The 57267-nt window shown below is 63.0% G+C and carries 53 protein-coding genes (2 of these 53 only partly in view); 25 read left to right on the top strand and 28 right to left on the bottom strand.

Annotation, left to right across the window (positions count from 1 at the left end):
- The 4 genes from cysN to U9R80_RS22880 form a co-directional block, all read right to left on the bottom strand.
- A protein-coding gene (gene cysN / locus U9R80_RS22865; RefSeq protein WP_301840227.1) for a sulfate adenylyltransferase subunit CysN crosses the window boundary here: on the bottom strand, positions 1 to 234 show its 5' portion. 1668 nt of this gene lie to the left of the window's left edge; 234 of the gene's 1902 nt are visible here — the first part of the coding sequence; its start codon is at positions 232 to 234; its stop codon lies beyond the left edge, outside the window.
- A gap of 53 nt (positions 235 to 287) precedes the next feature.
- Positions 288 to 629 (bottom strand): four helix bundle protein, encoded by a 342-nt coding sequence (locus U9R80_RS22870; RefSeq protein ID WP_301840226.1) that lies wholly within the window; start codon positions 627 to 629, stop codon positions 288 to 290.
- A 100-nt stretch (positions 630 to 729) separates the two neighbouring features.
- On the bottom strand, positions 730 to 1647 hold the full coding sequence (gene cysD / locus U9R80_RS22875; protein WP_028943259.1) for a sulfate adenylyltransferase subunit CysD: 918 nt from the start codon (positions 1645 to 1647) through the stop codon (positions 730 to 732).
- Between the two features lie 136 nt (positions 1648 to 1783).
- Positions 1784 to 2542 carry a Nif3-like dinuclear metal center hexameric protein gene (locus U9R80_RS22880; RefSeq protein WP_301840225.1) on the bottom strand — a complete coding sequence of 253 codons (759 nt, stop codon included), beginning with the start codon at positions 2540 to 2542 and terminating at the stop codon, positions 1784 to 1786.
- A 237-nt stretch (positions 2543 to 2779) separates the two neighbouring features.
- Here U9R80_RS22880 and algW point away from each other — a divergent pair, with 237 nt between their 5' ends.
- Positions 2780 to 3937 (top strand): Do family serine endopeptidase AlgW, encoded by a 1158-nt coding sequence (gene algW / locus U9R80_RS22885; RefSeq protein WP_301840224.1) that lies wholly within the window; start codon positions 2780 to 2782, stop codon positions 3935 to 3937.
- A 105-nt stretch (positions 3938 to 4042) separates the two neighbouring features.
- On the opposite strand, the gene U9R80_RS22890 is transcribed toward algW, so the two are convergent.
- The 4 genes from U9R80_RS22890 to U9R80_RS22905 form a co-directional block, all read right to left on the bottom strand.
- Positions 4043 to 4807, bottom strand: a complete 765-nt coding sequence (locus U9R80_RS22890; RefSeq protein ID WP_038607148.1) for an amino acid ABC transporter ATP-binding protein — start codon at positions 4805 to 4807, stop codon at positions 4043 to 4045.
- A 10-nt stretch (positions 4808 to 4817) separates the two neighbouring features.
- Positions 4818 to 5915, bottom strand: coding sequence for an amino acid ABC transporter permease (locus U9R80_RS22895; protein ID WP_301840219.1), 1098 nt, complete (start codon positions 5913 to 5915; stop codon positions 4818 to 4820).
- A 10-nt stretch (positions 5916 to 5925) separates the two neighbouring features.
- Positions 5926 to 7104, bottom strand: coding sequence for an amino acid ABC transporter permease (locus tag U9R80_RS22900; protein ID WP_301840217.1), 1179 nt, complete (start codon positions 7102 to 7104; stop codon positions 5926 to 5928).
- 66 nt (positions 7105 to 7170) lie between these two features.
- Entirely contained in the window at positions 7171 to 8199 is a 1029-nt protein-coding gene (locus tag U9R80_RS22905; RefSeq protein WP_301840216.1) for an amino acid ABC transporter substrate-binding protein, read from the bottom strand.
- 335 nt (positions 8200 to 8534) lie between these two features.
- On the opposite strand from U9R80_RS22905, the gene U9R80_RS22910 reads away from it, so the two are divergent.
- From U9R80_RS22910 to U9R80_RS22930, 5 genes are all read left to right on the top strand, one after another.
- Positions 8535 to 9191, top strand: coding sequence for an alpha/beta hydrolase (locus U9R80_RS22910; RefSeq protein WP_301840215.1), 657 nt, complete (start codon positions 8535 to 8537; stop codon positions 9189 to 9191).
- A 101-nt stretch (positions 9192 to 9292) separates the two neighbouring features.
- Positions 9293 to 10735 carry an ATP-dependent RNA helicase RhlB gene (rhlB, locus tag U9R80_RS22915; RefSeq protein WP_442964990.1) on the top strand — a complete coding sequence of 481 codons (1443 nt, stop codon included), beginning with the start codon at positions 9293 to 9295 and terminating at the stop codon, positions 10733 to 10735.
- A gap of 144 nt (positions 10736 to 10879) precedes the next feature.
- Positions 10880 to 11830: an ornithine cyclodeaminase family protein gene (locus U9R80_RS22920; protein WP_301840214.1), complete on the top strand. Its 951-nt coding sequence runs from the start codon at positions 10880 to 10882 to the stop codon at positions 11828 to 11830.
- 10 nt (positions 11831 to 11840) lie between these two features.
- Complete coding sequence (locus U9R80_RS22925) at positions 11841 to 12971, top strand: NAD(P)/FAD-dependent oxidoreductase (RefSeq protein WP_301840213.1); 1131 nt, start codon at positions 11841 to 11843, stop codon at positions 12969 to 12971.
- 74 nt (positions 12972 to 13045) lie between these two features.
- Positions 13046 to 13672 carry a helix-turn-helix transcriptional regulator gene (locus U9R80_RS22930; protein ID WP_301840211.1) on the top strand — a complete coding sequence of 209 codons (627 nt, stop codon included), beginning with the start codon at positions 13046 to 13048 and terminating at the stop codon, positions 13670 to 13672.
- A 26-nt stretch (positions 13673 to 13698) separates the two neighbouring features.
- Here U9R80_RS22930 and U9R80_RS22935 read toward each other — a convergent pair whose 3' ends face one another.
- From U9R80_RS22935 to U9R80_RS22960, 6 genes are all read right to left on the bottom strand, one after another.
- Entirely contained in the window at positions 13699 to 14475 is a 777-nt protein-coding gene (locus tag U9R80_RS22935) for an ABC transporter substrate-binding protein (protein WP_301840209.1), read from the bottom strand.
- Positions 14476 to 14657: 182 nt separating this feature from the next.
- The gene (gene moaE, locus U9R80_RS22940) at positions 14658 to 15104 is read right to left on the bottom strand and encodes a molybdopterin synthase catalytic subunit MoaE (protein ID WP_301840207.1); all 447 of its coding nucleotides are present in this window, start codon (positions 15102 to 15104) and stop codon (positions 14658 to 14660) included.
- A 1-nt stretch (position 15105) separates the two neighbouring features.
- On the bottom strand, positions 15106 to 15351 hold the full coding sequence (gene moaD / locus U9R80_RS22945) for a molybdopterin converting factor subunit 1 (RefSeq protein WP_301840205.1): 246 nt from the start codon (positions 15349 to 15351) through the stop codon (positions 15106 to 15108).
- The gene (gene moaC / locus U9R80_RS22950; protein ID WP_301840204.1) at positions 15348 to 15824 is read right to left on the bottom strand and encodes a cyclic pyranopterin monophosphate synthase MoaC; all 477 of its coding nucleotides are present in this window, start codon (positions 15822 to 15824) and stop codon (positions 15348 to 15350) included. The genes moaD and moaC overlap by 4 nt, the downstream gene beginning before the upstream one ends.
- Before the next feature lie 97 nt (positions 15825 to 15921).
- Positions 15922 to 17316 carry a PhoH family protein gene (locus U9R80_RS22955; protein WP_301840202.1) on the bottom strand — a complete coding sequence of 465 codons (1395 nt, stop codon included), beginning with the start codon at positions 17314 to 17316 and terminating at the stop codon, positions 15922 to 15924.
- Between the two features lie 342 nt (positions 17317 to 17658).
- Positions 17659 to 18777 carry a polysaccharide deacetylase family protein gene (locus tag U9R80_RS22960; RefSeq protein WP_301840200.1) on the bottom strand — a complete coding sequence of 373 codons (1119 nt, stop codon included), beginning with the start codon at positions 18775 to 18777 and terminating at the stop codon, positions 17659 to 17661.
- A 134-nt stretch (positions 18778 to 18911) separates the two neighbouring features.
- On the opposite strand from U9R80_RS22960, the gene yaaA reads away from it, so the two are divergent.
- The 15 genes from yaaA (at position 18912) to U9R80_RS23035 (ending at position 38921) form a co-directional block, all read left to right on the top strand.
- Positions 18912 to 19691 carry a peroxide stress protein YaaA gene (yaaA, locus tag U9R80_RS22965; protein WP_301840199.1) on the top strand — a complete coding sequence of 260 codons (780 nt, stop codon included), beginning with the start codon at positions 18912 to 18914 and terminating at the stop codon, positions 19689 to 19691.
- 761 nt (positions 19692 to 20452) lie between these two features.
- A complete protein-coding gene (locus tag U9R80_RS22970) occupies positions 20453 to 21769 on the top strand; it encodes a nucleotide sugar dehydrogenase (protein WP_301840198.1) in 1317 nt (438 codons plus the stop codon).
- A gap of 67 nt (positions 21770 to 21836) precedes the next feature.
- On the top strand, positions 21837 to 23318 hold the full coding sequence (alg8, locus tag U9R80_RS22975) for a mannuronan synthase (protein WP_442964923.1): 1482 nt from the start codon (positions 21837 to 21839) through the stop codon (positions 23316 to 23318).
- 37 nt (positions 23319 to 23355) lie between these two features.
- Positions 23356 to 24522, top strand: coding sequence for an alginate biosynthesis protein Alg44 (locus tag U9R80_RS22980; protein ID WP_301840196.1), 1167 nt, complete (start codon positions 23356 to 23358; stop codon positions 24520 to 24522).
- A gap of 139 nt (positions 24523 to 24661) precedes the next feature.
- Complete coding sequence (gene algK / locus U9R80_RS22985; RefSeq protein WP_301840194.1) at positions 24662 to 26044, top strand: alginate biosynthesis TPR repeat lipoprotein AlgK; 1383 nt, start codon at positions 24662 to 24664, stop codon at positions 26042 to 26044.
- Complete coding sequence (locus U9R80_RS22990) at positions 26041 to 27522, top strand: alginate export family protein (RefSeq protein ID WP_301840193.1); 1482 nt, start codon at positions 26041 to 26043, stop codon at positions 27520 to 27522. The genes algK and U9R80_RS22990 overlap by 4 nt, the downstream gene beginning before the upstream one ends.
- Positions 27523 to 27540: 18 nt before the next feature.
- Positions 27541 to 29106: a mannuronan 5-epimerase AlgG gene (gene algG, locus U9R80_RS22995; RefSeq protein ID WP_301840191.1), complete on the top strand. Its 1566-nt coding sequence runs from the start codon at positions 27541 to 27543 to the stop codon at positions 29104 to 29106.
- Positions 29107 to 29117: 11 nt separating this feature from the next.
- Positions 29118 to 30536: an alginate O-acetyltransferase gene (locus tag U9R80_RS23000; protein ID WP_301840190.1), complete on the top strand. Its 1419-nt coding sequence runs from the start codon at positions 29118 to 29120 to the stop codon at positions 30534 to 30536.
- A 100-nt stretch (positions 30537 to 30636) separates the two neighbouring features.
- Entirely contained in the window at positions 30637 to 31725 is a 1089-nt protein-coding gene (locus U9R80_RS23005) for a mannuronate-specific alginate lyase (RefSeq protein WP_301840421.1), read from the top strand.
- Between the two features lie 108 nt (positions 31726 to 31833).
- On the top strand, positions 31834 to 33291 hold the full coding sequence (locus tag U9R80_RS23010; protein ID WP_301840189.1) for an MBOAT family O-acyltransferase: 1458 nt from the start codon (positions 31834 to 31836) through the stop codon (positions 33289 to 33291).
- Between the two features lie 10 nt (positions 33292 to 33301).
- Positions 33302 to 34459, top strand: a complete 1158-nt coding sequence (locus U9R80_RS23015; protein WP_301840188.1) for an alginate O-acetyltransferase — start codon at positions 33302 to 33304, stop codon at positions 34457 to 34459.
- Positions 34460 to 34472: 13 nt separating this feature from the next.
- Positions 34473 to 35129: an alginate O-acetyltransferase AlgF gene (locus U9R80_RS23020; RefSeq protein WP_301840187.1), complete on the top strand. Its 657-nt coding sequence runs from the start codon at positions 34473 to 34475 to the stop codon at positions 35127 to 35129.
- A gap of 33 nt (positions 35130 to 35162) precedes the next feature.
- A complete protein-coding gene (locus tag U9R80_RS23025) occupies positions 35163 to 36614 on the top strand; it encodes a mannose-1-phosphate guanylyltransferase/mannose-6-phosphate isomerase (protein WP_301840186.1) in 1452 nt (483 codons plus the stop codon).
- A gap of 108 nt (positions 36615 to 36722) precedes the next feature.
- Entirely contained in the window at positions 36723 to 37187 is a 465-nt protein-coding gene (locus tag U9R80_RS23030; RefSeq protein ID WP_301840185.1) for a multidrug transporter, read from the top strand.
- 909 nt (positions 37188 to 38096) lie between these two features.
- Positions 38097 to 38921, top strand: coding sequence for an SDR family oxidoreductase (locus U9R80_RS23035; protein WP_301840184.1), 825 nt, complete (start codon positions 38097 to 38099; stop codon positions 38919 to 38921).
- Here the strand turns inward: U9R80_RS23035 and U9R80_RS23040 are convergent.
- The 4 genes from U9R80_RS23040 to U9R80_RS23055 form a co-directional block, all read right to left on the bottom strand.
- A complete protein-coding gene (locus U9R80_RS23040) occupies positions 38905 to 40368 on the bottom strand; it encodes an efflux transporter outer membrane subunit (RefSeq protein WP_301840182.1) in 1464 nt (487 codons plus the stop codon). The genes U9R80_RS23035 and U9R80_RS23040 overlap by 17 nt on opposite strands.
- A complete protein-coding gene (locus U9R80_RS23045; protein ID WP_301840420.1) occupies positions 40365 to 41420 on the bottom strand; it encodes an HlyD family secretion protein in 1056 nt (351 codons plus the stop codon). Before U9R80_RS23045 ends, U9R80_RS23040 begins: the two co-directional genes overlap by 4 nt.
- 32 nt (positions 41421 to 41452) lie before the next feature.
- Complete coding sequence (locus tag U9R80_RS23050; RefSeq protein ID WP_301840181.1) at positions 41453 to 42994, bottom strand: MFS transporter; 1542 nt, start codon at positions 42992 to 42994, stop codon at positions 41453 to 41455.
- 110 nt (positions 42995 to 43104) lie between these two features.
- On the bottom strand, positions 43105 to 44010 hold the full coding sequence (locus U9R80_RS23055; protein ID WP_301840180.1) for a LysR family transcriptional regulator: 906 nt from the start codon (positions 44008 to 44010) through the stop codon (positions 43105 to 43107).
- A 165-nt stretch (positions 44011 to 44175) separates the two neighbouring features.
- On the opposite strand from U9R80_RS23055, the gene U9R80_RS23060 reads away from it, so the two are divergent.
- Entirely contained in the window at positions 44176 to 44616 is a 441-nt protein-coding gene (locus U9R80_RS23060) for a universal stress protein (RefSeq protein WP_301840179.1), read from the top strand.
- Positions 44617 to 44694: 78 nt separating this feature from the next.
- Here U9R80_RS23060 and U9R80_RS23065 read toward each other — a convergent pair whose 3' ends face one another.
- Genes U9R80_RS23065 through U9R80_RS23080 form a run of 4 tightly spaced genes read right to left on the bottom strand, consistent with a single transcriptional unit; the run spans position 44695 to position 49459 of the window.
- The gene (locus U9R80_RS23065; RefSeq protein WP_301840178.1) at positions 44695 to 45549 is read right to left on the bottom strand and encodes an efflux RND transporter periplasmic adaptor subunit; all 855 of its coding nucleotides are present in this window, start codon (positions 45547 to 45549) and stop codon (positions 44695 to 44697) included.
- Positions 45550 to 45559: 10 nt separating this feature from the next.
- Positions 45560 to 45760, bottom strand: a complete 201-nt coding sequence (locus tag U9R80_RS23070; protein WP_028943216.1) for a DUF1656 domain-containing protein — start codon at positions 45758 to 45760, stop codon at positions 45560 to 45562.
- Positions 45750 to 47936 carry an FUSC family protein gene (locus tag U9R80_RS23075; RefSeq protein WP_301840177.1) on the bottom strand — a complete coding sequence of 729 codons (2187 nt, stop codon included), beginning with the start codon at positions 47934 to 47936 and terminating at the stop codon, positions 45750 to 45752. Before U9R80_RS23075 ends, U9R80_RS23070 begins: the two co-directional genes overlap by 11 nt.
- Positions 47933 to 49459 (bottom strand): efflux transporter outer membrane subunit, encoded by a 1527-nt coding sequence (locus tag U9R80_RS23080; RefSeq protein ID WP_301840176.1) that lies wholly within the window; start codon positions 49457 to 49459, stop codon positions 47933 to 47935. Before U9R80_RS23080 ends, U9R80_RS23075 begins: the two co-directional genes overlap by 4 nt.
- A 186-nt stretch (positions 49460 to 49645) precedes the next feature.
- Between U9R80_RS23080 and U9R80_RS23085 the strand changes: the two genes are divergently transcribed.
- Both U9R80_RS23085 and U9R80_RS23090 read left to right on the top strand, forming a co-directional pair.
- Positions 49646 to 50593, top strand: a complete 948-nt coding sequence (locus tag U9R80_RS23085) for a LysR family transcriptional regulator (RefSeq protein WP_301840175.1) — start codon at positions 49646 to 49648, stop codon at positions 50591 to 50593.
- Positions 50594 to 50666: 73 nt separating this feature from the next.
- Complete coding sequence (locus U9R80_RS23090) at positions 50667 to 51638, top strand: 2-hydroxyacid dehydrogenase (protein ID WP_301840174.1); 972 nt, start codon at positions 50667 to 50669, stop codon at positions 51636 to 51638.
- Between the two features lie 67 nt (positions 51639 to 51705).
- Here U9R80_RS23090 and U9R80_RS23095 read toward each other — a convergent pair whose 3' ends face one another.
- Both U9R80_RS23095 and U9R80_RS23100 read right to left on the bottom strand, forming a co-directional pair.
- Positions 51706 to 52617, bottom strand: a complete 912-nt coding sequence (locus U9R80_RS23095; RefSeq protein WP_301840173.1) for a hypothetical protein — start codon at positions 52615 to 52617, stop codon at positions 51706 to 51708.
- Positions 52618 to 52711: 94 nt separating this feature from the next.
- Positions 52712 to 53632 carry a DMT family transporter gene (locus tag U9R80_RS23100; protein ID WP_301840172.1) on the bottom strand — a complete coding sequence of 307 codons (921 nt, stop codon included), beginning with the start codon at positions 53630 to 53632 and terminating at the stop codon, positions 52712 to 52714.
- 137 nt (positions 53633 to 53769) lie between these two features.
- On the opposite strand from U9R80_RS23100, the gene U9R80_RS23105 reads away from it, so the two are divergent.
- Positions 53770 to 54645 carry a helix-turn-helix domain-containing protein gene (locus tag U9R80_RS23105; RefSeq protein ID WP_301840171.1) on the top strand — a complete coding sequence of 292 codons (876 nt, stop codon included), beginning with the start codon at positions 53770 to 53772 and terminating at the stop codon, positions 54643 to 54645.
- Here U9R80_RS23105 and U9R80_RS23110 read toward each other — a convergent pair.
- The 4 genes from U9R80_RS23110 to U9R80_RS23125 form a co-directional block, all read right to left on the bottom strand.
- Entirely contained in the window at positions 54635 to 54964 is a 330-nt protein-coding gene (locus tag U9R80_RS23110; RefSeq protein ID WP_301840170.1) for a DUF3325 domain-containing protein, read from the bottom strand. The genes U9R80_RS23105 and U9R80_RS23110 overlap by 11 nt on opposite strands.
- A complete protein-coding gene (locus U9R80_RS23115; protein WP_301840169.1) occupies positions 54964 to 56547 on the bottom strand; it encodes a PepSY-associated TM helix domain-containing protein in 1584 nt (527 codons plus the stop codon). The genes U9R80_RS23110 and U9R80_RS23115 overlap by 1 nt, the downstream gene beginning before the upstream one ends.
- Positions 56547 to 56849 (bottom strand): DUF3649 domain-containing protein, encoded by a 303-nt coding sequence (locus U9R80_RS23120; protein WP_301840168.1) that lies wholly within the window; start codon positions 56847 to 56849, stop codon positions 56547 to 56549. Before U9R80_RS23120 ends, U9R80_RS23115 begins: the two co-directional genes overlap by 1 nt.
- Positions 56850 to 56924: 75 nt before the next feature.
- Positions 56925 to 57267: the 3' portion of a ligand-gated channel protein gene (locus U9R80_RS23125; protein ID WP_301840167.1), read on the bottom strand. It continues 1625 nt past the right edge of the window; the window shows 343 of its 1968 coding nt (coding positions 1626-1968); its start codon lies off the right edge, out of view — the gene reads right to left on this strand; it ends in the stop codon at positions 56925 to 56927.

Raw genomic sequence — 57267 nt, forward strand, 5'->3', positions numbered from 1 at the left:
CAGCAACGCCAGGTCGATATCGTCACCGGTGGTGCCGACTTTCTTCGAGTCACGGGTGATGGCTTCGAGATGGTCTTCGTAGATCATCTTCGAGTCGTGCAGCAAGCGCCCGATCAGGGTGCTCTTGCCGTCATCGACGTTACCGCAGGTCAAAAAGCGCAGCAGTTCTTTACGCTCGTGCTGGGCCAGGTAGGCGAGGATGTCCTCGCTGATCAATTCAGATTGGTGGCTCATTACATTCAAGCTCCAAGCTGTAAGCTTCAAGCGGCAAGCTTGTCGGCGTACAACTAGTCAGAAATTTTGTTGATCAACCCGCTCAGCATTCTGGAAAGCTCACGAGTCTCTGTAATCCACTCATTCGATAACGGCTGTGGCAGATAACCTATTTCTCCTCCGATGATGATCTGCGTACGCAATTCACCGCAGGAGGCCTTGGCAATGCACAGGTAGCGCACCTTTTCTCGGGGTGTGCTGCGTTCCATGCCTTCAGCGATATTCGAGGGAACCGAGAGCGCCGCTCGCGTGATCTGGTCTTTGAATCCGGGATCCCGCCCCTTTTCTAGACATCGATAAATCGCTACTGCCAGGTTTTTGCTTCTCTGCCAAACAACCAGCTTCTCAAAGTCCATGATGGGCACTCCTTCGCGCCCATCATGGGCGGCAGCCACCAAGCTCTAGAAGCTACGCATCATGCTTCTAACTTGCAGCTTGCCGCTTGTAACTTGAAGCTTAAAAGTACCCTTGGCGCTTTTTGTCTTCCATCGAGCCTGCGCCATCGTGGTCGATGACACGGCCCTGACGCTCGGACGTACGGGTCAGGAGCATTTCCTGGATGATGTCGGTGAGGCTTTCGGCCTCGGACTCCACCGCCCCGGTCAACGGGTAGCAGCCAAGGGTACGGAAGCGCACTTTCTTTTTGACGATGCGGGCTTTTTCTTCATCCGAGAGGTGCTCCAGGATGCGCTCGTCGTCGATCATGATCAGGGTGCCGTTCTTCTCGATCACTTCGCGCTCGGCAGCGAAGTACAGCGGCACGATCGGGATGCCTTCGAGGTAGATGTACTGCCAGATGTCCAGCTCGGTCCAGTTCGACAGGGGGAAGACGCGAATCGACTCGCCCTTGTTGACCTTGCCGTTGTAGACGTTCCACAGCTCCGGGCGCTGGTTCTTCGGGTCCCAGCGGTGCTTGCTGTCGCGGAAGGAGTAAACGCGCTCCTTGGCCCGGGACTTTTCTTCGTCGCGGCGGGCGCCACCGAAGGCGGCATCGAAGCCGTACTTGTCGAGCGCCTGCTTGAGGCCCTCGGTCTTCATGATGTCGGTGTGCTTGGCACTGCCGTGAGTGAACGGGTTGATGCCCTGGGCGACGCCGTCCGGGTTCACGTGAGTGATCAGCTCCAGGCCCATTTCCTCGACCATCTTGTCGCGGAAGCTGTACATCTCCTGGAATTTCCACTGGGTGTCGACGTGCATCACCGGAAACGGCAGCTTGCCCGGGAAGAAGGCTTTGCGCGCCAGATGCAGCATCACGGCCGAATCCTTGCCGATCGAGTACAGCATCACCGGGTTATCGAACTCGGCGGCCACCTCACGAATGATGTGGATGCTTTCCGCCTCCAACTGTTTCAAATGCGTCAGTTTGTCGACCATAGCTACTCACGGAAATACGATCTTATGGACGGCCAGCGGGCCGTGTTCGAGCGGGCCACTTTATCACAGCACTCGATTCTATTTAGGCGCCCAACTAGAACGAAACAGTATAAGAATATGCCCTGCCGTTTTAGCTTCAAATTGGATTCGGACAGTCGATGAACAGGTGCTCCAGGGCGAAACGCCGGGCCAGATAATCGCCCAGTGCCTGCACGCCATAACGCTCGGTGGCATGGTGGCCGGCGGCGATGAAGCTGATGCCGTTTTCCCGTGCGCTGTGGAAGGTCTGCTCGGAGGCTTCACCACTGAGGTACAGGTCGACCCCGGCGGCAATCGCCTGGTCGATGTAGCCCTGGCCACCGCCGGTGCACCAGCCGACCCGGCGAATGATCCGCTCACCCTCGATCACCAGGGGCTCGCGGCCCATGACGTCCTGCACCTTGCGGGCAAAGTCCCGTGCCGACATGGGCTCGGCCAATGAGCCGACCAGGCCGACTACCCGAAGGTTGTCCGGGTCCAGCGGGCCTTCGACGGTGATGTCCAGTTGCCGGGCCAGTTGCACGTTGTTGCCGACCTCAGGATGCAGGTCCAGCGGCAGGTGATAGGACAGCAGGCTCAGGTCGTTCTTGAGCAGGGTTTTCAATCGGCGCTGCTTCATGCCGGTGATGCAGGGGTTCTCGCCTTTCCAGAAGTAGCCGTGGTGAACCAGCACCAGGTCGGCATCGGCTTCGACCGCCGCATCCAGCAGTGCCTGGCTCGCGGTAACACCACTGACAATGCGAGTGACTTGTGGTCGCCCTTCGACCTGCAGGCCATTGGGGCAGTAATCCTGGATTTTTGCGCTGCCAAGGTAGCGTTCGGCTTCCTCGACCAGGGTGCTCAGTGCAACAGCCATGAAAAGACTCCTCAATTCAGCAGTTCAGTGCGGCGCAAGGCCCCGTATAATGACCGCCATTATGGGCCGTCGCCGGGTTTGGGGAAACCGACGGCGGCTGCCTGGGGGCCCGCTCGCGGTACTGACGGCTCATGTCGCGATTTAACAGTTCCTGCACGGCTTCGGCCGCAGTATGATCGCGCGCGCTCGCTCCCACGCAGTTTTAGCGGCCCTCTGCCCACTCCCAGGATTCGTTCAATGTTCAAGGCTTTGCGTTACTTTGGCTGGCCGCTGCTGGTCGGCGTGTTGATCGCCCTGCTGATCATCCAGCGCTTTCCGCAATGGGTCGGCCTGCCCAGCCAGGACGTCAACCTGCAACAGGCACCGCAGACTACGCGCATCATGCAGGGCCCGGTGTCGTACGCCGACGCGGTGAGCATTGCCGCACCGGCAGTCGCCAACCTGTACACCACCAAAGTCGTGAACAAGACTGCCCACCCGCTGTTTGAAGACCCGCAGTTCCGCCGGTTCTTCGGCGACAACCTGCCCAAGCAACGGCGCTGGGAGTCGAGCCTGGGTTCGGCAGTGATCATGAGCCCGGAAGGCTACCTGCTGACCAACAACCACGTGACCTCCGGCGCCGACCAGATCGTGGTAGCCCTCAAGGATGGCCGTGAAACCCTGGCACGGGTGATCGGCAGCGACCCGGAAACCGACCTTGCAGTCCTCAAGATCGACTTGAAGAACCTGCCATCGATCACCATCGGCCGCTCCGACAATATTCATATCGGTGACGTGGCCCTGGCCATCGGCAACCCGTTCGGCGTTGGTCAGACCGTGACCATGGGCATCATCAGCGCCACCGGCCGTAACCAGCTGGGCCTGAACAACTACGAAGACTTCATCCAGACCGACGCGGCCATCAACCCGGGTAACTCCGGCGGTGCCCTGGTCGATGCCAACGGCAACCTGACCGGTATCAACACCGCGATCTTCTCCAAGTCCGGGGGTTCACAGGGCATCGGCTTCGCCATCCCGACCAAGCTGGCGCTGGAGGTGATGAAGTCGATCATCGAGCATGGCCAGGTCATTCGTGGCTGGCTGGGTATCGAAGTGCAGGCACTGGGCCAGGAACTGGCCGAATCGTTCGGCATGAAGGATCGACCGGGGATCGTGGTGTCGGGAATTTTCCGCGATGGTCCGGCGCAGAAGGCCGGGCTGCAACTGGGCGACGTGATCCTGAGCATCAATGGCGAACTGGCAGGCGATGCACGCCGTTCCATGAACCAGGTGGCGCGGATCAAGCCGAACGACAAGGTGGCGATCCAGGTCATGCGCAATGGCAAGGAGCTCAAGCTGACTGCCGAGATTGGCTTGCGCCCACCGCCTGCGCCGGCGGTCAAAGAAGAAAACTGAAGACCCGAAACAGGTAGGAGCGGGCTTGCCCCGCGATGAAGTCCGGACAGACGATACATATGTATCGCCGATACTGGCCTCATCGCGGGGCAAGCCCGCTCATCATCAGTGCAGGATTTGGCTCAGGAACAGCTTGGTTCGCTCGTTCTGCGGCCGGTCGAAGAAGTCATCCGGCGCCGCCTGCTCAACAATTTCCCCCTTATCCATGAAGATCACCCGGTTCGCCACGGTCCGGGCAAAGCCCATTTCGTGGGTCACGCACAGCATGGTCATGCCGTCTTCGGCAAGGCTCACCATGGTGTCGAGCACTTCCTTGACCATCTCCGGATCGAGCGCCGAAGTTGGTTCGTCGAACAGCATGATCTTGGGTTTCATGCACAGCGCCCGGGCAATGGCCACACGCTGCTGCTGACCGCCCGACAACTGCCCCGGGTACTTGTTCGCCTGCTCCGGAATCCGCACCCGCTCCAGGTAGTGCATGGCGATTTCCTCGGCCTTGCGCTTGGGCAGCTTGCGCACCCACATCGGCGCCAGGGTGCAGTTTTGCAGGATGGTCAGGTGCGGGAACAGGTTGAAGTGCTGGAACACCATGCCGACTTCTCGGCGGATCGCTTCGATCTGCTTGAGGTCGTTGGTCAGTTCCACACCATCGACCACGATGCGGCCCTGCTGGTGCTCTTCCAGGCGGTTGAGGCAGCGGATGGTCGTCGACTTGCCCGACCCCGACGGCCCGCACAGCACGATACGCTCGCCCTGGCGCACATTGAGGTTGATGTCCTTGAGCACGTGGAACTGGCCGTACCACTTGTTCACGCCCTGCATCTGAATAATGCCTTCAGGGCTCACAGGCTGTTTGATCGCTTCACTCATGGGAACACTCCTAACGCTTGTGGCCTGTGTCCAGCTTGCGCTCCAGATGCATGGAGTAGCGGGACATACCGAAACAGAAAATCCAGAAAACCAGGGCGGCGAACACGTAGCCCTCGGTCGCCATGCCCAGCCAGGTCGGGTCGGCAGCAGCCTGCTTGACGCTGTTGAGCAGGTCGAACAGGCCGATGATGATCACCAGGCTGGTGTCCTTGAACAGGGCAATGAAGGTGTTGACGATGCCGGGAATCACCAGCTTCAGGGCTTGCGGCAGGATCACCAGGCCCATCGAGCGCCAGTAGCCCAGCCCCATAGCCGCAGCCGCTTCGTACTGCCCCTTGGGGATGGCCTGCAGGCCACCGCGCACCACCTCGGCGATATACGCCGACTGGAACAGGATCACCCCGATCATGGCCCGCAGCAGCTTGTCGAAGCTCATGCCTTCCGGCAGGAACAGCGGCAGCATCACCGACGACATGAACAACACCGTGATCAACGGCACGCCACGCCAGAACTCGATGAAGGTCACACACACCACCTTCACCGCCGGCATGTTCGAGCGCCGCCCCAAGGCCAGCAGAATGCCCAGCGGCAAGGCGCCGACGATGCCTACGGTGGCAATCACCAAGGTCAGCATCAGCCCGCCCCAGCGACTGGTCGGTACCGTTTCAAGGCCCAGGTAGCCACCGTGCAGCAAGGTGTAGGCAATGATCGGGTACAACACCAGGAAGCACAGGCCATAGACCGCTTTGCGCGGGAAGCGCGAGATGAACAGTGGCGCGGCGCCGATCACCGCCAGCCACACGGTCAGGTCGACCCGCCAGCGCAGTTCGGTGGGGTAGTAGCCATACATGAACTGGCCAAAGCGCTGCTGGATGAACACCCAGCAGGCGCCTTCCTTGGTGCAGTCGGCACGGGTGGTGCCCACCCAGTTGGCATCGAAGATCGACCACTGCAGCAGCGGCGGCACGATCAGCCAGACCAGGTACAGGGCAAACAGCGTAAGCAAGGTATTGAGCCAGCTGGAGAACAGGTTGGCGCGCATCCAGGCCAGCACGCCGACGGTTTTCACCGGTGGCGGCATATCAGGTTTGAAAACGTGGGTACTCATGCGCGTGTCCTCACCGCTCGATCAGCGCAATGCGCTTGTTGTACCAGTTCATCAGCAGGGAAATGCTGATACTGATGGCCAGGTACACGCTCATGGTGATGGCGATCACCTCGATGGCCTGGCCGGTCTGGTTGAGCACGGTCCCGGCGAACAGCGACACCATTTCCGGGTAGCCGATACCGGCTGCCAGCGAGGAGTTCTTCGCCAGGTTCAGGTATTGGCTGGTCAGCGGAGGAATGATCACCCGCAGCGCCTGGGGAATGATCACCTTGCGCAGCGTCGGGCCCTCGCGCAGTCCCAGTGAACGGGCGGCTTCCGTCTGGCCATAGCTGACCGAGCGAATGCCCGAGCGCACGATCTCGGCGATGAACGCGGCAGTGTAGATGGTCAAGGCCAGGGTCAGGGCCAGCAGTTCGGGGATCAGCACCCAGCCGCCGACAAAGTTGAACCCCTTGAGTTGCGGCATTTCCCAGTGCAAAGGGCTGCCGAACAGCAGGACACAGAGCGCCGGAATGCCCAGGAACAGGAACAAGCCGACCCAGAACTTGTGGAACGGCTCGCCGGTGGCCTCGAAGCGCCGGTTGGCCAGGCGCACCATCACCACAATGGCGAGTACAGCCAGCACCAGGCTGACGACGAATGGCCAGAATCCTTCGGCCACGGAAGCACCGGGCATGTTCAGGCCCCGGTTGCTGATAAAGAAGGCGTCATTGATGTTGATACTGCCCCGCGGTCCCGGCAGGGTCAGGAACACCGCGAAGTACCAGAACAGGATCTGCAGCAGCGGTGGGATGTTACGGAAAGTCTCGACATACACCGTGGCCAGCTTGTTGATCATCCAGTTCGGTGACAACCGGGCCACACCGATGATGAACCCCAGCAGGGTCGCCAGGATGATGCCGATAAAGGTCACCAGCAGTGTGTTGAGCAAGCCGATGACGAATACCCGGGCATAACTGTCCTGCTCGGTGTAGGGGATCAGGTGTTGCGCGATGCCGAAGCCGGCGCTGCGCTCGAGGAAGTCGAAGCCCGAGGTGATACCCCGGTGTTGCAGGTTGGTCTGGGTGTTATGGAACAGATACCAGCCAACGCCTATGACGAAGGCGACGGTGAGTATCTGGAACAGCCACGCACGCACACGTGGATCGCTCAGGGACAGCCCCCTGGGTGCGCCGATTTGATTTTGCATGTAATGCCCCGGAGAAAAGGGAGATGAACAACCTGCGGCGGCCCTTTGCCGCCGCAGGGTGCAGCATCAGCGCACCGGTGGCGCGTACTGGATGCCGCCGTTGTTCCACAGGGCGTTCAGGCCGCGGTCGATCTGCAGCGGCGTTTCCTTGCCCAGGTTCTTCTCGAAGACTTCACCGTAGTTGCCGACTTGCTTGACGATCTGCACCACCCAGTCCTTCGGCAGTTTCAGGTCTTTGCCGTATTCGCCGTCGGCGCCGAGCATGCGCGCGACATCAGGGTTCTTGGTGGACTTGGCCTCGGCCTCGACGTTCTTGGAGTTGACGCCCATTTCTTCGGCATTGAGCATGGCGAACAGGGTCCACTTGACGATAGCGAACCATTCTTCATCGCCTTTGCGAACCACTGGCCCCAGCGGTTCCTTGGAAATGGTTTCCGGCAGCACCACGTAATCGGCCGGGGCGCCCAGCTTGGAGCGCTGTGCGTAGAGCTGCGACTTGTCGGAAGTCAGTACGTCACAACGGCCAGACTCCAGCGACTTGGCGCTTTCATCGGAGGTGTCGAAGGTGATCGGGGTGTACTTCAGGCCGTTGGCGCGGAAGTAGTCGGACACGTTGAGCTCGGTGGTGGTACCGGCCTGGATGCAGATGGTTGCACCGTCCAGCTCCTTGGCACTGGAGACACCCAGCTTCTTGTTGACCAGGAAACCGATGCCGTCGTAATAGGTAACACCGGCGAACACCAGACCCATGCCGGCGTCACGGGAGCTGGTCCAGGTGGTGTTACGCGACAGCACATCGACTTCGCCGGACTGCAGCGCGGTGAAACGCTCCTTGGCGTTGAGCTGGCTGAACTTGACCTTCTTGGCATCGCCGAAGACTGCTGCGGCCACCGCACGGCACACGTCTGCGTCGATGCCGACGATGTTGCCCTTGGCATCCGGAACCGAGAAGCCCGGCAAACCATCACTGACGCCGCATTGCACAAATCCCTTCTTCTGTACTGCATCCAGGGTTGCACCCGCCTGTGCAAGACCGCTGATACCCAGTGCGGTAGCAGCGGTAACCACTGCCAGTGTGGATTTAAGCATCTTCATCAAAACCTCCAAATTGCTCTTGTTGTGTTGAGCCGGGATTGCACCGCACCCTTATGAGGCGCATCCGACCCTTGTTGGCTTGTTTTTGGGTCAATTGGCGCAATGCGCTGTTCTGTGACAGCCTTGGTAGTCGCTAACGGGTGTTACTGTCCAAAACGTGTAACCTCGCATTACGAATTTCATAGCAAAGCGCGTACCACACTGAGCGGCTAAAGCGTTTCAGTTCACGTCAATAGGAAAACTTGCAGCGTTGCGACAGGTTTTTTCCGGATTCACTCGACGCGCCTTCATTTCATGCACGCAAACAAGAGCGCGCGCACACTTTCGGAGCAGTCATGACCAACCCGCTGATTCTCGAACCGCAAAAAACCGCAGACGCCTGTGTGATCTGGTTGCACGGCCTTGGGGCCGACCGTTACGACTTCCTGCCGGTCGCCGAAGCCTTGCAGGACGTTTTGCTCAGTACCCGCTTCGTCATGCCCCAGGCCCCCACCCGGCCGGTGACCATCAATGGCGGCTACGAGATGCCCAGCTGGTATGACATCAAGGCCATGACCCCGGCACGCGCCATCGACCAGGAACAACTGGAGGCGTCGGCCGACCAGGTCATCGCCCTGGTCAAGGCTGAACAGGCAAAAGGTATCGACCTGGCGCGTATCGTCCTGGCCGGCTTCTCCCAGGGCGGCGCGGTGGTGCTGCACACTGCTTATATAAAGTGGCAAGAAGCCCTGGGGGGCGTGATTGCCCTGTCGACCTACGCACCGACCTTCGCCCAGGAGCGTGAACTGAGCGCCTGCCAGCAACGCACGCCGGCCTTGTGCCTGCACGGTGTGCATGACCCCGTTGTGCTGCCGGCCATGGGCCGCTCCGCGTATGAGCACCTGAAGCAGTGGGGCGTCAGCGCCAAATGGGCTGAATACCCGATGGAGCACGAAGTGCTGCAGGAAGAAATTCGCGATATCGCAGTCTGGCTGACCGAACGCCTGCGCTAAAAGCAGACTTCCTGTAGTTGTCTTCGCAATCCCCTACGCCGCGCCCGAATCTTGCATTACACTGGCCGGCGTACATTCCTTAACCAATTGATGAGATGACCGTGCTCAAAGCACTCAAGAAGATGTTCGGCAAGAGCGAGGTTGAGCAACTCGCCACCGAAACCGCTGCCCCCGTGATGCAGCCACCCGCACCACCCCAGGCCCCTGCCCCGGCCGCCCCGGCTGCCCCGCTCAATACCGAGGCCGAGGCCGCAACACCGGCACGCGCCGAGAAACCGGCCGAGCCCAAACCGCGCCGTGAACGCAAGCCAAAGCCTGCCGCCTCCACCTGGAAGCTGGAAGACTTCGCGGTCGAGCCGCAGGAAGGCAAGACCCGCTTCCATGATTTCAAGCTCTCCCCCGAGCTGATGCACGCCATCCATGACCTCGGTTTCCCCTACTGCACGCCGATCCAGGCGCAAGTACTGGGTTATACCCTGCGTGGCAAAGATGCCATTGGCCGCGCCCAGACCGGCACCGGCAAGACGGCCGCCTTCCTGATCTCGATCATCACCCAGTTGCAGCAGACCCCGCCGCCCAAAGAGCGCTACATGGGCGAGCCACGGGCACTGATCATCGCCCCGACCCGCGAACTGGTGGTACAGATCGCCAAGGACGCCGCCGCGCTGACCAAGTACACCGGCCTGAACGTGATGACCTTTGTCGGCGGCATGGACTTCGACAAGCAGCTCAAGGCCCTCGAAGCCCGCCACTGCGACATCCTGGTCGCCACCCCTGGCCGCTTGCTGGACTTCAACCAGCGCGGCGAAGCGCACCTGGACATGGTCGAGGTACTGGTACTGGACGAAGCCGACCGCATGCTCGACATGGGTTTCATTCCCCAGGTCCGGCAGATCATTCGCCAGACGCCACCCAAGAGCGAACGCCAGACCCTGCTGTTCTCCGCCACCTTCACCGAAGACGTGATGAACCTGGCCAAGCAGTGGACCACCGACCCTGCCATCGTCGAGATCGAGCCGGAGAACGTCGCCAGCGAGACCGTCGAGCAGCATGTCTATGCCGTAGCCGGCAGCGACAAGTACAAGCTGCTGTACAACCTGGTGACCGAGAACAAGTGGGAACGGGTGATGGTCTTCGCCAACCGCAAGGACGAAGTGCGGCGCATCGAGGAACGCCTGGTGCGCGATGGCGTCAATGCTGCCCAGCTGTCGGGCGATGTGCCGCAGCACAAGCGCATCAAGACCCTCGAGAGCTTCCGTGAAGGCCGAATCACCGTGCTGGTGGCAACCGACGTTGCCGGTCGCGGTATTCACATCGACGGCATCAGCCATGTCATCAACTTCACCCTGCCTGAAGACCCGGACGACTACGTGCACCGTATCGGCCGTACCGGTCGTGCCGGCACCAGCGGTGTGTCGATCAGCTTTGCCGGTGAAGACGACTCCTATCAGTTGCCTGCCATCGAAGAGCTGCTGGGCCGCAAGATCAGCTGCGAGATGCCGCCGACCGAGCTGCTCAAGCCGGTACCGCGCAAGCATCACTGATCGTTGAAAGGCATCGCGGGGCAAACCCGCTCCTGAAGCAGGAGCGGGTTTGCCCCGCGATGCTTTTTGCATTTTCAGACCAACGATATTGCCCAAATAAACAAAAAGTCCATAATGGACAAAATAGTTTATTTGGAGCTTCGCATGTCCGCGCCTCTCGTCATCGACAAACAGCACGCTCGCCAACTGCTTGCCCAGGTGGATGTTCCGCAGATCCTGCGCACTCTGTTCCGTGACCTCGCGGCCGGGCAAGCGGTACAGCCGTCCCAGCAATTGGTGGAGTTCCCCAACGGCAAAGGCGACTTCATCAACTACGGTGGCGTACTCGCCAACGAGCGGGTCTATGGGCTCAAGACCTCGCCCTACATCGTCCGCGAGCAAGGCGCGCTGGTCACCGCCTGGACCTTGCTGATGTCCATGGACAGTGGCCAGCCGCTGCTGCTGTGCGATGCCGGTGAACTGACCACCGCCCGCACCGCTGCCACCACGGCCGTCGCGGTGGACGCACTGGCGCCAACCGATGCCCGTCGCCTGACCCTGATCGGCAGCGGCCCGATTGCCCGCGCGCATCTGCATTATGTCCGCGACCTGCGCGAGTGGCAGGACATCCGCCTGTTCTCCCCCAGCCTGCACCAGCAAAGCGCCGAGCAACGTCAGGCCCTGACTGACCTCGACCCTCGCCTGCAACTGTGCGACAGCCTCGAACAGGCCCTGGTGGACGCCGACGTGATTCTGCTCTGCACCTCGTCGGCCTCGCCGGTGATCGACCCGCGCACCCTGAGCAAACCCGCACTGATTACCTCGATCAGCACCAACGCCGTGCGCGCCCACGAAATACCGCCCGCCTGCCTGGGCGAGATGGATGTCTACTGCGACTACCGGGTAACCACCCCAGGCAGCGCGGGCGAGATGCGCATCGCCGCCGAACAGCACGGGTGGCAGCCGGAGACGATTATCGGCGACCTGGCCCAACTGCTCAGCGAGCAAGCCCCGCGCCCCACCTACCAGCGCCATGCGTTCTTCCGCTCCATCGGCCTGGGCCTTGAAGACATTGCCCTGGCCAATGCGCTGTACCAGTTGCACCACGGCCGCTGAGGAGAGATTCATGCACCAGGCTGACTACATCATCATCGGCGCCGGTATCGCCGGCGCCTCCACCGGATACTGGCTGTCGGCCCACGGCCGTGTACTGCTGCTCGAGCGTGAATCACTGCCCGGCTACCACTCCACCGGCCGTTCGGCGGCGCTCTACACCGCCGCCTACGGCACGCCCCAGGTGCGCGCCCTGACCCTGGCGAGCCGAGCGTTCTTCGACCACCCGCCAGCGGGCTTTGCCGAGCATCCACTGCTGACCCCGCGCGGGGAAATGACCGTCGACCTCACCGGCGACCCCGCGGAGCTGCAGCGCCAATACCAGAGTGCCAAAGCCTGCGTACCGGAAGTCGAGCTGCTGGACGCCGACCAGGCCTGCGCACTGCTGCCCGTGCTGCGCCGTGAGAAAGTCCATGGCGCCCTGTTTGATCCAAGCGCCAGCGACATCGACACCGACGCCCTGCACCAGGGCTATCTGCGCGGCATCCGCCGCCAACAAGGTGAAGTCCACAGCAACTGTGAAGTGCAGCAACTGAGCCGTGATGCCGACGGCCTGTGGCAGGTGCAGACCAGCCGCGGCACATTCAGCGCCCCGGTGCTGATCAACGCCGCCGGCGCCTGGGCCGACCAGATCGGCGTACTGGCCGGCGCGCTGCCCCTGGGCTTGCAGCCAAAACGCCGCGCCGCCTTCATTTTTGCCGGGCCCGAAGGCATCGACAGCCATGCCTGGCCCATGCTGGTGAGCCTCGACGAGTCGTTCTATATGAAGCCCGATGCCGGCATGCTGCTCGGCTCCCCGGCCAACGCCGACCCGGTCGACCCCCATGATGTGCAAGCCGAAGAGCTGGACATCGCCATGGGCATCTACCAGATCGAAGAAGCCACCACCCTGAGCATTCGCCGGCCAACCCGCACCTGGGCGGGGTTGCGCAGCTTCGTTGCCGACGGTGACCTGGTGGCCGGTTTCGACCCACAGGTGCCTGGCCTGTTCTGGGTCGCGGCACAGGGCGGCTACGGTATCCAGACCTCACCGGCAATGGGCCAGGCCAGTGCCGCCCTGGTCCGCGGCCAGGCGCTGGACGATCACCTGAAGGGCTTTGGCCTGAACGCCGAGATGCTGTCGCCCCGTCGCCTGCAAGGGTGACGCGCCGCCGCGATTGCGGCACACTCCCAGCGCCCTGCTCACCAGGGCGCTGACACCGCCTGGAGCCTGCCTGAATGTCGACACCCCGCCCCGACCCTGTCCTGGACAACTACCGGGCCATCGCCGATGCCATCGCCACCCTGTTCTTTCCCCACGCCGAGGTGGTGCTGCACGATTTGCGCAGCCAGAAGATCGACTACATCGCCAACAATTTGTCCAAGCGTGAGGTGGGTGACGATGCGGCGCTGGAGGACATGTTCGAGGCTGGCACCGATGAAACCAACATCGGCCCCTATGAAAAGCTCAACTGGGACGGCCAGAAAATCCGCTCCCTGAGCACGGTGCTGCGCGACAGCAGCGGCAAGCCGCTGGCGGTGCTGTGCATCAACCTGAACATCACCCTGTTCGAGACCGCCAAGGCGGCGCTGGACCTGTTCCTTTCGCCCAGCCGGCTGATCCCGCAACCGGATGCACTGTTTCGCGACGACTGGCAGGAGCGCATCAACACCTTCCTCAACAGCTGGCTACGCCAGCGCCAACTGAGCCTGAACCTGCTCACCCGCGACCACAAGCGCGAGCTGGTGCTGGCCCTGCACGCCGAGGGCGCATTCAAGGGCAAGAGTGCGGCCAACTATGTGGCCAATGTGCTGGGGATGGGACGGGCGACGGTGTACAAACACCTGAAGGAACTCAAGGCCTGAACAGGTCCAGGCCTTGAGCGGGGCGATCAATCGCCGTAGATATCGGTCTTGAAGTACTTGGCCTGGATCTTCTGGTACTCGCCGTTGGCACGGATACCGTCAATGGCCTTGTTGAGCTGGCTCACCAGTTCGCTATTGCCCTTGCGCACAGCAATCCCGGCACCCTCGCCGACATATTTCGGGTCCTTGAGCTCCGGGCCGGTGAAGGCATAGTCGGCTCCGCGCGGCATCGAGAGGAAATCGTCCAGGGGAATGGTGTCGGCAAAAATAGCGTCCACACGCCCGGACGCCAGGTCCATGTAGATCTCTTCGTTATTGCTGTAGCGCTTGATGGTGATGCCCTTGGGCTCGAGCACTTCAGTGGCATAGCGATCGGTGGTGGTGGCGCGCTGCACACCCACAGTCTTGCCCTTGAGGCTTGCATACTGGTCATCGACCACGGCGCCCTTCTTCATGACCAGGCGCGATGAGGTGAAGTAGTACTTGTGGGTGAAATCCACCGACTTCTTGCGCTCATCGGTAATGGTCATCGACGACAGCGCGGCATCGATCTTCTTCACTTTGAGCGACGGAATCAGACCGTCGAACTCGACCTCGTTCCACACACACTTGACCTGCATCTGCGCGCACAGGGCATTGCCGATGTCGTAATCGAAGCCGATGATCTCACCCTTGTCGTTCTTCGAGGCGAACGGCGGGTAGGCGGCTTCGATGCCAATGCGCAAGGTTTTCTCGGCGGCGAACAGACTGCTGCTGGCCAACAGGCTCAAGGCCAGACCACTGATCAGGGTGAACTTGTTCATTAGGGTCTCTCTCGCTCGTTATTGGAGGTGTGTTGCAAGACAGAGGGAAAAGAAGCAGGCGCGAGGCAGCCTGGAATTATTTTGTACTTATAATTCCATACTGGACTTTTTTGTATAGGAATTCAAGCATTGCGGGGCAAGCCCGCTCCTACCGTAGGAGCGGGCTTGCCCCGCGATAACAATCACCACCGCCCGGCAGCATCCTCATCGCTCTGCTTGCCGTCCACCCAACGCTCGCCTTGGCTGGTCTGCTCTTTCTTCCAGAACGGTGCGCGGGTCTTGAGGTAATCCATGATGAAGTTGCAAGCGTCGAATGCCGCCTGGCGATGGGCACTGGCCACGCCGACAAAGACAATCGGCTCGCCGGGTTCCAGCGCGCCGATGCGGTGCAGCACCTCGACCTTGAGCAGCGGCCAGCGCTGCTCGGCCTCGACCACAATCTTGCCCAGTGCTTTCTCGGTCATCCCTGGATAATGCTCCAGGAACATCCCGGCCACTTCCAGGCCATCGTTGAAGTCGCGCACGTAGCCAACGAAGCTGACCACCGCGCCGACGCCGACATTGGCCGCATGCATGGCGTTGACTTCAACGCCTGGGTCGAATGCTGCAAGCTGAACCCGTACGCTCATCTCAACCCCCGGTCACAGGCGGGAAGAACGCCACTTCATCGCCGTCCTGCAGCGGCTCGGTGAGCTTGCACAGGTCCTGGTTGCGAGCGCACATCAGGTTCTGTTCGGCGAGAAACCCATGGGAGTCACCCTTGGCCAGCAGGGCCTGGCGCACATCGTCCAGGGTCTTGAACTCGCCCTGCACGGCTTCACCGTCACGCCCCAGGGCTTCACGAAAGCGGGCGAAATACACCACGTTGATGTTCATTGCACGTCATCCGCCTGGTAGTGGCCGCTCTTGCCGCCAAGCTTTTCCAGTACGCGAACGCCCTCGATGACCATGCCGCGATCGACCGCCTTGCACATGTCATAAATAGTCAGGGCAGCGACACTGGCGGCGGCCAGGGCTTCCATTTCCACGCCGGTCTGCCCGGCCAGCTTGCAACGGGCAACGATGTGCACGGTGTCCGTGCCTTCAGCGCTGAGTTCGACCTTGACGCTGGTGAGCATCAGCGGGTGGCACAGCGGGATCAGGTCGCTGGTCTTTTTCGCCGCCTGGATCCCGGCGATGCGCGCCACGGCAAACACATCCCCCTTGGGGTGTTCGCCGTCGACGATCATCTGCAGAGTCTGCGGGAGCATGCGTACCCGCGCTTCGGCCACGGCCTCGCGCGCAGTCACGGCTTTTTCGGTGACGTCGACCATATTGGCCCGACCTTGGGAATCGAGATGAGTCAGCACAGCCTTCCTCCTGTTCAGGAGCGAAGAGTGTAAACCCAGGAGTCAGGTATTCGCAGCGAAAAAACACCGGGCGGTAGGACCGCCCGGTGGTTGGAGGTTACAGGTGGGATTCGGCGTATTCGGCCAGGATCGAACGCGGCACACCCTGCAAGGTGATGTGCACGCCGTTGGGGAAGTCCTTGAAGCGCTCGGTCAGGTAGGTCAGACCGGAGCTGGTGGCGGACAGGTAAGGGGTGTCGATCTGCGCCAGGTTGCCCAGGCAGATCACCTTGGAACCGGCACCTGCACGGGTGATGATGGTTTTCATCTGGTGCGGGGTCAGGTTCTGGCATTCATCGATCAGGATCAGGCTCTGCTGGAAGCTGCGACCGCGAATGTAGTTCAGGGATTTGAACTGCAACGGTACCCGTTCAAGGATGTAGTCGACGCTGCCGTGGGTGTTCTCGTCGTCCATGTGCAAGGCTTCGAGGTTGTCGGTGATTGCCCCCAGCCAAGGCTCCATTTTTTCCGCCTCGGTGCCTGGCAGAAAGCCGATTTCCTGGTCCAGCCCCTGCACGCTGCGGGTCGCGATGATACGACGATAGCGCTTGCTGACCATGGTCTGCTCGATCGCAGCGGCCAGGGCCAGGATGGTCTTGCCGGAACCGGCGGCGCCGGTCAGGTTGACCAGGTGGATGTCCGGGTCGAGCAACGCGAACAGCGCCAGGCTCTGGTGGATATCCCGCGGTTTCAGGCCCCAGGCCTCCTGGTGCAGCAATGGCTCCTGGTGCAGGTCGAGCAGCACCAGCTCGCCATCCTTGATGCCCTTGATCCAGCCAACGAAGCCCTGTTCGTCAATGATGAACTCGTTGATATGCACAGCCGGCAGGTTGTCGATCATCTGCACCCGATGCCAGGTGCGGCCACGGTCCTGACGGGTTTCGACCTTGCTCACCCGGTCCCAGAAAGAGCCGGTCACGCTGTGATACCCCTTGGACAGCAAGGAAACGTCGTCAACCAATTGGTCGGTACTGTAGTCCTCGGCCGCGATCCCACAGGCGCGGGCCTTCAGGCGCATGTTGATGTCTTTGGTCACCAGCACCACGTCGCGGTCCGTGCGCCGACTGCGCAGCTCCAGCAACTGGTTAATGATGATGTTGTCGTTGAGGTTTTCCGGCAGCAGGCGGTTGGGCTCGTTGCGCGGACTCATCAGAATCGACAGGAAACCCTTGGGCCCACTCTTGCCACGCTGGATCGGTACACCCTGCTCGACATCGGCAGGCGAGGCATCGCCCAGGGTCTGGTCGATCAGGCGGATGGCCTGGCGACATTCGGCGGCGATGGTGTGTTTACCGGTCTTGAGTTTGTCGAGCTCCTCCAGCACCGTCATCGGTATGGCGACGTGGTGCTCCTCGAAGTTGAGCAATGCGTTGGGATCGTGGATCAGTACATTGGTATCGAGCACATAAAGGATTGGCTGGTTGGAGGAATTGGTGCGTCCTTGATCATCCATACTCGGTCACCTTTGTGGGGGCCAGACGACGCAATACCCATGTGGTGCTGCGCCGTGAAGTGGCCGCCGTTACCTCCCACTGCCGCGTCGTTACGGCGGGGAAGCTGCCCTCACACTACTGGTGCCCAATGACGCCACCTGTGATGCAGGGTTCGGCGGTCTGACTCCTTGATACCGCAAAACCCATGACCGTAAAAAGCATTTTTATACTTTTTTGAAGTTTATTTTTCGTGATGACACTTAGCCCTTGGCGCACGGTCAAAGCACCGCTAAAGTCATAAATCCAGTCCAGTGAAATGCATGTGGCATTTTATCGCTGGCCTTGTCGCTTCCCGCCTGTTGTCATCTTTTCCCGGCAAAATGCCGACAATCTTCCCACCCTATCCCGCTCTGCGATGTCTGTTTGAGCAGCCAGGCCACGGCCTCCTGCGCCTTGGGCTGGGCGTCATGAAACTGAATCACGCCATGACGCCACAGCAGCATCAGCGTCAGTACCCGTTGCGCCGACTGCTCGGCACTGAGCGCGCCCTGGTCCTGGGCATCGATGTTCCACAGCAGCACCTGTAACCCTTGCCCCTGGAAAAAACCCTGGCTGTCGGCGCGACGCTGGCCATAGGGCGGCCTGAACAGTGGCACGTACTGATCGGGCAGATCCGCCTGAACCCGCGCCTGGCTGCGCATCACCGAGTCCTGCCAGTCCTGCCACTGCCCGTGCGAACGGTACTGCCAGCCCTGGATGCCGACACATTGCCCCTTGTACAGCGCACGCAGGTCCGCGAGCGACGTCTTGTCGCGGCGGGTCTGCAGGCTGTTGCCCAGCACAAAGAAGGTGGCACCCAGCTTTTGCCGGCGCAGGTAATCCGCCAACGCATCGGTACTCGCGCCGGGGCCGGCATCGAAGGTCAGCATGAACAGCCGATCATTGAGCTCATCGCCATCGCGCTCCAGCTCCGAAAAGCGCTCCACTTCACTGGCGGTCTGTGGAAAAAGCGCAGCCTTGCGCAGCAGCTCGTTCAGGTAGCGCACATGGAACACCCGGCTGGGAGCAGCCCAGCCGGCATAGAACGAATCCGCGCCCACCTCGAACGCCGCCGCTTGCCGGCGCAGCTCAGCCACACCGTCGATGACATAACAGAACGAGGCATCCTGCTCGCAGCTTTGCTGGGCCCGGTCATAGTTGCGCCACAGCCGCTGCCACAAGCGCTGGCGCACCTGGTTGATCGACGCCAGGTTGACCTGCCTGAGCCCCAGCTGCGCCGCCAGGGCCGGTTCATCCAGTGCTTCACTGGCCTGCAGGGCCTGGGAAAAGCCGAGAATCTCGGCCCGCGAGGCGACATCGAACAGGGTCGGGCTGTCGAGTGGCTCCGGCCAGTGGCTACGGTCGAAGGTTGCCAGCGGCAACGGCGCGGCCTGAATGCCGGCACTCAACAGTCCGCTCAGTAACAGCAGGGCAATGCGCACGATCAAGGTCTCCGGTTTCCTCGCCGCGCACTATAGCGTCAAGCGTCGGGATGGTCTGTGGCTATTGACGCCATAGCTGGAGATCACGGCCCCCGCCCCGTAGAATCGTCCCCACGATTCAAGGAGCCCGACCGATGCTGACGGTGATATCCCCCGCCAAGACCCTCGACTACGACACCCCGCCGGTAACCCAGCGCTACACCCAGCCGCAGTACCTGGACGATTCCCAGGAACTGATCGTGCAGTTGCGCGAGCTGTCGCCGGCGCAGATCAGCGAACTGATGCACCTTTCCGACAAGCTCGCCGGCCTCAACGCCGCCCGCTTCGGCAGCTGGACTCCGGCCTTCACCCCGGAGAACGCCAAGCAGGCGCTGCTGGCGTTCAAGGGCGATGTGTACACCGGGCTCGACGCCCAGAGCCTGAGCGAGGACGACTTCAGCTACGCCCAGGAACACCTGCGCATGCTCTCGGGCCTCTACGGCCTGCTGCGCCCGCTGGACCTGATGCAACCTTATCGCCTGGAAATGGGCACCAAGCTGGCCAACGCCCGTGGCAAGGACCTGTACGCCTTCTGGGGCACACGCATCAGCGAGTGGTTGAACCAGGCCCTGGCCGACCAGGGTGACGACCTGCTACTCAACCTGGCCAGCAACGAGTACTTCAGCGCGGTCAAGCGCAGCGCCCTCAAGGCGCGGATCATCAACACCGAGTTCCGCGACTTCAAGAACGGCCAGTACAAGATCATCAGCTTCTACGCCAAGAAAGCCCGCGGCATGATGAGCCGCTTCGTGATCCAGGAGCGCATCAACGATCCCGAGCAGCTCAAGCAGTTCGACGTGCAGGGCTACTACTACAGCGCCGAACAGTCGAAGCCGGACAACCTGGTGTTCCTGCGCGACCACCCCGAGGCCTGACTCCAGTCCTCGTCGCGGCAAGCCCGCTCCTGCCGCAGGAGCGGGCTTGCACCGCGATATCACGCCACAAATCTGACGTCAAATTCCAGGCTCCCCGCATTTATTGCAAAACGCCATAAGACCGTTCGTAGTTTTTTGACGAATTTTGAAAAAATATTTCCGGTACTGGCATAAAAGCATCCCTCTTCGCGTTCGCCCTTTATATACGGGGACGAAACTCCCGCGTGCCATCATATTGAACCTGCTGGCACTTTAATAAATATTAAAAAATCCTTCACGGTCATTGAACCGCCCTCGGAACTTATACCCTCGGCCATCGCTCATACCACCGGTAACGATTCTCGAGCCGTGTGTGAGAGATGACCTACAGCACAATTGGATCGCCACTACGGGTGTGCAATCCAATAACTTCGAGTTGAATCTCAACGACTGACTTTCAGTTGAAGCCAGGAGATACGCGCCCCAAACAAGCGTCCTAGTGGTTGATTTCAAAAGGTTTAATCCAATTGAAAGAGCAAGCACTGCAGTGTCGGATAACCGAACTGCAATAAAGACGGCTGCATTCAAGGGCACGTCCATAATTATTGGCCATTGGCTGCCAACTTTGAGTGCACATAACTTTGCACTCCACATTTATATGCCTGCGCACGGTGAAGTGAGCTTTTAATGGCACAACTCCGTTCGCCTGAAAACTGCTGGTTAATCAACCCGGTCTGGCTCTGTTAATTGAGCCGGCATGATAAACACATGAGGTGATAGCGATGCGTATCAGCATCTTTGGTTTGGGTTATGTAGGTGCAGTCTGTGCTGGCTGCCTGTCCGCACGGGGTCATGAAGTGATTGGCGTGGATGTGTCCAAGACCAAGATCGACCTGATCAACCAGGGCAAATCGCCAATTGTCGAACCCGGGCTTGAAGCACTCTTGCAACAAGGCATCGACACCGGTCGCCTGCGTGGCACCACCGACTTTGCCGCCGCGATCCGCGACAGCGACCTGTCGATGATCTGCGTCGGTACACCGAGCAAGAAGAACGGTGACCTGAGCCTGGAATACATCGAGTCGGTGTGCCGCGAAATCGGTTTCGTGCTGCGCGAAAAAGCCAGCCGCCACACCATCGTGGTACGCAGCACCGTGCTGCCGGGCACCGTGAAGAACGTAGTGATTCCGATCCTCGAAGACTGCTCGGGGAAAAAGGCCGGCGTCGATTTCGGCGTGGCGGTAAACCCTGAATTCCTGCGTGAAAGTACCGCAATCAAAGACTACGACCAGCCACCAATGACCGTCATCGGTGAACTGGACCGCGCCAGCGGCGATGTTCTGCAATCGCTCTACGAAGAACTCGACGCGCCGATCATCCGCAAGGACATCGAGGTGGCCGAGATGATCAAGTACACCTGCAACGTCTGGCATGCCACCAAGGTCACCTTCGCCAACGAGATCGGCAACATCGCCAAGGCCGTGGGCGTCGATGGCCGCGAAGTGATGGACGTGGTCTGCCAGGACAAGGCCCTGAACCTGTCGCAGTACTACATGCGCCCAGGCTTCGCGTTCGGCGGCTCCTGCCTGCCCAAGGACGTACGTGCCCTCACCTACCGCGCCGGCAGCCTGGATGTGAAGGCGCCGCTGCTCAACTCGCTGATGGCCAGCAACGAGTCCCAGGTGCAGAACGCCTTCGACATCATCGAAAGCCACGACAAGCGCCGCATCGCCCTGCTCGGCCTGAGCTTCAAGGCCGGCACCGACGACCTGCGCGAAAGCCCGCTGGTGGAACTGGCCGAACGCCTGATCGGCAAGGGCTATGAGTTGAACATCTACGACAACAACGTCGAGTACGCCCGTGTCCACGGTGCGAACAAAGACTACATCGAGTCGAAGATCCCGCACGTTTCTTCCCTGCTCAACGCCGACTTCGACCAGGTGATCAAGCACGCCGACGTGATCGTGCTGGGCAACCGCGACGAGAAGTTCCGCGCCCTCGCCCAACAGGCGCCCGAAGGCAAGCAGGTCATCGACCTGGTCGGCTTCATGAGCAAGGCCACCTCCCCGCTCAACCGCACCGAAGGTATCTGCTGGTAACCCGGCAGGCGCGGGGCCTTCGGGCCCTGCGCACCCCCTATTTCCCCACTGGATACGGATGCAGAACATGCTAAGGCTCAAGCACGGCCTGCTACAGGTCGCCGGTTGGCTGTTCTACGTGAGCCTGCTCATGTTGATCGCCCTGGCCTTGCCCAACTCCATTTTCGACCCCGAATCGAAGGACTTCATTTTCCTCATCGGCGCTGTCGGCATCTGGCGCTATTCCATGGGTGCCACGCACTTTGTGCGCGGCATGCTGTTCCTCTACGTGGTCTACCCGATGCTGCGCCGCAAGGTGCGCAAACTGGGCAGCGCCGCCGATCCGTCGCATGTCTACCTGATGGTCACCAGCTTTCGCATCGACGCGCTGACCACCGCCCAGGTCTACAGCTCGGTCATCCGCGAAGCCATCGACTGCGGCTACCCGACCACCGTGGTCTGCTCGCTGGTAGAAATGTCCGACGAACTGCTGGTGAAGAGCCTCTGGGAAAAATTCAATCCGCCAGACCGCGTCACCCTGGATTTCGTGCGTATCGCCGGAACCGGCAAGCGTGACGGCCTGGCCTACGGCTTTCGCGCCATCTCCCGCCACCTCCCGGACGACAACGCCGTGGTGGCGGTCATCGACGGCGACACCGTGCTCGGCGAAGGCGTGGTACGCAAGACCGTGCCCTGGTTCAAGCTGTTCGGCAATGTCGGCGGCCTGACCACCAACGAATTCTGCGAAGTGCGTGGCGGCTACATCATGAGCGAGTGGCACAAGCTGCGCTTCGCCCAGCGCCACATCAACATGTGCTCCATGGCCCTGTCCAAGCGCGTGCTGACCATGACCGGCCGCATGTCGGTGTTCCGCGCCGCCGTGGTGACCAACCCCGAGTTCATCGCCGACGTCGAGAACGACTCGCTGCAGCACTGGCGCCTGGGCCGCTTCAAGTTCCTGACCGGTGACGACAAGTCCAGCTGGTTCAGCCTGATGCGCCTTGGCTACGACACCTTCTACGTGCCGGATGCGGCGATCAACACCGTCGAGCACCCGCCCGAGAAAAGCTTCATCAAGGCCAGCCGCAAGCTGATGTACCGCTGGTACGGCAACAACCTGCGCCAGAACTCACGGGCCCTGGGCCTGGGGATTCGCCGCCTGGGCCTGTTCACCAGCGTGGTGCTGTTCGACCAGCGCGTGTCGATGTGGACCAGCCTGCTGGGCCTGACCGTCGCGGTAATCGCCAGCCTCAAATTCGGCCCGGCGTTCCTGTTGGTGTACCTGCTGTGGATCGGCATCACCCGCCTGATCCTGACGATCATGCTGCTGTGCTCGGGCCACGCCATCGGCCCGGCCTACCCACTGATTCTTTATTACAACCAGATCGTCGGCGCGATCATGAAGATCTACGTGTTCTTCCGCCTCGACAAGCAGTCCTGGACCCGCCAGCCCACTGCCCTCAAACGCGACCTCGCCAGCTTTCAACAATGGTTCAACACCTGGTCTTCCCGGACCATGACCTTCTCGGCGGCCAGCATCTTCATTGCTGTGCTGTTCATGGTCGTGTGAGCCGGAACCCGATTGGATTAAACAGGAACAAATCGCCATGAATACCGCCGTGAACGTCAATGTCGTGCATGAGTCCGAAGCCCAGCGCCAGCACGCCCGGGTGCGCATCCCGGCCAAATTGCGTTACCTGGGAGCCAGCCGGGAAACCCTGGAAGTGAAGGTCGACGACCTGTCTGCCGGGGGCCTGAGCTTCCACGCCAAGCACCCGCTCAAAGTCGGTGACGTGATGCGTGGCCGCTTGCAGTTCACGGTCGACAAACTGGGCCTGGCCATGGACATCGAGTTCCAGGTGCGCTCCTTCGACCCCTCCAGCGGTCGCACCGGCGTGCAGTTCCAGAACCTTGAGCCACGCGACATCGCCACCCTGCGCCATCTGATCACCTCGCACCTGTCGGGCGAGCTGATCACCATGGGCGACGTGCTCGGCACCCTGCAGCGCGACAACTTCACCAAGGCGCGCAAGCAGAAAGACGCCAACGGCGGCATGAGCGCCTTCGGCCGCCTGCGTGCCGTGACCTTCAGCCTCGGCGTGTTCGTGGTCGGCGTCGCCGCCTTCGGCTTCATCGCGAAATCGGTATACGGCCTGTACTTCGTCAGCCACGCCCAGGCCGGTGTGGTCAGCGTGCCGACCACCAACGTCACCATGCCCCGCGACGGCACGGTGCAGAGCCTGGTCGAAAACGGCGGCATGGCCGTCAAGGGCGCGCCACTGGCCTCGTTCAGCACCAGCATGCTGGACATGCTCAAGGGGCACCTGGACGACCAACAGCTTGATCCGGCCAAGGTCGAGGAGCTGTTCGGCAAGCAACTGAGCGGCACCCTGACCAGCCCCTGCGATTGCGTGGTCGCCCGCCAGTTGGTGGACGACGGCCAGTACGCGAGCAAGGGCCAGGTGATCTTCCAACTGATCCCGCGCACCACCACCGCAATGGTCGACGCGCGCTTCAGCTATCGCCAGTTCGACGACGTCAAACCCGGCGCCCGCGTGCACTTCACCGTGGCCGGCGACGACGAGCGCCGCAGCGGCCAGATCGTCAGCAGCACCAGCCTGAACAGCGAAGACCTGTCGTCGGACATCCGCGTGCAGATCAAGCCCGATGAAGCCCTGCCCAGCGAACTGGCTGGCCGTCCGGTAGCCGTCGACAGCAACCGTGGCCCGTCGCTGGACTGGCTGATCGACAAAGCCGTGGCCCGTGGGCTCTAAGGGAGGCATGGCAATGACCCTCATTCAATCCCCGGTAGGAGCGGGCTTGCCCCGCGATAGCCATCCACTTGACGCACCGCTATCGCGGGGCAAGCCCGCTCCCACAACAAGACCGATCCCACAGCAAGCCCGCGCCTGCATGACGGCCCTGGCCCTGGCCGTAACCCTGGCCGGTTGTGCCGGCCTGCCCGACCAGCGCCTGGCCAATGAGGCGCTCAAGCGCGGCGACACCGCCCTGGCCGAGCAGAACTATCGGCAGCTGGCCGACCTCGGCTACAGCGAAGCCCAGGTGGGCCTGGCCGACATCCAGGTGGAAACCCGCGACCCTGCCAAGCTCAAGGAGGCCGAGGCCACCTACCGCGCCGCCGCCGACATTTCGCCCCGTGCCCAGGCACGCCTGGGCCGGTTGCTGGCCGCCAAGCCCGACGCCACCGAAGCCGAGCGCCAGGAAGCCGAAACCCTGCTCAAGAAAGCCTTCGCCAATGGCGAGGGCAACACCCTGATCCCGCTGGCCATGCTCTACCTGCAATACCCGCAGAGCTTCCCGCGTACCAACGCCCAGCAGCAGATCGACCAATGGCGCGCCGCCGGTTACCCGGAAGCGGGCCTGGCCCAGGTGCTGCTGTACCGCACCCAGAACACCTACGACCAGCACCTGGCGGACGTGGAGCGGATCTGCAAGGCCGCGCTGACCACCACCGACATCTGCTATGTGGAACTGGCCACCGTCTACCAGAAACGCGCCCAGGCCGACCAGCAAGCCGCGCTGATCGAGCAAGTGAAAAGCGCCTACCAGCGCGGCGTGATTCCGGCCACCCGGGTCGACAGCGTCGCCCGCGTGCTGGCCGACCGCACCCTGGGCCAGACCGACGAAAAAACCGCCCAGGCCTTGCTTGAACAGGTGGCCCCTGTAAACCCGGCCTCCTGGGTCAGCCTGGCGCAATTGATCTACGACTTCCCGGAACTGGGCGATACCGACACGTTGATGGCCTACATCGACAAGGGCCGCGCCGCCGAGCAACCACGCGCCGAACTGCTGCTGGGCCGCCTCTACTACGAAGGCAAGACCGTACCGGCCGATGCGCAAAAGGCCCAGGCCCACCTGCAAAGCGCCGCCGACGCCGGTGAAGTCAGCGCCCATTACTACCTGGGCCAACTGTACCGCCGTGGCTACCTGGGCCAGGTCGACCCGCAAAAGGCCGTCGACCACCTGCTCACTGCCGCCCGCGGCGGCCAGCTCAGCGCCGACTACGCCCTGGCCCAGCTGTTCAGCGAAGGCCACGGCATTCGCCAGGACCTGGTCAATGCCTGGGTCTTCAGCCAACTGGCGCAAGCCAACCCGAGCGAACAGTCACAGGCGCTGGCCGCCCAGCTCGACCCGCAACTCACCCCAGCGCAAAAGGCACAGGCCCAGCGCCTGTTGCAGCAAGAGCGCCAGGCCCGTGGCGCCATCGGCCAAGGCGCTGGTGCCCTGGCCCTGCAGGCCGTGCGTGAAACCGAACAAGGCGAGGACTCCCTATGACACTCAATCCGTGGATGAAAGCCGGCGTAGGCCTGGGCTTCGCCCTGCTCTGGTCGTGCCCGACCCTGGCGGCCATGACCGCTGAAAAGAACTTCGGCCTGGACGTGAAAATCACCGGCCAGTCCGAAGACGACCGCGACCTGGGCACCCGCTCCGGCGGCGACGTCAACGGCGTGGGCCTGGACCTGCGCCCCTGGGTATACGGCGAGCGCGGTAACTGGAGCGCCTTCGCCATGGGCCAGGCGGTAGCGGCCACCGACATCATCGAGACCGACACCCTGCGCCAGTCCGGCGATGAGGCCGAAACCGAAAACAGCCGCGCCGACGGCCGCGAAGCCGACAAAAGCTACCTGGCCATGCGCGAATTCTGGGTCGGCTACAGCGGCCTGACCGCCTACCCCGGCGAACAGCTGCGCTTCGGTCGCCAGCGCCTGCGCAACGAAGACGGCATGTGGCGCGACACCAACATCGAAGCCCTCAACTGGACCTTCGACACCACCCTGCTGCGCGCCAACCTGGGCATGGCCGAGCGCTTCAGCGAATACCGCACCGACCTCACCGAGCTGGCCCCCGAAGACACGGATCGCCTGCACGTCTACGGCGACATCGCCACCCAGTGGACACCCGGTCACTGGGTCGGCCTGCGCGCCCACCACACCCATGACGACGGCAACCTGAAAAACCCCGGCGAGACCGTCGACGCGCTGGACAAGACCCGAACCGGCGACCTCACCTGGCTGGGCCTTGAGGCCAACAGCGATGCCTACAACTGGCGCAACCAGAACCGCGTCAACTACTGGGGCAGCATGACCTGGCTGACCGGTGACCGCGACAGCCTCAACACCACCACCGTCAACGACGAACAGGTCGCCAGCGGCAAGCAGAGCGGCGACGTCAACGCCTGGGCCACCGACCTCGGCATCCGCCTGCGCCTTGACCCCAACTGGCAAGTCGGCGCCGCCTACGCCCGCGGCAGTGGCGGCGGTGGCAGCGACGGCTCGAGCAACTACGAGCAGACCGGCCTTGAGAGCAACCGCTCCAACTACACCGGCACCCGCTCGCGCGTACACCGCTTCGGCGAAGCCTTCCGTGGCGAACTGGGGAACCTGCAGGCCGCCACCCTGTTCACCTCCTGGCAGCTGCGCGACGACTACGACGCCAGCCTGATCTACCACAAGTTCTGGCGCGTCGATGGCGACCAGAACATCGGCAGCAGCGGCATCAACGCCGTGGTCGAGGACAACGGCATCAACCGTCCGTTGATCCAGGGCGAGAAAGACCTGGGCCAGGAAGTCGACCTGGTGGTCACCAAGTACTTCAAGCAGGGCCTGCTGCCCGCCGCCCTGAGCCAGTCGATCGACGAGCCGGCGGCGCTGGTGCGCTTTCGTGGCGGCGTGTTCAAGCCGGGTGATGCGTATGGCAAGGAAGCGGACTCCTACATGCACCGCGCCTTTGTCGACGTGATCTGGCGCTTCTGATGCCTGGAGTGCACTGATATGAGCCTTCAATCCAACACCCTGCACCGCTTGCTGGCCGGCTCACTGCTGCTGGCCAGCAGCATCGCCCTGGCCAACAGCCAGGCGCCGGTGCCGGTGGCCAAGGAACTGCAGCAGGCCAAGACCTACACCGTCAGCAGCGCGCCGATCGAGCCGCTGCAGATTCCGCCGCCGACCCTGCCGGACCTGACCGGCTACACCGCCGAGGCCGTGCAGAAAAAGATCCAGCGGGCGCACAAGGGCAAGGTTTCGGTGCGGCGCATGCTGCAGGAAACCGCGCTCAAGGAGTTCATCGGTGGCGACAACAAGATGGCCGAGTGGGTGGCACGCCAGCACGGCATTCCCCAGGCGATCTTCATCGACGACGGCCATGTGAACTTCACCGAGCTGACCAAGCGTGTGCCCAAGCAGTACCTGAGCGAAACGTCGCCCGGCGTGTACCTGGCACGCCTGCCTATCGTGGTCGGCGAAAAGGGTGTGCTGGAGATCGACGGCAAGGTCAAGGAACTGCGCCTGTCCCAGGAGGGCGGCGCGTTCATCGTCAACGACGGCAAGCTGTTCGTCACCGACACCCAGGTCACCGGCTGGCGCGAGAAAGACAACGGCCCGGCCACCTTCCGCTCGCCCAACGAGTTCCGTCCGTTCCTGCTGTCGTGGGGCGGCACCCAGACCTACATCGTCAACAGCAAAATGGCCAGCTTCGGCTACGCCAAGAGCAAGTCGTACGGCGTGAGTATTTCCCAGTACACGCCGAACATGGCCAAGCAGATGAACCGCGCCGAACCCACCGGCTGGATCATCGGCTCCGAGTTCAGTGACATGTGGTACGGCTTCTACTGCTACGAGACCAGCGACTTTGTGGTCAAGGACAGCACCTACCGCGACAACATCGTCTACGGCATCGACCCCCACGACCGTTCGCATCGGCTGATCATCGCCGGCAACACCGTCTACGGGACCAAGAAGAAGCACGGGATCATCGTCTCCCGTGAGGTCAACGACAGCTGGATCATCAACAACAAGAGCTACGACAACAAACTCTCGGGCGTGGTGATCGACCGTAACAGCGTCAACAACCTGATCGCCTACAACGAGATCTACCGCAACCACACCGACGGCATCACCTTGTACGAGAGCGGCGACAACCTGATCTGGGGCAACAAGCTGATCAGCAACCGCCGCCACGGCATTCGCGTGCGCAACAGCGTGAACATCCGCCTGTACGAAAACGTCGCCATGGCCAACGGCCTGGTGGGCGTGTACGGGCACATCAAGGACCTCTCCGACACCGACCGCGACATCGCCCTCGACCCCTTCGACACCAAGGTCTCGCTGATCGTGGTCGGCGGCGAGCTGGCGGCCAACGGCAGCGGCCCGCTGTCGATCGACTCACCGCTGAGCGTGGAGCTGTACCGGGTGTCGATGCTGGCCCCGAGCAAGGCCAGCGGCATCAGTTTTTCCGGTGTGCTGGGTGAGCGTCAGGACGAGATTCTCGACCTGATGGTGCGCCAGCAGAAAGCCGTATTGATCGACCCGGTCGAACGCCAGACCGAAATGGCCGAATGAGGATGCCCGACATGACCCCACACCTGATCAAACTCCTGGGCGTAAGCGCCGCCCTGCTGGCCATCAGTAACGGCGCCAGCGCCGATACCGTGCAAGCCCCGAGCTTCACCGCCGAGCCGTGCTGCCAACTGTGCCCCGAGGCCCACGACGCCAGCCGCTACACCACCCGCTACCAGCAAAACTTCACCACCCTGGTACAGGCCCAGGGCGACTGGCTGTTCCGTACCCGCGAAGACCTGCGTACCGAATTCAACACCACCCCGGCCGGCTACAAGCGTCTGCAACAGCTGCACGATGCGTTCAAGGCGCGCGGCGTCGAGCTGGTGGTGGTCTACCAGCCAACCCGGGGCCTGGTGAACCGCAACATGCTCAAACCAGCCGAAAAAGCCGCGTTCAACTACGAGAAGGCCCTGGGCAACTACCAGGCCATGCTCGCCCGCTTCAGCAAGATGGGCTACAACGTGCCCGACCTCTCGCCACTGACCAACGAGCAGCTGGCGGCCGCCGACCAGGGCAAGGATTTCTACTTCCGTGGCGACCAGCACTGGACGCCGTATGGTGCCGAGCGCGCAGCGAAAATCGTCGCCGACACGGTGCACAAGATGCCGGCCTTCGAGGGCGTTCCCCGGCGCGAATTCGAAAGCCACACGTCCGGACGCATGGGCAAGACCGGCACCCTGCACAACGTTGCCGGGCAGCTGTGCGGCACCAGCTATGCGGTGCAGTACATGGACCAGTTCACCACCGAACCAAAAGGCGAAAGCGGCAGCGACGACCTGTTCGGCGACAGCGGTAACCCGCAGATCACCCTGGTGGGCACCAGCCATAGCGGCAAGAACTACAACTTCTCGGGCTTTCTTGAGCAGTACATCGGTGCCGACGTCCTCAACGTCGCCTTCCCTGGCGGTGGCCTGGAGGGCTCGATGATCCAGTACCTGGGCAGCGACGACTTCAAGAACAACCCGCCCAAGATCCTCATCTGGGAATTCTCCCCGCTCTACCGCCTGGACCAGGAAACCATCTGGCGGCAGATGCTCGCCCTGCTCGACAACGGCTGCGAGGGCCGGCCTGCGCAAATGCACGCCAGCGCCACGCTCAAGCCGGGCAAGAACGAACTGATGGTCAACGGCAAGGGTGGCGTGATCAAGGACCTGGTCAACGGTCGCCACCAGCTGGACATCAAGTTCGAGGACACCTCGGTCAAGGTCCTGCAGGCCACCCTCTGGTACCTCAACGGCCGTCACGAAGACGTGAAGATCGAAAAACCCGAGACCTCCGACACCGACGGCCGCTTCGCCTTCCAACTGCGCGAGGACGAAGACTGGGCCAGCCAGACCCTGCTCGCAGTAGAAGTCCAGGGCCCGGAAAGCGGCACCCAGAAGGTCGAGGCCACGCTCTGCAAACGCAACTACGTTGCCGGCAACAAGTGAGGTGCATATGAACAACTACTTCCCTGTAGGAGCGGGCTTGCCCCGCGATAGCGTCGCGTCAGGAAAAACGCCATCGCGGGGCAAGCCCGCTCCTACAACAATCCCACTCGTGCTCGCATTGACCCTGGCGCTGTTCGGCACGGCCGTGCAGGCCGCCGGGCTGGTGCCGCCCCAGGGCTACTACGCCGGGATCGAAAAACTCAAGACCGGCCCCAGCGACTACAAGTGCGAAGCGGTGCCCAAACCGTACACCGCCACGCTGCAGTTTCGCAGCAAGTACGAAGGCTCGGACAATGCCCGCGCCACCCTGAACAAGGCCTCGGAAAAAGCCTTCCGCGACTCCACGGCAAGCATCACCACCCTTGAGCGCGGCGTCAGCAAGCAGGTGATGCAGTACATGCGCGACGGCCGCCCGCAGCAGCTCGACTGCACCCTGGCGTGGCTCGGCACCTGGGCCCGCGCCGATGCGCTGATGTCCACCGACTACAACCACACCGGCAAGTCCATGCGCAAATGGGCGCTGGGCAGCATCAGTGCTTCCTGGCTGCAGCTCAAGTTCTCCAACTCCAAGCCCCTGGCGGCACACCAGCAAGAAGCCGAGCTGATCGAAAAATGGTTCGCGCGCCTGGCCGACCAGGTGGTCAAGGACTGGAGCGACTTGCCGCTGGAGAAGATCAACAACCACTCCTACTGGGCCGCCTGGTCGGTGATGGCCACCGCCGTGGCCACCGACCGTCGCGACCTGTTCGACTGGTCCATCAAGGAGTACCGCGTGGCGGCCAACCAGGTCGATGCCCAGGGCTTCTTGCCCAACGAACTCAAGCGCAAGCAACGCGCCCTCGCCTACCACAACTACGCCCTGCCGCCGCTGGCGATGATCGCCAGCTTCGCCCAGGCCAACGGCGTGGATGTGCGCCCGGAAAACAACGGCGCGCTCAAGCGCCTGGGTGACCGGGTGCTGTCCGGAGCCGAGGACCCGAGTGCGTTCCAGCGCAAGAACGGCGAGAAGCAGAACATGCACGACCTGAAAATCGACAGCAAATACGCCTGGCTTGAACCCTGGTGCAGCCTCTACCGCTGCAACGCCGATGCGCTGGAGAAAAAACACGACATGCAACCGTTCAAGAGCTTTCGCCTGGGCGGCGACCTGACCCGGGTCTACGACCCGCAAGCCACGCAGAAGAAATAGACCCCTGTGGGAGCGGGCTTGCCCGCGATAGCGCCTTTCCTGACACGACGCAATCGCGGGGCAAGCCCGCTCCTACATCCATATGAATAACGACAAGGAGAGATCGGGATGGTGTTTTCGTCCAATGTGTTCCTGTTCCTGTTCCTGCCGATCTTTCTCGGCTTGTACTACCTGAGCGGGCAACGCTACCGCAACGCACTGTTACTGCTGGCCAGCTACCTCTTCTACGCCTGGTGGCGGGTGGATTTTCTTGCCCTGTTCGCTGCGGTCACCCTGTGGAACTACTGGATCGGACTGAAAGTCGGCGCCGCCGGTGTGCGCACCAAGCCGGCCCAGCGCTGGCTGCTGCTCGGGGTGGTGGTCGACCTGTGCATCCTGGGCTACTTCAAGTACGCCAACTTCGGTGTCGACAGCATCAACGCGATCATGACCAGCTACGGGCTTGAGCCGTTCATCCTGACCCATGTGCTGCTGCCGATCGGTATCTCGTTCTACATCTTCGAGTCGATCAGCTACATCATCGACGTGTACCGCGGCGACACCCCGGCCACCCGCAACCTGATCGACTTCGCCGCGTTCGTGGCGATCTTCCCGCACCTGATCGCCGGCCCCGTGCTGCGCTTTCGCGACCTGGCCGACCAGTTCAACCACCGCACCCACACCCTCGACAAGTTCTCCGAGGGCTGCACGCGGTTCATGCAGGGATTCATCAAGAAGGTGTTCATCGCCGACACCCTGGCGGTGGTCGCCGACCACTGCTTTGCCCTGCAGAACCCGACCACGGGTGACGCCTGGCTCGGCGCCCTGGCCTACACCGCGCAGCTGTACTTCGACTTCTCCGGCTACAGCGACATGGCCATCGGCCTGGGCCTGATGATGGGTTTCCGCTTCATGGAAAACTTCAAGCAGCCTTACATCAGCCAGTCGATCACCGAGTTCTGGCGGCGCTGGCACATCAGCCTGTCGACCTGGCTGCGCGACTACCTGTACATCACCCTGGGCGGCAACCGCGGCGGCACCTTCGCCACCTACCGCAACCTGTTCCTGACCATGCTGCTGGGCGGCCTGTGGCACGGCGCCAACTTCACCTACATCATCTGGGGTGCCTGGCACGGCATGTGGCTGGCCATCGAGCGGGCCCTGGGCCTGGACACCAACCCGCAACGCTTCAACCCGGTCAAGTGGGCCTTCACCTTCCTGCTGGTGGTCGTCGGCTGGGTGATCTTCCGCGCCGAAAACCTTCACGTGGCAGGTCGCATGTACGGCGCCATGTTCAGCTTCGGTGACTGGCAGCTGTCGGAACTCAACCGCGCCAACCTCACCAGCCTGCAAGTGGCAACCCTGGTCGTGGCCTACGCCACCCTGGCCTTCTTCGGCCTGCGCGACTTCTACCGCAACGCCAGGCCCTCGGCCAAGGCCCACCCGGTGGCCGTGCACGCCGACGGCAGCATCAGCCTGGACTGGGGCCTGTACCTGACCCGTGCCCTGGTACTGCTGCTGTTCGTTGCCTCGATCCTCAAGCTCTCGGCGCAAAGCTACTCGCCGTTCCTCTACTTCCAGTTCTGAGGGGCCGACCATGACCCGATCATTACGCAAACTCTACTCGCTGCTGTTCCTGGCTTTGCTGCTGGGCCTGGGCATCTGGTCGCTGGGCGGCCTGGGCAGCTTCCAGCGCACCGCGCAAATGAGCGTGCTCGACGGCAAGCTGGCCAAGGCCGCCGAGACCTACTACGACGAGCAATTCCCGCTCAAGCGCATCGGCACCAACCTCTGGGCGGCGCTGGACTTCAAGCTGTTCAACGAAGGCCGTCCCGGTGTCGTGCTGGGCCGCGAGCAATGGCTGTTCAGTGACGAAGAGTTCAAGCCCGTCGCCGGTAGCGACCAGTTCGAGCAGGAAAACCTGGCACTGATCCGCGGGGTGCGCGACACCCTGCACCAGCGCGGTGTACAGCTGGTGCTGGCGATCGTGCCGGCCAAGGCGCGGCTGTATAGCGAGTACCTGGGCGAACAGACCCCGGCCTCGCTGCACAACGACCTGTACAACGAGTTCCACGCCCAGGCCCGCCAGGCCGGCGTGTTCGCCCCCGACCTGCTGGCACCGCTGCAAAGCGCCAAGGCCCGAGGCCAGGTATTCCTGCGCACCGACACCCACTGGACGCCCATGGGTGCCGAAGTGGTGGCCCAGCACCTGGCCGAAGCGGTCAATCGCCAGAACCTGCTCAATGGTGAGCCGCAGGTGTTCGTCACCGAGCAGCGTCCGGCCGAGCAGTACAAGGGCGACCTGACCAACTTCCTGCCACTGGACCCGCTGTTCAGCAACCTCCTGCCCGCACCCGACACCCTCCAGACGCGCAGCACCCGCCCGGCCGACAGTGCCGCCGACAGCGGCGACGCGCTGTTCGCCGACAGCGAAATCCCGGTGGCGCTGGTGGGCACCAGCTACAGCGCCAACCCGCACTGGAACTTCCTCGGTGCGCTGCAGCAGGCGCTGCGCAGCGACGTGGTCAATTACGCCGAAGACGGCCATGGCCCGCTGCTGCCGATGCTCAAGTACCTGCAAAGCGACGCCTTCAAGAGCAGCGCCCCGCAAGTGCTGATCTGGGAGTTCCCGGAACGCTATCTGCCAATGAAAAACGACCTGAGCGATTTCGACCCGCAGTGGATCGCCCAGCTGAAGAAAACCCGAACTGCCAACCAAGACCTGGCTCTGTCGTCCACCCGGACGCAAAACTGAAGAGGAAACACCCATGACCTTGCACACTACCAAGCAACGCATCGCCAAAGCCTGCGCCCTGGCCGCAGGTCTGAGTCTGCTCTCCCTGCAGGCCTATGCCGGCGCCGACGCCGCCCTCTACGGCCCCAGCGCGCCGAAAGGCTCGACCTTCGTGCGTATCTACAACGCCAGCAACCAGACCGTCGACGCCAGCGTCGGCAACACCCGGATCGACGCCGTTGCGGCCCAGGCCAGCAGCGATTTCAGCTTCATGCCACAAGGCGACTACAGCGCCAAGGTCGGCAGCCAGAGCCTGCCGGTCAAGCTCGCCTCCGACCACTACTACACCCTGGTCAACAACGCCGCGGGCGCGCCGCAATTGGTTGAAGAGCCGCCGTTCAAGAACAAGCAGAAATCCCTGGTGCGGGTACAGAATCTCAGCGACCAGGCCCTGACCCTGAAAACCGCCGACGGCAAGACCGAAGTGGTCAAGCCGGTGGCCGCCAAGGCCCGTGGCGAGCGTGAAATCAATCCGGTCAAGGTCAGCCTGGCCCTGTATAAAGGCGACAACAAAGTCAGCGATCTGAAGCCCGTAGCGCTGGAGCGCGGCGAAGCAGCGGTACTCTACGTCACCGGATCCGGCAACAGCCTCTCGCCGGTCTGGGTCAAACGCCCGGTCTCGACCCGTTAATCAACTGCCCATTTCAAACTTCGGAGAACTCCCATGATTCCAGTCATCCTGTCCGGCGGCAGCGGTTCGCGTCTGTGGCCCTTGTCGCGCAAGCAATTCCCTAAACAGTTCCTGGCCCTGACCGGCGAACACACCCTGTTCCAGCAGACCCTCTCACGCCTGGTGTTCGAGGGCATGGAGACCCCGATCGTGGTCTGCAACAAGGACCACAAATTCATCGTCAACGAGCAACTGGACAACCTGAAACTCGAAACCCAGGCCATCCTGCTCGAACCCTTCGGCCGCAACACCGCCCCGGCCGTGGCCCTGGCTGCGATGAAGCTGGTCAACGAAGGCCGTGACGAGTTGATGCTGGTGCTGCCGGCCGACCACGTGATCGACGACCACAAAGCCCTGCAGCGCGCCCTGGCTCTGGCCACGGTGGCTGCCGAGCGCGGCGAAATGGTGCTGTTCGGTGTTCCGGCGACCAAGCCGGAAACCGGCTATGGCTACATCAAGTCGAGCCAGGACGCGCTGCTGCCCGAAGGCGTCAGCCGGGTGGCCCAGTTCGTCGAGAAGCCGGATGAAAAACGCGCCAACGAGTTCGTCCAGGCCGGTGGCTACTTCTGGAACAGCGGCATGTTCCTGTTCCGCGCCAGCCGCTTCCTCGAAGAGCTGAAAAAGCACGACCCGGACATCTACGACACCTGCCTGCTGACCCTGGAGCGCAGCCAGGAAGACGGCGACAACCTGAGCATCGACGACGCCACCTTCGCCTGCTGCCCGGACAACTCCATCGACTACGCCGTGATGGAAAAGACCCAGCACGCCTGCGTGGTGCCGCTGAGCGCCGGCTGGAGCGACGTGGGTTGCTGGTCGTCGTTGTGGGAGGTGCACGAGAAAGACACCAACGGCAACGTCACCAAGGGCGACGTGGTGGTGCAGGACAGCCGCAACTGCATGATCCACGGCAACGGCAAGCTGGTGTCGGTGATCGGCCTTGAGAACATCGTGGTGGTCGAGACCAAGGACGCGATGATGATTGCCCACAAGGACAAGGTCCAGGGCGTCAAGCAACTGGTCAACACCCTCAACGAACAGGGCCGCAGCGAAACCCAGAACCACTGCGAGGTGTACCGGCCGTGGGGTTCCTACGACTCGGTAGACATGGGCGGCCGCTTCCAGGTCAAGCACATCACCGTCAAGCCGGGTGCCTGCCTGTCGCTGCAGATGCACCACCACCGCGCCGAGCACTGGATCGTGGTATCGGGCACCGCAGAAGTCACTTGCGACGAGAACGTGTTCCTGCTCACCGAGAACCAGTCCACTTACATCCCGATCGCCTCGGTGCATCGCCTGCGCAACCCGGGCAAGATCCCGCTGGAGATCATCGAAGTGCAGTCGGGCAGCTACCTGGGTGAAGACGACATCGAGCGATTCGAGGACGTCTACGGCCGCTCGACGCCGCTGGAGCGCGGGATCTCGATCAAGACCATCGCGCAGTAACCGAGGCCTTCGCGGGGCAAGCCCGCTCCTGCAGTTTTGCAGGAGCGGGCTTGCCCCGCGAACGTTTGCAGTTAGGATAAAGGCTCTTCCTGACCCAAGGCCTCGCCCATGATCATCGGCGCCCTGCTCGTTCTCACCTGGCTGGTACTGCTGTTGCGCTACCCGGCCAAAGCTCTGCCCATCTCACTCTCGGCCGTGTTCGGCCTGGGCCTGGTCGCACTCTGGGTGATCTGGCAGGACAACCGCGAAGCCTATCAACTGGCACGCCTGGACCTGCGCGTTGCCTATGCCCCCGACACCTGCCCCGCCGACCGCCCCCTGCGCGTCAGCATGAAAAACGGCAACGACGTACCGATGCTGAGCGTGCGCTGGCGCATCGCCGCCTACACCCCCGGCGATAGTGTCAACCTCAACGAAAACACCTACAGCGCCCCCCGCTACCGGGGCCCCGGCGAACTGCAACCCGGCGCCGACTGGAGCGACTGCCTGCCCCTGCCGCCGCTGCGCTCGGGTTACCGGCCGCAATCGCTGGAGTTTCGTGCCGAGCAGTTGCAGGGCAGCTTCGCCAACTAGGATTTTTTCGGTTCTTCACGGATTTACGGGTTTGATGTTCTTTGTGGTTTTGTGGTTTTGTGGTTTTGTGGTTTTGTGGTTTTGTGGCTTTTAGTGCTGCGGGCTTATCCGTTTGCCAAGGCGGCGCTGAGTCACCTTTGCGCCCTTACGGCGCCTTACTTTTTTTCAGTCGAAAAAAAAGTAAGCAAAAAATTCTCGCCCCACCAGGGGCCCTACGCTTCGCTCCGGGTCCCCTCACTCCGGTGTCGCTACGGGGTATCGCGGCCTACGACTTGCTTCGCCAAGTCTACGTCTCGCGACTTCGGCTAACGCCGAAGGTGCTTCGCACTCACCCCTACACGACACCTACGCTCGGCCCTTCTGGTTAACGGGGCAGGTAGATCAAAAGCAAGATCAAAAGCAAAAGCAAAAGCAAAAGCAAAAGCTGTGTTTACTGACCCACCGTGGTCCAAAAGCAAGAGCGCAGCGAATTGTGCTCTTGATCTTGATCCACCCGCCCCGTTAACCAGAAGGGCCGAACGGAGGTGTCGTGGAGGGGCTAGCGCGCAGCGCCTTCGGCGAATGCCGAAGTTGCGAAGCGTAGAGTTGCTTGCAACTCGTAGCTCGCAATGCCCCGTAACGACACCGTAGCGAGGGGACCCGGAGCGAAGCGCAGGGCCCCTGGTGGGGCAAGAATTTTTTGCTTACTTTTTTTTTCGACTGAAAAAAAGTAAGCCGCCGTAAGGGCGGAAGGGGCCAGTGGCCCCACCACACAAAATGGATAAGCTCCCCACCGCCACCGCCACCGCCACCGCCACCGCCACCGCCACCCAAGCCAAGCCAAACTTTCCCGAAAATCCAGTGATGAACCATTTCTCCCCCGGGCTACCGTATGATCGACCCACCTTCGCCGATCATCAGGTCCAACTCATGCCCATCGTGCTCATCACCGGTTGTTCCAGCGGCATCGGCCGCGCCCTGGCCGACAGTTTCAAGGACGCCGGTCACCAGGTCTGGGCCACGGCCCGCAAAGCCGAAGACGTCACACGGCTGGAGGCGGCCGGCTTCAAGGCGCGCCAGCTGGACGTCAACGATGCCCAGACCCTGCATCGCCTGAGCGAGGAGATCGAAGCCGAGCACAACGGACTCGATATTCTGATCAACAACGCCGGCTACGGCGCCATGGGCCCGCTGCTCGATGGCGGCGTGGAGGCGATGCAGCGGCAGTTTGAAACCAACGTGTTCGCACTGGTCGGCGTGACCCGCGCGCTGTTCCCGGCACTGCGCCGCAACAAAGGCCTGGTGGTGAACATCGGCAGCGTGTCGGGCGTGCTGGTCACCCCGTTTGCCGGGGCCTACTGTGCCTCGAAGGCTGCGGTGCATGCGCTGAGCGACGCCCTGCGCCTGGAACTGGCGCCCTTCGGTATCCGCGTGATGGAAGTGCAACCCGGGGCCATTGCCACGCAGTTTGCCGACAACGCGCAAACCCAGGCCGAACAGGTGCTGGCCGCCGACTCGCCGTGGTGGCCGCTGCGCGAACAGGTTCACGCCCGCGCCCGCGCCTCCCAGGACCACCCCACCACGGCCACGGCATTCGCCCAGGGCCTGCTCGGCGCCGTGAACAAACAGCCCACGCCGTCACTGGTACGCCTGGGCAACGGCAGCCGCGCGCTGCCGCTGATGGCCCGCTGGCTGCCGCGCAGCTTGCTGGACACGGTGCTGAAAAAGCGCTTCGGCCTCAGCCGTCCGTTGTAAGCGCTGCGGTGGCAGGCAGGTCGAACGCCTGCCAGCCTCCGCCGAGTGACTTGTACAAGCCGACCAGGGCCTGGGACACCGCCGCCGAGCTTTCAACCCACTGTTCTTCGCTGGCCAGCAACGCGCCCTGCACGCTGAGCACATTGAGGAAATCCACCGCCCCTTCGACGTATTGGCGCTGGGCGGTCTCCAGGGCGATACGGTTCTGGCGCACGGCTTCGGCGAGCAGGTCACGCCGCAGCTGACTGGCGTTGTACAGGCGCAACACATCGTCAACCTCATGCCAGGCGCGCAACACCACTTGCTGGTAGTGCAAGGCCGCTTCCTGCTGCTGCGCCTCGCGCAACTTGAGCACCCCGGTCAAGCGCCCACCCTCGAAAATCGGCAGGCTCAACTGTGGGCCAATGGCAAAGCGGCGTGCATCCCAACTGCCAAAATCGGCCAGTTGCAGCGACTGCAAACCGAGGTTGCCCGACAGGCGAATGCTCGGGTAGAAGTCCGCCTTGGCCACGCCGATGCTGGCGGTGGCCGCATGCAACTGCGCTTCGGCCTGGCGGATATCGGGACGGCGCTGGGCCAGTTCCGACGGCACGCCAATGGCGAAGCGTTGCTGCGGCGCCGGCATCTGCGCCGAGGGCAACAGACGCGCCTGCAAACGGCGCGGTGGCTCGGCCAGCAACAGACTCAAGGCATTGATCAACTGGGCCTGGCGATCGTCGAGCAGCGGCAGGCGCGCTTCGATCGACGCCACCTGGGCCGAGGCCTGGGCCACGTCAAGGGCGGTGGCGACACCGTCGTTCAAGCGCATCTGCGACAGCCGCAGGCTGTGCCGCGCCACCTCCAGGTTGTCGCGGGTGACCGCCAGGGTGTGCTGCACCGCGCGCAGCTGAATGTAGTTGCCCGCAGTGTCGGCCAGCAGCGACAACAACACGCCGCGCCGATCATTTTCGGCCACCTGAACCCCCGCATCGGCCTCCTCCACCTGGCGGCGCACCCGCCCCCACAAATCGAGTTCCCAACTGGCCGCAAGGTCGCCTTGCCAGAGGCTGAACGCCGACTTGCCGCTCTTGCCGGACGGGTCATTGAGCCCTTCGGCACTGTTGCGGGCACGACTGTAGCCGGCCCCCAGATCCACCGCCGGGGTTTGCTCGGCAGCGATGCTCTGGCGCACGGCCCGACTTTGCAGCAGGCGGGCGCTGGCCATTTGCAGGTCGAGGTTGCGCTGGCTGGCCTGCTCGATCAGTTCGGTCAGGAGCGGGTCATCGAAACTGTCCCACCAGCGCTGTTGCAGTGCGCCTTCTTCGGGCTGGCTTGGCGCCGCAGTCTGTTGCAACGCTGCCCAGGCGGCCGGCGCCTGGGTGTCGGGTGCGCTGAAATCAGGCCCCAGGGTGCAGCCGCCGAGCAGCAGGCCCAGCAGCAATGGCGAAAGCGTGAAGGCCTGTTTCATCGGGCACTGACCTCGTTGGCAGCGAACACCTTGGCTTCGGTGTCGATGGTCGCCACCACCGACATGCCTACCCGCAGGCGCTCAAGCAACGGCTGGTCGGCGTCGAAGACGATCTTCACCGGAATGCGCTGCACCACCTTGGTGAAGTTGCCGGTGGCGTTGTCCGGCTTGATGGCGGCAAAGGTCACCCCGGTAGCCGGTGCCAGACTCTGCACATGGCCGTGCAGACGCTCACCGGAAAAGGTGTCGACGCTGATGTTCACCGGCTGGCCGGGTTGCACGTGGGTCAGTTGGGTTTCCTGGAAGTTGGCCACCACATAGGCCTGGGCCAGGGGTACCACCGACAGCAGCCGGGCACCGGGGTTTACATAGGCGCCGACGCGCAGCGCACGCTCGCCGACCATGCCGTCGATGGGCGCGACGATGCGTGTGTAGGACACATCCAGGCGCGCCCGTTCAAGGCTGGCCTGGGCTTGCTGCAGGCTGCCTTGCGCAGCGTCAAGCTGGGCGTTGAGTATGTCGATCTGCTTGCGCGCCGCCGCCAGCGCGGCGCTGGAGTTGGCCAGTCGGGCCCGGGCCTGGTCGACGCGGCTGCGAGCCTGCTGGGCGTTCTGCACCGTGCCCGCGCCCTGCTCGGCCAGGCGGCTGTGACGAGTCAGTTCATGGTTGGCGAAGGCCAGCTGCGCTTCATCGGCCGCCACCGCCGCCTGGGCCTGGGCGATCAGCGAGGCCTGACGCTCCAGCGTTGCCCTGGCGTTCTGCTTCTGCGCCCGCGACATCAGCGCCTGGGCCTCGGCGGCGGCCAGTGCGGCCTGGTAGTCGCGATCATCGATCAGCGCCAGCAACTGCCCGGCCTTGACCTGCTCGTTGTCCGCCACCAGCACTTGCTTGATAAAGCCCGAGACCTTGGGCGCCACCACGGTGTAGTCGGCCGACACGTAGGCATCGTTGGTCGATTGCTCACGGGCATTGCCCGACAGCAGCAGTACGCCTGCGCCCACAGCGAGCACCAGCACGGCGGCGATCAAGGCGGTTTTTCGAGTGTTGTTCAACGTCATGTTGTTTTTCTCACTTCACAAGTTCGTCAGGCCACGGCACGCGGCGGGTAGATCCGGGTCGGCACAAACGGAATCAGCAGAATCAGCGCCAGCGCCAGCAGCGCCATGCACAGGTAGAGGTCGGCACTGGTCAGCACCAGCGCCTGGTCGTGAATGCGCCGGGCAAGCCCTGCCGCACCCTCGTCGGTCAGGGGTGAATTGCCGAGGCTGTCCACCAGGTTGTTGGAATGAAAGTGCCGCCGCACGGTGGTCAACGCCTCGATCAGACCGGCCGCCACCACCGAGGCCAGGCCCTTGACGGTGTTGAACCAGGCCGAGGCGAAGGGGCCGTCCTGGGGCGTCATGCCGCCGGTGGCGAGCATCAGCAGCGGCAGCACGGCCATGGGCTGGGCGAAGATGTGCAGGGCTTGCAGCAAGTAGAAGTTGTCGCGGATCCACACACTGGTGAGCTGGGTACCGGCCCAGCACGACAGCGCCAGCAGGCCAAGGCCTGCCGCCAGCACCCAGCGGCAATCCACCGCGCGGATATTGCAAAGCGCCGCCACCAGCGGCAGCGCCAGCAGCTGCGGACCGGCCACCAGCAACATCAGCGGGCCGGTCTGTGCCGGCCGATAGCCCTGGATCTGGGCAAGGAAGCTCGACGGAATGATGATCACCGCCGTGAGCACGATCAGCACCCCACACAGGGTCACCAGCGCGTGGGTCAGGTTGCGGGTCTTGAGCATCTGCAACTTGAAGAACGGCAACGGCTCGGACCATTCGTTGACCATGAACAGCACCAGCAGTACCAGGCCACCGCCGAGCAGCCAGCAGATCAAGGGCGAGTTGAACCAGCCCATGCGATCCCCCAGGGTCAGGCCGACCACCAACGCGCAGATGGCCGGCAAGCCGAGCAGCAGGCCGCGCCAGTCGAACTGCTTGAAACGCTCCAGGCGCAGCGGGTCCTGGGGCAGTCCCCAGGCCACGCAGGCCATGGCCACCAGCGACGGCGCGATGATCTGCCAGAACGCCCACTGCCAGCCCACGTACTCGGTCCACAGGCCCGCCAGCGGCGTGCCCAGGTTAGGCCCGAAGGTGGCGGTCAGGGCGTAGCCGGCCAGGCCGTAGACTTTGATCCCCGGTGGCAGAAAGCGCAGCGCGACACTCATCAGCATCGGCGGCAACGCCCCGGAGGCCAGGCCTTGCAGGGTCCGCAGCAGCATCAGGCTGGAGAGGTTCGGCGCATAGGGCTGCAGCAGCCCGAGCAGGGCAAAGGCGCCGATGGCGCAGAGGGTGAAGCGGCGCAGGGAAAAGGTCGCGGCCATCCACGGCGAAAACGCCATGGCCGACACCGAGGCCGCCGCATACACGGCAATCAGCCAGGCACCTTCGTCGGCGCCGATGAACATCGCGCCACGGATATCGGCCAGCGACGCCTTGGTGACCATTTCGTTGAGGCCGGCGCAGAGCACCGCCAGCAACACACCGAGCAACCCCACCACAATGCGCAGGCCAAATGCCGCGGGTGCTGCGGGGGTGGCGACCGGTGCAGGTGCGACAGCTGCGGGCAGCGCAGTCAGCGAACTCATGTAAGACATCTCCGGGGGTGAACAACTACCGGCAGAAGTCTAAGAAGTGGGAATGTTGACGAAAACTGACATATTGGCAGTTTACTAGTGCAGCAAACGCAATCCGCGCCTCAAGGATTCTCGCTACAACAGGCCTTGAGGGTTTGCCGCAGCCAGCGGTGGGCCGGGTCGTTGTCAAACCGCGGGTGCCAGGCCTGCATCACGTTCACCCGCTCGAGCGGCAGGGGAATGCGGAACGAGCGCAGCGGCAAGCCGAGCTTGGTCACGCTGTTGAGGATATTGGCCGGCATGGGCAACAGCAGGTCGGAGTCGGGCAGGGAAAACATCGCTGAATGAAAACTCGGCGTGATCAACGCCACGCGGCGCTGCACCTTGTAATTGGACAACTCGGCGTCGATCGGGCCGTTGGCACGGCCACGGCGCGACACACTGATCTGCGGATAGGCGGCAAAACGCTCAGGGGTGATCTCGGCCTCGAAGATCGGGTGATCCTGCCGTGCCAGCCCCACGTAGATGGTCTGAAACAGGCTCTGCACCTTGATCTCCGGCCCAAGGTCGATGGTGGAACTGACAATCAGGTCGGTGCGCCCGTCGCGCAGTACCGCATCGTCGTCACCGCCGCTTTCCGGCACAAAACGCAGCACGGTGCGAGGCGCCTGCTCATGCATGGCGCTGAGCAACTGGGCGCCATACAGGGCGATGAACAAGTCGTTGGTGCGGATGTTGAAGGCGCGGTCCAGGGAGGCCAGGTCGACTTCTTCGCGGCTGCGAAACACCAGCCCCGCCTGCTCCACCAGCCCCCTTACCTGCTCGTGCAGGGCCAGGGCCCGGGGCGTCGGCACAAGGCCGCGGCCGGCGCGGACCAGGATCGGATCGCCGATGGCTTCACGAATGCGCCCCAGGGTCCGGCTCATGGCGGCAGGGCTCAGGTTCATGCGCCGCGCCGCGCCCACCACACTGCCTTCGTCGAGCAGCGCATCGAGGGCGACCAACAGGTTCATATCCGGGATCTGCATGTGCCAGGCATCCATCAGCGAGGGTGAATAACGCGCAATGTTAACAGTTCGGCGGCGGCCGACGCGTTGCGCCAGACACAACTACACAGTGCGTGCCAGGCCATTTATCCGGGCGCGGGATTGACCAACAATGGCCGGCTACCCCCTGCCCTGTGGAGGCTCTGCATGCTCAGTCCCGTGTTGATCGCCATTGACGGTTCCAGCGCTTCGTACGGATTGCTGGCGCTGGCCCGGCAGTATTGCCTGCCGGACAGGCACCTGTTGCAGGTCGTGCTGGCGGTCGACAGCGCCTTTGCGCTGGAGCGGGTGACCGCCTACGAGGCGCAGGAGTATCCGGCGGCGACCGATGAACAGCGCCATGCCAACGCGGCGATTCAACAGGCGCTGGAGCAGATACGGGCGTGGGGCTTCGAGTGCGAGGGCGTGCTGGTGCCGGACGAGCCGGTGGCGGCGATCGTTTCCCAGGCCAGGGCGATTGATTGCGCATTGATCATCATGGGCCACCGCCACCTGAACCGGCTGGGCCGACTGCTGGACCCGTCGATCAGCAACAAAGTGATCGACCAGGTCCAATGCCCGGTATTGGTGGATTCGCGCAGCGCCTGAAAATACACCGCTGTTGGAGCGGGCTTGCCCCGCGATGCGATAGAGCAGGACGATCGCTATCGCGGGGCAAGCCCGCTCCTACAGGGCCTTGACTACCACGGTGCAGGTCATGCCCGCCGCCAGCAAGAACCCTTCCGGCACGTCGTCAATGTGAATCCGCACCGGCACCCGCTGGGCCAGGCGCACCCAGTTGAAGGTGGGGTTCACGTCCGCGATCAGCTCGCGGCTCTCCGGGTTGTCGCGGTCGTAGATGCCGCGGGAAATGCTCTCCACATGCCCCTTGAGCATCTCGCCACTCATCATCTGCAACTCGGCCTGATCGCCCACCTTTACCCGCGGCAGCTTGGTTTCTTCAAAGAAGCCATACACCCAGAACGAATCCTTATCGACCACCGCCATCTTCGGCTCGCCTGTACGCGCGTAGTCGCCACGGTGCACGTTGAGGTTGGTCACGTAGCCATCGACCGTGGCCAGGATCGTCGTGCGCTTGAGGTCCAGCTCGGCCGCCGCCAGTTGCGCCTGGGCCTGCTGGTAATCGGCCAGGGCAGAGTTGGCGATGTTGCTGGCGTCGTCGCGGTTCTCGCGGGAGATCACCAGGTTGTCCATGTCGGCACGGCGGTGGGCATTGACCTTGCGCATTTCCCAGGTGGCTTTGCGCGAGGCTACCAACGCCTGGGCCTGCCTGACGGCCACTTGGTAGTGCTCGGGGTCGATCTGCATCAGCACCTCGCCCTTCTTCACCAGTTGGTTGTCGCGCACCGGCACGTCCACCACATAGCCCGGCACGTCGGCGGCAACGTTGATGATGTCGGCGCGCACCCGCCCGTCCCGGGTCCAGGGCGTGTTCATGTAGTGCAGCCACAGCTGGCGACCAATCACCACGGCAGCGGCCAGCACGAGCAGGGTGGCGATCAGGCTGAAAAACTTTTTCATCAACGGGGTCTCAACGGTAGAGAGTCAGGGCCATGGAACCGAACAAACAGATAAACAGGCACAGGCGCAGCAAGGCCGGATGCCAGAAGAAGCGGTAGCCATCGTGGCTGGCAATGAAGCGGTCCAGCCCCCAGGCAAGCCCGGCGGCGAACAGGAACATCAAGGTCATGGTGGGCATGTACACGCCATGGAAGGCGATTTCACGGGGCATGGGACAGTCCTTGGGCCGGGGCCAGGGCGGCCAGCGGCGACTGGGGGTCGAGCAGCGAAGTACGGATGAAGTGCAGGTAGCTCTGCACCCGGCGCAGGGCCGAGGTGTCAAAGTGGCGGGCAAAGGGTTCGTCGGTGGCCTGCACGCGGCTAATGGCATGGTCCACCGCCACCAGGGCACGTTCGTGATTGCTCGCGCTCGGTTGCATGAACAACCGCGCCAGCGCCCGGCCCATCACCCGGATGGCCTGGCGCCAGGGCTGGGACTCGGCATAGCACGGGTGCACCGGCAGGATCGCCTGCTCTTTGCGCAGCTCGATGATCGCGTGCCCCACCTCCAGCACCAGGAACATCCAGCGCAGCAGATTGCTCTGCACCTGGGGCTTGCCGGCAGCCAGGCCATAGGCCTGGTGCAGCAGGTCGCGGGTACGGCTCTCGAAACCCGAGCCCAGGCCGCGCAAGCGACCGCTGATGGCGAACAGCACCTGGCCCCGCAGGTCCAGTTCCAGGCGACTCCACATCCAGCGGCTGTTGGGCGGCAGGATGATCGCCCCGGCGGCGGCGCAGACCAGCATGCCGATGACCATGGCGATGTAGTCGTTGATGAAGTTGTAGGGGTTGTAGATGGTCAGGTTGTCGGGCACCGAGCCGGTGGCAAAGAAGATCAGCAACCCCAGGCCGTAGCCGGCATAGGCCGGGCGCGAGGCAAGGAAGGCGCCGAGCACGAACACCGGCGCCAGCACCAGGCAGAGCAATGCAAAGCCATCGATCCAGGGGAAGACGAAGAAGGTCTCGAAAAAGCCCACGAAGGCGCCGAACAAGGTGCCGCAGGCCATCTGGAACGACATGCGCTTGGGGTTGGGCGTGGCCGCCGACAAGCCCACGGTGGCGGCGGCGATCAGGGTCATCATTGCCCCACTCGGCCACGCCGTGGCGATCCAGAAGCTGCCCAGCACCAGCAGGATGAAGGCGGCGCGCACACCGGCGGCCAGCGACACCATCCAGTTGGTCTGTGCCACATAGGGCTCGTCCCACTGCTCGCGGGCATGGTTGTGCTCGGTCAGCGAGGCGTGGGTCTGGGCGTAGTTGTGCATGTCGTCGACAAAGCGATAGAGCAGCTCGTAGGCGGTGTGGAAATCCAGCAGGTCGGCATCGCTCGGCCCGGTTTCGACATACGCCGCACGCAGGCTGCGCACCCGCTCCGGCAGGCTTTCCTTGTAGGCCGCCAGTTGCTCGGCCAGGCGCACCGCATCAGCGTCGGTCAGGGCGCGGCCGGCATAGGCATCGAGCAGTTCGGCCAGGGCCGAAAGACCAGGCTCGATGGCGGTGACGATCTGCAATGGCCCGCGCGAACGCAGGCGCTCAAGCAACTGGTGCAAGGCGTTGAAGCGCGTGGTGATGGCCATGAACTCGCTGTTCATGCGCCCCAGCCGGCCATTGCGGCGGCGCATGTGCGGGTCCTCAAAGGCGGTGACGTTACGCAGGCTTTCCAGGCCCACTGCCTCGGCCACAAAGCGAACGTTGCTGCTCTCGAAGCGATCACGCTGGCTGTCGCCGCGCAGGCCCTCGGCGACGAAACCTGCGAACACACCGAAGCGCTGGTACAGGGCGTTGCGCATGGCCGCACTGGCCGACTGCGGCAGAATCGCGGCGCTGACCAGGGTCGAGACGAGGATACCCAGGGAGATTTCCAGCACCCGCCACACGGCGGCCATGAACGCCCCGTCCGGGTGTTCCAGTGCGGGTAGGCCGACCATTGCCGCGGTGTACCCGGCCAGCACGAAACCATAGGCGCGGAAGGTGCGGTAGCGCATGGCGCCGGCCGAGCACAGGCCTACCCACAGTGCCAGGCTGGGCAAGAACAGCTCGGTGTTCTGCGGGAACAGCGCGATCAGCGCCACCATCATCGACGAACCGGCCAGGGTGCCCAGCAGCCGCCAGAAGCTCTTGGCGAACACGTGCCCGCTCTGCGGCTGCATCACGATGAACACGGTGATCATCGCCGTGCGCGGCTGCGGCAACTCCAGGCGCATGGCCAGCCACAAGGTGAGGAACGCCGCGCTCAGCACCTTGAAGATATACACCCAGGTGACACCGTCGGTGCGCGCCCACTCGAAGAACCCGCGGCGCCACTCAAGGCTGGCCAGCCAGCGAAACGGCAGCGTCATGGCGCTCATTCGGCGTGGTCCGGTTTATCGAAGATTGCCAGGGTGGCAGGTGTGCTGGGCGCGGCTTGCTTGCCTTCATCCGGCACATCGCGGCCAGCCCCCAGCCCGCCGCCCAGGGCGGTGACCAGTTCGGCATGGGCGGTCAGGCGTGCGGCCTGGACCTGCTGCTGGATCTGCTGCTGGCGGAACAACAGGGTCTGGGCGTTGAGCACGTTGAGGTAATCGGTCAGGCCGCGCTGGAAAGCGATCATGGCGATGTCGTAGGTCTTCTGCGCCGAGGCCACCGACTCGGCGGCAAAATGCTGCTGCTCGTGCATCGACTCGCGGCGGATCAACTGATCGGAGATGCCCTTGAGCGCCTCGACCACGGTCTGGTTGTAGCGTGCCACGGCGATGTCGTAGCCCGCCGACGCCACGCCCAGTTGCGAGCGCAGACGCCCCCCGTCGAACACCGGCAAGCTGATCGCCGGGCCCACGTTGTAGTTGAACTTGCGCCCGGTCAGAAACTCCAGTGGCCCGCCGCCGGTGGCCATGAAGCCAAGCCCGCCGACCAGGTCGACATTGGGAAAGAAGCCGGCATGGGCAACGTCGATACCGCGCGCTTGCGCAGCCACCTGCCAGCGGCTGGCGACCACGTCAGGGCGTTGGCCGACCAGTTCGGCCGGCAGGGCCGACGGCAGTTTCAGCGGCGCGCCCAGGGTCAGGCTTGGCCGCTGCAGCTGCGCGCCCTCCCCCGGGCCCTTGCCGGCCAGTGCCGCGAGTTGGTTGCGCGCCAGGGCGATCTCTTCGTTGAGGGCGTCGAGCTGGCGATGGGTTTCCGGCAGCGGTGTCTGTGCCTGGCTGACCTCGAAGTGGGTGCCGATGCCACCGGCCAGGCGCCGCTCGGCCAGGGCCAGGATCTGCTCCTGTTGCTCAAGCTCGGCCTTGACGATGTCGCGCTGGGCAAAGTGCAGGGAGAGCTGGATGTACACCTTGACGATGTTGTTCTGCAGCTCCAGCTGGGCCTGGCGCAACTGCGCCGCGCTCATGTGGGCCATGTCCACGGCCTGTTCGCTGGCATTGCGCTCGCGGCCCCAGAGGTCCAGGGCGTAGCTGAAGCCCAGCGCCGCATTGTTGTCCCAGGTGTTGGCACCCGACAGCGCGCCGGGGCCGTAGAACTGGTCTTCGGGCCAGTTGTGGCGCTTGAGGGTGGCGTCGCCGTTGACCTGGAGTTTCTCGGCCGATTCGACCACCCCGGCCATGGCCTTGGCCTCGCGCACCCGGGCGGCGGCCATGGCAATGTTGGGGCTGCCCTGCACGGCCAGGGCGATCCAGCGGTCGAGTTGTGGATCGCCATAGGCGCGCCACCACTGCTGGTCAGGCCAGTGGGCATCACGGGCGGCCTCGCGGATCGCCTCATCGGTGGTCAGGGTATTGGCTTGCAGCGTCTTGCTTTGCGGGGCAATGCCCCAGGTTCCGATACAGCCGCTCAAGGTCAAGCTAAGGGCACAGGCACTGAGCGCATTGAGCGCTCTGATGATGCGACGCGGCACAGCTGCAAATTCCCGACATAGAAGTGGATGACGCTAGGAGAGCGTAATTCTAGGGGGCGGCTGCACTGGCGATAAGCGTGTATTACTGCGAATCTTTGTTACGAAAACAGCGATAATCCGGCTTTAGTCTGAAGACCGACACTGTTACTTCATGTCACAATTTGTCGTCTACTTTGAGAGCGACCCATGGACACCCTGCAAAACATGCGTGCTTTTAGTTGTGTGGCGCAAGTCGGCAGCTTTACTGCCGCAGCCGTGCAATTGGATACGACCACCGCCAACGTCTCGCGGGCGGTCTCCAATCTTGAAGCCCATCTGCAAACCCGCCTGCTCAACCGCACCACCCGCCGTATCGCCCTGACCGAAGCTGGCAAGCGCTACTTGATGCGCTGCGAACAGATCCTCACCTATGTCGAAGAAGCCGAAGCCGAGGCCAGCGACGCCCATGCCCGCCCGGCCGGGCAACTGAAAGTGCATTCGATGACCGGTGTCGGCCAGCATTTTGTCATTGATGCCATTGCCCGCTACCGCGAAACGCACCCCGACGTGACCTTCGACCTGACCATGGCCAACCGCGTGCCGGACCTGCTCGACGAGGGCTATGACGTGTCCATCGTGCTGGCCAGCGAACTGCCGGATTCGGGCTTCGTGTCCCAGCGCCTGGGCATCACCTACAGCATCGTCTGCGCCTCGCCCGACTACGTCAGCCGTCACGGCATCGCGCAAAAGCCCAGCGATCTGCTCCAGCATGCCTGCCTGCGCATGGTCAGCCCGGTGATCCCGCTGGAGAAGTGGCTGTTCGACGGCCCCGAAGGCCAGGAAGTGGTCAACATTACCCAGGCGCCGTTCCAGGTGAACTCCGCCGATGCCATGAAAACCGCGATTCGCAGCGGCATGGGTGTCGGCGTACTGCCGATCTATTCGGCCATCGAGGGCCTGCGTGATGGCTCGCTGGTACGGGTGATGCCCGAGTACCGCCTGCAGGAGCTGAACCTGTACGCGATCTACCCCTCTCGCCAGTACCTGGATGCCAAGATCAAGACCTGGGTCGAATACCTGCGCAATTCGTTGCCGGAAATCCTCGCCGCCCACGAAGCCGACCTCAAGACCCACGAACTGCTGATCGCCAACTGAAATCTTGCTGCACAGGGGCGGTGGAGAATGATAGCGTGCTACTCATTCTCCACCGCCCGCAGAGATTTTGCCGATGAAAAAGACCGTCCTAGCCTTCAGCCGCATCACCCCGGCGATGGTCGAGCGCTTGCAGCAAGACTTCAACGTGATCGTGCCCAACCCCAAGCTGGGCGACATCAGCGCCCAGTTCAACGAGGCGCTGCCCGAGGCCCACGGCCTGATCGGCGTTGGCCGCAAACTGGGCGAAGCGCAACTGGCCAATGCCGCCAGGCTCGAGGTGGTGTCGAGCGTTTCGGTGGGCTACGACAACTATGACCTGAACTACTTCAACGCCCGCGGCATCGCCCTGACCAACACCCCGGATGTGCTGACCGAAAGCACCGCAGACCTTGGCTTTGCCCTGCTCATGGGTAGCGCCCGCCGGGTGGCCGAACTCGATGCCTGGACCAAGGCTGGCCAGTGGCAAGGCACCGTGGGACCGGCGCAGTTCGGCAGTGATGTGCATGGCAAGACCCTGGGTATCGTCGGCCTTGGCAACATCGGTGCAGCGATTGCCCGGCGCGGTCGGTTCGGCTTCAACATGCCGGTCCTCTACAGCGGCAACTCGCGCAAGCCTGCGCTGGAGCAGGAGCTGGGCGCCCAGTTCCGCAGCCTGGACGAACTGCTGGCCGAGGCCGATTTCGTTTGCCTGGTGGTGCCACTCGGACCGCAGACCAAGCACCTGATCAGCACCCGGGAACTGCAACTGATGAAGCCCAGCGCCTTCCTGATCAACGTCTCGCGTGGGCCGGTGGTGGATGAAGCGGCGCTGGTGCAGGCCCTGCAAGCCGGCACCATTCGTGGCGCGGGCCTGGATGTGTACGAGAAAGAACCGCTGACCGAATCGCCGCTGTTCCAGTTGCCCAACGCCCTGACCCTGCCGCACGTAGGCTCGGCCACGGCCGAAACCCGCGAGGCCATGGCCAACCGCGCCATCGACAACCTGCGCAGTGCGCTGCTGGGTGAGCGGCCGAAAGATTTGGTGAACCCGCAGGTGTGGAAGTAAGCGAAACCTCTCGCGGGGCAAGGCCGCTCCTGCAGGAACGGCCTTGCCCCGCGATGCCTCCTACCGGTCAGGCTGTCGAAACCTTTGGATAGACACAGGCAGGCGTCGCCGCATCGAAGTCGATCTGGTCCGCCTGATTGAAGCGAAACACTGGCTGCTCGGGGTCATCCAGTTGCAGGTGCAGCAACGGGACACGGCGCTTGGTCGCAAAGTAGATGCGGCACTGATGCTGGTGCACGCGCTCGATCGGCAGCATGTCCTCCTGAAGCCCCGAGTAGAAAACAGCCTCGACCGGCAGGTGCTGCACATCCTCCTGCTTCCACGGCGCCAGCACGACCTCGTTCCACTCGAAGTGCCGATTGGAATCTTGGGGAATCAAGTTCCGGGATTCGAGACTGATGCGAAATCCGATAACGCTGGTATCGAATGAACAGCTGAAGCGCTCATCGGTGATCGCCGAAAAATACTGTCCCCACTCCCCCGGGCTGCCGATTCCCTGCTGGGCACATGGCTGGCTTTCCCGCACCGGCGTCATGTCTCTGTCCGAGATGCCGCAGGAATCCGGACGGGAATCGGTGTAGGCATCGACAGGAAACGAACAGCGTGCGACGAGGGGTTCGGCCCCTCTGGGGTTATCCATTGCAACCACGTACCCGGCCCACCCCAGCTGGTACAAGCGGGTAATGCCAAGGTCCTTGCGCAGGTATGAAAAGGAAACCCCGTTGCGGGCAATCTGCACCGGGGTAGGGTCCAGGGGCTGGACATCTCCAAACGGGCTGAGCACTCGAACCATCAGCCCGCTGCAGGTGAAAGCCGGCTCCCTGTGGCAGTCGGGCACGGTGTTGAGGTAGCGCGCATTGAGTCGGTCAGCCACATGCTGTCCGCCTGCAATGGCCGCCTGCGGGATGATCGAGGCGCAGGCAGACAACATGATCGCGAAGCCGGTGGGCAGCGCATGTTTGGCGCGGATGCTTTTCATTGGAAACGTCCTTTACAAGAGAGCGGTAGATCTGAGGGCGCGCAACCTAGCACTCTTGCCAGTCCGACATACCCTGGCACCACTTCCCTGGCAGTTATCGCGGGGCAAGCCCGCGCCGACCGCTGGGCGCAGGTTTGCCCGGCGCCACCTTCACCTTCCTGAACACCAAAACGTTCCCCAGCATCACCAGCACCAACCCCGCCAGCGCCGGCGCTGTCCATTGATAGCCCTCATAGAACGCCGACACGTTCAACGCCACCAGCGGGAACAGCACCGTGCAATACGCGGCCCGCTCCGGCCCCATGCGCCCGACCAGGGTGAGGTAGGCGGTAAAGCCGATTACCGAGCCCGGAATCACCAGGTACAGCAGCGAGCCGATGTAGCGGGTGTTCCACTCCATGTCGAAGGGTATACCGCTGAACAGGCAGTAGCCCGCCAACATCAAGGCGCCATAGAGCATGCCCCAGGCGTTGGTGGTCATTGGCTTGAGCCCGGCCTTCTGCTGCAGGCTCGACAACAGGTTACCCGCCGAGAAACACAAGGTGCCCAGCAGCGCCAGGCCCAGGCCGATCACTGTCTCGCGGCTGGCCGCATGCCCGGCCAGTTCGGGCCAGAACAGCAGGCCCAGGCCCGCCAGCCCCAAGGCCCCGCCGGCGAGCACATTGGCGGCGATCTTCTGGCCGAAGAACACCCGGGCGTTGAGCGCGTTCCACAACGTGGCCGTGGAAAACACCACGGCGATCAGGCCACTGGGAATCCACTGGCTGGCGGTAAGAAAGCACATGAAGTTGATGCAGAACAGGCACAGGCCCTGGGCCAGGCAGATGCCATGACCGCGTCGGTCCATCGGCTGCAGGCGGCGGCTGAGCAAGAGGATGGCGAACAGGATCAGCCCGGCCAGGGCAAAGCGGTAGACGATCGACACCGGAATGGCGACCACGCCCAGTTGCAGTTTCAGGGCGATCCAGGTGGTGCCCCAGATCAGTACGGTGAGCAGGTACAACGACAGGTTCATGGCAAGACTCCTCCGGCTTGGAGCCCAGTGTCAGCGCCACCACCCCCTGCCCGCTTGCACAAACTTGCGCTTTTGCGTCGCCCCCTGCTGTCAGGACAAAAGCGCCGGAGTAGGATTGGCCCTACGAGGTAGAGCCAATGACGCCACTGAACCAACTGCAAGTCTTCAATGCCATGCACTCATCACCCCACGCGCGCCTGGAGCACAGCGCGCACTTGGGTGACGGCCTGGCTGCAGCCCTGTGGCGCAACCGTGACGATGCCCGCGACTACCAGGCGCCGAGCCACCACACACTCTCCTGCTACATCGCCGACGGCACCGGTACCTTCCGCCGCCAGCGCCCGGCCGACAAGGGCGCGCCGAACAAGCTGTGCATCATGCCCGCCGGCCACGAATCCAACTGGGTGGTGAATGGCCCGATCCGCCTGGCGCACCTGTACATCAGCGAGGAACAGTTCGCCCTGGGCTGTATCCGCCTGCTCGACCGCGAGCCGCGGGAGATGCAGTTGCAGGAGGCAACGTTCCTGGATGATCCCGAACAGGCCGTGCGCTTTCGCCAACTGATCAGCCTGGACTGGGACGAGCCTGCCGAGCGCTTGCTGGCCAGCAGCCTGGCCCACGGCATCGTCGATCATGCTGTGCTCTGCCAGGCCGGCCTGCGCCAGGGCCTGCGCCTCAAGGGCGGGCTGGCACCCCACCAGCGCCGGCAACTGATCGACTACATCGAATCGCACCTGGACCAGGCCATTACCCTTGGCGAACTGGCCGGGCGCTGCAACCTGTCCGAATACCACTTCGCCCGCATGTTCCGCGCAAGCTTCGGCCTGCCACCGCACCAGTATGTGCTGGCCCGCCGCCTGCAACTGGCCTGCCGGTTACTGCGCCTGGGCGACCTGCCGCTGGGCCAGGTCGCCCTGCAGTGCGGCTTTGCCAGTGCCAGCCACTTCAACAACCGCTTTCGCCAGGCGCTGGGGGCGACGCCTGGGGATTACCGGCTGGCGTTCAGGCGCTAGGCAACACCACCAGCACCGGCCCGAGCACCAGGCTGATCGCCAGCGCGCCCAGCAACAGCCGCGGTTTGTACGGCAGCAGGAACACCCAGAAGGTCACCCCCGCCATCAACACCGCAAACAGCTCGACCAGGCCCATGGCCCAGCCGCTGTGACGTACCGCCAGCCACAGCGCCACCAGCAACAACAGCCAACCTCCGACGCGCAGGCTGCGCAGACGCGCCGCCGACGGCGCAGCGTTGAGCAAGTCCTTGTAGTGCTTCTCCATCGACAGGCAGAGGATGGCGAAACCGGCAAAACCGAACAGGGCAACGGCCAGCATCAGTTCACCTCGCTTTCGATCAGGTTGGCGCTGGCTGCCTTCGCAGCCTTGGGTGCGCGTTTGGCCGCGACCACGGGCGGGCGCCACATTTTCATCGCCGCCCAGGCCAGGAACAGGCCACTGCCCAGGGCGGTGAGGTCGACGCCGGCCATGGCCCAGTCGCCCGCCGAAATCGAATGCACCAGGCCCTGGCCGGTGGTCAGCTGATTAAGCAACGGCAAGGTGCCCCACAGCAGCGCCGCCAGCCCCAGTTGCTCGGCCCAGGCGCGACGGCCCGGCCGCAGCATGGCGTGCAGCACCGACAATCCCCAGAGCAGGAAGAAGCTATTGACCTCCCAGCCTGCCCGGCCCTCAAGCCCCACCGGCAACAAGCGGTTGGCCCAGAAGAATGCCGCCACGCCGAGCAGCAGGCCGCTCATGCTGGCGATGTTCAGCACCTCCACCAGGCGCAGCTCACCCGGCTGGCTGCCGCTCTTGGCGTGTTTGAGCTGGCGCTTGCCCAGCCACAGCACCAGGCCGGTGCCGATCACGGCAGTGCCCGCAAGGCCGAAGAAGAAATACAACCAGCGCAGCCAAGGCCCGGCAAACACGCCCATGTGCAAGCCGTACATACCGCCGGAGATCAGCATCGGCGTGGCTTCGATGGTGCTGGCGCCCTGCAGCTCGCCGTTGACGCCGTCATAGGTCCAGCCGCCACCGCGCATGTGGGCAATGCGGTCACCGGCATGCCGGGTGAAGCGCACCCGGGCGTTCTGATCGCCGGGGTTCTGCACCTCGATCCAGCCCAGGCGAGTGCCCGGCGCCTGTTCCTGGACCTTCTCGTACAGCGTCGGCAACGGCAGCATTGGCGCGGCAACACCGGTCGCCTTGACCTCGCGGGGCGCGCCGAACAGATCATTGAAAAAGCCGCGAGTGTTGTCGCCGTAGCTGGCGATGATGCTCGCCGGCATCACCATCGACATGAAGATCACCAGGCTGCTGTAGCTGATCATCAGGTGAAACGGCAGCACCAGCACGCCGATGGCGTTGTGGCCATCGAGCCAGGAGCGCTGGCCCTTGCCGGGGCGGAAGGTGAAGAACTCCTTGAAGATCTTCTTGTGGGTGATGATCCCGGTCACCAGCCCCAGCAGCATGATGAAGGCGGCGAAGGTCGACAACCAGCGCCCCCACGGATGGGGCATCTCCAGCTGGAAATGGAAGCGGTAGAAGAAATCGCCACCCCGGGTTTCACGTGCCTGCACTTCCTCGCCGGTGGCAGGGTCCAGGGTCTTGTCGATAAAGCCCCGTCGCCCGGCCCCTTCGGCGCGCCAGCCGACACTCAGCGCAGGCTCACGCGCCTCGGGCAGGCGGATGAACCAACTGCCCGCAGTGGGCGCGTGTTCCTGCAGATAGGTCTGGGCCAGCGCCAGGCTGGCCGCCGGGTCCAGCGCCCGGGTCGGCACCTCGGGCTGGGCCCAGTGCGTGATCTCTTCCTTGAAGTACGACAGGGTCCCGGTGAGGAAAATCGCGAACAACAGCCAGCCAAAAATCAGCCCGGTCCAGGTATGCAGCCAGGCCATGGCCTGGCGAAATCCCTCTTTCATCAGCTTTTCATCCAGTAGGCCAGGCCATTGATCGCGCCCAGCACCAGGCTTGGCAATAACACCCCAAGCCAGGCCTGCCAGGCACTTCGGCTGGCGAAACACCACAAGAAGGCCACCAGGTAGAACAGGAACGACAGCATCATGCCGCTGATCACTGCTTCAGCCTTGGGTATCGGCGCCAGCAGGCTGATGCAGACGCTGGACATCGACGCCAGCAGGTAACCGCCAAATACAGCGGCCAGGCAACGCGACGTCACAGCCAGGCGATAACTGAGGGGCAGCCCGGCGGCTTTGCTTTTCATGGCATCCATTCCTTGTGAAGAGTCGCCAATAGTAATGATTTATATTCTCACAGGCAAAGCCGAGGGCACCCTACCTTAGAACGACAGGTCGACACCCACGGTGTAGCGACGGCCATCGAGCACGGTCTGGAAGTTCTCGTAGTCCACTTCTTTGTTGAACACGTTGTACACACCGGCCAGCAACTTGAGGTTCTTGGTCACCCGGTAGGTGCCGCCCAGGTCGACGAAGGTGTAGGACGGCGTGCCGTCGGACATGGTGGTGCGGCCCAGGTAGTCGGAGGTGCGGCTGCGGTAGTTCATGCGCGCCCAGGTGCCCAGTTGATCGGTGGTCTGCCAGTCCAGGGTGGCGTTGAACATGTGCCGTGGCATCTGGTTCAGGGCCTTGCCCTTCTGCGGGCCGCTCTTCTGCTCGGAGTCG

Origin of the sequence: Pseudomonas sp. JQ170C (assembly GCF_035581345.1) — a bacterium.
Taxonomy (GTDB): Bacteria; Pseudomonadota; Gammaproteobacteria; order Pseudomonadales; family Pseudomonadaceae; genus Aquipseudomonas.

Excerpts from the sequence above, each read along its gene's own strand:
- U9R80_RS23110 (WP_301840170.1), bottom strand. The coding sequence starts at position 54,964 with ATGCTGGCCGTTGCCCTGTTCGGTTTTGCCGGTTTCGCCATCCTCTGC.
- U9R80_RS23075 (WP_301840177.1), bottom strand. The coding sequence starts at position 47,936 with ATGAGCGCCATGACGCTGCCGTTTCGCTGGCTGGCCAGCCTTGAGTGG.
- U9R80_RS23120 (WP_301840168.1), bottom strand. The coding sequence starts at position 56,849 with ATGAAAAGCAAAGCCGCCGGGCTGCCCCTCAGTTATCGCCTGGCTGTG.
- U9R80_RS22910 (WP_301840215.1), top strand. The coding sequence starts at position 8,535 with ATGACCAACCCGCTGATTCTCGAACCGCAAAAAACCGCAGACGCCTGT.
- U9R80_RS22920 (WP_301840214.1), top strand. The coding sequence starts at position 10,880 with ATGTCCGCGCCTCTCGTCATCGACAAACAGCACGCTCGCCAACTGCTT.
- U9R80_RS23035 (WP_301840184.1), top strand. The coding sequence starts at position 38,097 with ATGCCCATCGTGCTCATCACCGGTTGTTCCAGCGGCATCGGCCGCGCC.
- U9R80_RS23085 (WP_301840175.1), top strand. The coding sequence starts at position 49,646 with ATGGACACCCTGCAAAACATGCGTGCTTTTAGTTGTGTGGCGCAAGTC.
- yaaA (WP_301840199.1), top strand. The coding sequence starts at position 18,912 with ATGCTGACGGTGATATCCCCCGCCAAGACCCTCGACTACGACACCCCG.
- U9R80_RS22930 (WP_301840211.1), top strand. The coding sequence starts at position 13,046 with ATGTCGACACCCCGCCCCGACCCTGTCCTGGACAACTACCGGGCCATC.
- U9R80_RS22895 (WP_301840219.1), bottom strand. The coding sequence starts at position 5,915 with ATGAGTACCCACGTTTTCAAACCTGATATGCCGCCACCGGTGAAAACC.
- U9R80_RS22870 (WP_301840226.1), bottom strand. The coding sequence starts at position 629 with ATGGACTTTGAGAAGCTGGTTGTTTGGCAGAGAAGCAAAAACCTGGCA.
- U9R80_RS22900 (WP_301840217.1), bottom strand. The coding sequence starts at position 7,104 with ATGCAAAATCAAATCGGCGCACCCAGGGGGCTGTCCCTGAGCGATCCA.
- U9R80_RS22990 (WP_301840193.1), top strand. The coding sequence starts at position 26,041 with ATGACACTCAATCCGTGGATGAAAGCCGGCGTAGGCCTGGGCTTCGCC.
- U9R80_RS23100 (WP_301840172.1), bottom strand. The coding sequence starts at position 53,632 with ATGAACCTGTCGTTGTACCTGCTCACCGTACTGATCTGGGGCACCACC.
- U9R80_RS23010 (WP_301840189.1), top strand. The coding sequence starts at position 31,834 with ATGGTGTTTTCGTCCAATGTGTTCCTGTTCCTGTTCCTGCCGATCTTT.
- U9R80_RS23090 (WP_301840174.1), top strand. The coding sequence starts at position 50,667 with ATGAAAAAGACCGTCCTAGCCTTCAGCCGCATCACCCCGGCGATGGTC.
- U9R80_RS22890 (WP_038607148.1), bottom strand. The coding sequence starts at position 4,807 with ATGAGTGAAGCGATCAAACAGCCTGTGAGCCCTGAAGGCATTATTCAG.
- U9R80_RS22905 (WP_301840216.1), bottom strand. The coding sequence starts at position 8,199 with ATGAAGATGCTTAAATCCACACTGGCAGTGGTTACCGCTGCTACCGCA.
- U9R80_RS23065 (WP_301840178.1), bottom strand. The coding sequence starts at position 45,549 with ATGAAAAAGTTTTTCAGCCTGATCGCCACCCTGCTCGTGCTGGCCGCT.
- U9R80_RS23070 (WP_028943216.1), bottom strand. The coding sequence starts at position 45,760 with ATGCCCCGTGAAATCGCCTTCCATGGCGTGTACATGCCCACCATGACC.
- U9R80_RS23050 (WP_301840181.1), bottom strand. The coding sequence starts at position 42,994 with ATGAGTTCGCTGACTGCGCTGCCCGCAGCTGTCGCACCTGCACCGGTC.
- U9R80_RS23040 (WP_301840182.1), bottom strand. The coding sequence starts at position 40,368 with ATGAAACAGGCCTTCACGCTTTCGCCATTGCTGCTGGGCCTGCTGCTC.
- U9R80_RS23055 (WP_301840180.1), bottom strand. The coding sequence starts at position 44,010 with ATGCAGATCCCGGATATGAACCTGTTGGTCGCCCTCGATGCGCTGCTC.
- U9R80_RS23115 (WP_301840169.1), bottom strand. The coding sequence starts at position 56,547 with ATGAAAGAGGGATTTCGCCAGGCCATGGCCTGGCTGCATACCTGGACC.
- cysD (WP_028943259.1), bottom strand. The coding sequence starts at position 1,647 with ATGGTCGACAAACTGACGCATTTGAAACAGTTGGAGGCGGAAAGCATC.
- algG (WP_301840191.1), top strand. The coding sequence starts at position 27,541 with ATGAGCCTTCAATCCAACACCCTGCACCGCTTGCTGGCCGGCTCACTG.
- U9R80_RS23000 (WP_301840190.1), top strand. The coding sequence starts at position 29,118 with ATGACCCCACACCTGATCAAACTCCTGGGCGTAAGCGCCGCCCTGCTG.
- U9R80_RS22980 (WP_301840196.1), top strand. The coding sequence starts at position 23,356 with ATGAATACCGCCGTGAACGTCAATGTCGTGCATGAGTCCGAAGCCCAG.
- U9R80_RS22925 (WP_301840213.1), top strand. The coding sequence starts at position 11,841 with ATGCACCAGGCTGACTACATCATCATCGGCGCCGGTATCGCCGGCGCC.
- U9R80_RS22880 (WP_301840225.1), bottom strand. The coding sequence starts at position 2,542 with ATGGCTGTTGCACTGAGCACCCTGGTCGAGGAAGCCGAACGCTACCTT.
- U9R80_RS23015 (WP_301840188.1), top strand. The coding sequence starts at position 33,302 with ATGACCCGATCATTACGCAAACTCTACTCGCTGCTGTTCCTGGCTTTG.
- U9R80_RS22970 (WP_301840198.1), top strand. The coding sequence starts at position 20,453 with ATGCGTATCAGCATCTTTGGTTTGGGTTATGTAGGTGCAGTCTGTGCT.
- U9R80_RS22935 (WP_301840209.1), bottom strand. The coding sequence starts at position 14,475 with ATGAACAAGTTCACCCTGATCAGTGGTCTGGCCTTGAGCCTGTTGGCC.
- U9R80_RS23030 (WP_301840185.1), top strand. The coding sequence starts at position 36,723 with ATGATCATCGGCGCCCTGCTCGTTCTCACCTGGCTGGTACTGCTGTTG.
- U9R80_RS22955 (WP_301840202.1), bottom strand. The coding sequence starts at position 17,316 with ATGGATGATCAAGGACGCACCAATTCCTCCAACCAGCCAATCCTTTAT.
- algK (WP_301840194.1), top strand. The coding sequence starts at position 24,662 with ATGACGGCCCTGGCCCTGGCCGTAACCCTGGCCGGTTGTGCCGGCCTG.
- moaE (WP_301840207.1), bottom strand. The coding sequence starts at position 15,104 with ATGAGCGTACGGGTTCAGCTTGCAGCATTCGACCCAGGCGTTGAAGTC.
- U9R80_RS23095 (WP_301840173.1), bottom strand. The coding sequence starts at position 52,617 with ATGAAAAGCATCCGCGCCAAACATGCGCTGCCCACCGGCTTCGCGATC.
- moaD (WP_301840205.1), bottom strand. The coding sequence starts at position 15,351 with ATGAACATCAACGTGGTGTATTTCGCCCGCTTTCGTGAAGCCCTGGGG.
- algW (WP_301840224.1), top strand. The coding sequence starts at position 2,780 with ATGTTCAAGGCTTTGCGTTACTTTGGCTGGCCGCTGCTGGTCGGCGTG.
- U9R80_RS23020 (WP_301840187.1), top strand. The coding sequence starts at position 34,473 with ATGACCTTGCACACTACCAAGCAACGCATCGCCAAAGCCTGCGCCCTG.
- alg8 (WP_442964923.1), top strand. The coding sequence starts at position 21,837 with ATGCTAAGGCTCAAGCACGGCCTGCTACAGGTCGCCGGTTGGCTGTTC.
- U9R80_RS23105 (WP_301840171.1), top strand. The coding sequence starts at position 53,770 with ATGACGCCACTGAACCAACTGCAAGTCTTCAATGCCATGCACTCATCA.
- U9R80_RS23060 (WP_301840179.1), top strand. The coding sequence starts at position 44,176 with ATGCTCAGTCCCGTGTTGATCGCCATTGACGGTTCCAGCGCTTCGTAC.
- U9R80_RS23025 (WP_301840186.1), top strand. The coding sequence starts at position 35,163 with ATGATTCCAGTCATCCTGTCCGGCGGCAGCGGTTCGCGTCTGTGGCCC.